45 protein-coding genes (1 of these 45 running past the window's edge) are annotated in these 57,671 nt (G+C 46.7%); 33 read left to right on the forward strand and 12 right to left on the reverse strand.

Annotated features, from left to right (window positions below):
* Positions 1-114 precede the first annotated feature (114 nt).
* The 9 genes from DW096_RS03575 to DW096_RS03615 all read left to right on the forward strand — a co-directional run bounded on the left by DW096_RS03575 (position 115) and on the right by DW096_RS03615 (position 9,439).
* Positions 115-351 carry a hypothetical protein gene (locus DW096_RS03575; protein ID WP_034523359.1) on the forward strand — a complete coding sequence of 79 codons (237 nt, stop codon included), beginning with the start codon at positions 115-117 and terminating at the stop codon, positions 349-351.
* Between the two features lie 366 nt (positions 352-717).
* Positions 718-2,214: a 2-isopropylmalate synthase gene (locus tag DW096_RS03580; RefSeq protein WP_005835565.1), complete on the forward strand. Its 1,497-nt coding sequence runs from the start codon at positions 718-720 to the stop codon at positions 2,212-2,214.
* Positions 2,215-2,256: 42 nt separating this feature from the next.
* Complete coding sequence (leuC, locus tag DW096_RS03585) at positions 2,257-3,651, forward strand: 3-isopropylmalate dehydratase large subunit (protein ID WP_118931052.1); 1,395 nt, start codon at positions 2,257-2,259, stop codon at positions 3,649-3,651.
* Positions 3,652-3,760: 109 nt separating this feature from the next.
* Entirely contained in the window at positions 3,761-4,360 is a 600-nt protein-coding gene (leuD, locus tag DW096_RS03590; RefSeq protein ID WP_005826193.1) for a 3-isopropylmalate dehydratase small subunit, read from the forward strand.
* Complete coding sequence (locus DW096_RS03595; protein ID WP_005826194.1) at positions 4,350-5,891, forward strand: alpha-isopropylmalate synthase regulatory domain-containing protein; 1,542 nt, start codon at positions 4,350-4,352, stop codon at positions 5,889-5,891. The genes leuD and DW096_RS03595 overlap by 11 nt, the downstream gene beginning before the upstream one ends.
* Before the next feature lie 12 nt (positions 5,892-5,903).
* Entirely contained in the window at positions 5,904-6,161 is a 258-nt protein-coding gene (locus tag DW096_RS03600) for a hypothetical protein (RefSeq protein WP_005835569.1), read from the forward strand.
* Positions 6,151-7,212: a 3-isopropylmalate dehydrogenase gene (leuB, locus tag DW096_RS03605; protein WP_005835570.1), complete on the forward strand. Its 1,062-nt coding sequence runs from the start codon at positions 6,151-6,153 to the stop codon at positions 7,210-7,212. The genes DW096_RS03600 and leuB overlap by 11 nt, the downstream gene beginning before the upstream one ends.
* 409 nt (positions 7,213-7,621) lie before the next feature.
* The gene (cysK, locus tag DW096_RS03610) at positions 7,622-8,572 is read left to right on the forward strand and encodes a cysteine synthase A (RefSeq protein ID WP_035449638.1); all 951 of its coding nucleotides are present in this window, start codon (positions 7,622-7,624) and stop codon (positions 8,570-8,572) included.
* A 15-nt stretch (positions 8,573-8,587) separates the two neighbouring features.
* On the forward strand, positions 8,588-9,439 hold the full coding sequence (locus tag DW096_RS03615) for a lipopolysaccharide assembly protein LapB (RefSeq protein WP_118931051.1): 852 nt from the start codon (positions 8,588-8,590) through the stop codon (positions 9,437-9,439).
* Positions 9,440-9,442: 3 nt separating this feature from the next.
* On the opposite strand, the gene recQ is transcribed toward DW096_RS03615, so the two are convergent.
* A complete protein-coding gene (gene recQ / locus DW096_RS03620) occupies positions 9,443-11,254 on the reverse strand; it encodes a DNA helicase RecQ (protein ID WP_008663984.1) in 1,812 nt (603 codons plus the stop codon).
* A 281-nt stretch (positions 11,255-11,535) separates the two neighbouring features.
* On the opposite strand from recQ, the gene DW096_RS03625 reads away from it, so the two are divergent.
* The 7 genes from DW096_RS03625 to DW096_RS03655 all read left to right on the forward strand — a co-directional run bounded on the left by DW096_RS03625 (position 11,536) and on the right by DW096_RS03655 (position 18,959).
* A complete protein-coding gene (locus tag DW096_RS03625) occupies positions 11,536-12,009 on the forward strand; it encodes an AraC family transcriptional regulator (RefSeq protein ID WP_005826207.1) in 474 nt (157 codons plus the stop codon).
* Positions 12,010-12,110: 101 nt separating this feature from the next.
* Positions 12,111-14,159, forward strand: coding sequence for a dihydrofolate reductase (locus DW096_RS03630; protein WP_118931050.1), 2,049 nt, complete (start codon positions 12,111-12,113; stop codon positions 14,157-14,159).
* Between the two features lie 6 nt (positions 14,160-14,165).
* The gene (locus DW096_RS03635) at positions 14,166-14,840 is read left to right on the forward strand and encodes a DNA alkylation repair protein (protein WP_005835579.1); all 675 of its coding nucleotides are present in this window, start codon (positions 14,166-14,168) and stop codon (positions 14,838-14,840) included.
* A 127-nt stretch (positions 14,841-14,967) separates the two neighbouring features.
* The gene (locus tag DW096_RS03640) at positions 14,968-15,456 is read left to right on the forward strand and encodes a Fur family transcriptional regulator (RefSeq protein ID WP_005835580.1); all 489 of its coding nucleotides are present in this window, start codon (positions 14,968-14,970) and stop codon (positions 15,454-15,456) included.
* Entirely contained in the window at positions 15,453-16,724 is a 1,272-nt protein-coding gene (locus DW096_RS03645; RefSeq protein ID WP_005826216.1) for an adenylosuccinate synthase, read from the forward strand. Before DW096_RS03640 ends, DW096_RS03645 begins: the two co-directional genes overlap by 4 nt.
* Before the next feature lie 102 nt (positions 16,725-16,826).
* Positions 16,827-18,131 carry an alpha-L-fucosidase gene (locus tag DW096_RS03650; RefSeq protein ID WP_005826218.1) on the forward strand — a complete coding sequence of 435 codons (1,305 nt, stop codon included), beginning with the start codon at positions 16,827-16,829 and terminating at the stop codon, positions 18,129-18,131.
* Positions 18,132-18,272: 141 nt separating this feature from the next.
* A complete protein-coding gene (locus DW096_RS03655; protein ID WP_057089292.1) occupies positions 18,273-18,959 on the forward strand; it encodes a zinc metallopeptidase in 687 nt (228 codons plus the stop codon).
* Between the two features lie 105 nt (positions 18,960-19,064).
* Here DW096_RS03655 and DW096_RS03660 read toward each other — a convergent pair whose 3' ends face one another.
* Complete coding sequence (locus DW096_RS03660; protein WP_022401585.1) at positions 19,065-20,228, reverse strand: transglutaminase domain-containing protein; 1,164 nt, start codon at positions 20,226-20,228, stop codon at positions 19,065-19,067.
* A 132-nt stretch (positions 20,229-20,360) separates the two neighbouring features.
* Between DW096_RS03660 and hisS the strand changes: the two genes are divergently transcribed.
* From hisS to DW096_RS03675, 3 genes are all read left to right on the forward strand, one after another.
* Positions 20,361-21,722 (forward strand): histidine--tRNA ligase, encoded by a 1,362-nt coding sequence (hisS, locus tag DW096_RS03665; RefSeq protein WP_016273161.1) that lies wholly within the window; start codon positions 20,361-20,363, stop codon positions 21,720-21,722.
* A 146-nt stretch (positions 21,723-21,868) separates the two neighbouring features.
* Positions 21,869-22,027, forward strand: coding sequence for a hypothetical protein (locus DW096_RS19375; protein WP_008663974.1), 159 nt, complete (start codon positions 21,869-21,871; stop codon positions 22,025-22,027).
* A gap of 48 nt (positions 22,028-22,075) precedes the next feature.
* The gene (locus DW096_RS03675) at positions 22,076-22,816 is read left to right on the forward strand and encodes an EFR1 family ferrodoxin (protein ID WP_118931049.1); all 741 of its coding nucleotides are present in this window, start codon (positions 22,076-22,078) and stop codon (positions 22,814-22,816) included.
* A gap of 1 nt (position 22,817) precedes the next feature.
* Here DW096_RS03675 and DW096_RS03680 read toward each other — a convergent pair whose 3' ends face one another.
* The 4 genes from DW096_RS03680 to DW096_RS03695 form a co-directional block, all read right to left on the reverse strand.
* The gene (locus tag DW096_RS03680; protein WP_057098180.1) at positions 22,818-23,522 is read right to left on the reverse strand and encodes a LytTR family DNA-binding domain-containing protein; all 705 of its coding nucleotides are present in this window, start codon (positions 23,520-23,522) and stop codon (positions 22,818-22,820) included.
* Positions 23,491-24,543, reverse strand: coding sequence for a sensor histidine kinase (locus DW096_RS03685; RefSeq protein ID WP_022401582.1), 1,053 nt, complete (start codon positions 24,541-24,543; stop codon positions 23,491-23,493). The genes DW096_RS03680 and DW096_RS03685 overlap by 32 nt, the downstream gene beginning before the upstream one ends.
* A 19-nt stretch (positions 24,544-24,562) precedes the next feature.
* The gene (locus DW096_RS03690) at positions 24,563-27,004 is read right to left on the reverse strand and encodes an outer membrane beta-barrel family protein (protein WP_158589292.1); all 2,442 of its coding nucleotides are present in this window, start codon (positions 27,002-27,004) and stop codon (positions 24,563-24,565) included.
* A gap of 95 nt (positions 27,005-27,099) precedes the next feature.
* Positions 27,100-27,951: a bile acid:sodium symporter family protein gene (locus DW096_RS03695; RefSeq protein ID WP_035449611.1), complete on the reverse strand. Its 852-nt coding sequence runs from the start codon at positions 27,949-27,951 to the stop codon at positions 27,100-27,102.
* Between the two features lie 183 nt (positions 27,952-28,134).
* On the opposite strand from DW096_RS03695, the gene DW096_RS03700 reads away from it, so the two are divergent.
* From DW096_RS03700 to DW096_RS03715, 4 genes are all read left to right on the forward strand, one after another.
* Complete coding sequence (locus tag DW096_RS03700) at positions 28,135-28,407, forward strand: co-chaperone GroES (protein WP_004290132.1); 273 nt, start codon at positions 28,135-28,137, stop codon at positions 28,405-28,407.
* A 37-nt stretch (positions 28,408-28,444) separates the two neighbouring features.
* Positions 28,445-30,082 carry a chaperonin GroEL gene (gene groL / locus DW096_RS03705; RefSeq protein ID WP_005826239.1) on the forward strand — a complete coding sequence of 546 codons (1,638 nt, stop codon included), beginning with the start codon at positions 28,445-28,447 and terminating at the stop codon, positions 30,080-30,082.
* A gap of 254 nt (positions 30,083-30,336) precedes the next feature.
* Positions 30,337-30,555: a winged helix-turn-helix domain-containing protein gene (locus DW096_RS03710; protein ID WP_016273164.1), complete on the forward strand. Its 219-nt coding sequence runs from the start codon at positions 30,337-30,339 to the stop codon at positions 30,553-30,555.
* 156 nt (positions 30,556-30,711) lie between these two features.
* Positions 30,712-31,731, forward strand: a complete 1,020-nt coding sequence (locus tag DW096_RS03715) for a low specificity L-threonine aldolase (protein WP_005835591.1) — start codon at positions 30,712-30,714, stop codon at positions 31,729-31,731.
* Positions 31,732-31,902: 171 nt separating this feature from the next.
* On the opposite strand, the gene DW096_RS03720 is transcribed toward DW096_RS03715, so the two are convergent.
* Entirely contained in the window at positions 31,903-34,413 is a 2,511-nt protein-coding gene (locus DW096_RS03720) for a glycoside hydrolase family 9 protein (protein ID WP_120028788.1), read from the reverse strand.
* A 308-nt stretch (positions 34,414-34,721) separates the two neighbouring features.
* On the opposite strand from DW096_RS03720, the gene DW096_RS03725 reads away from it, so the two are divergent.
* Both DW096_RS03725 and DW096_RS03730 read left to right on the forward strand, forming a co-directional pair.
* Positions 34,722-35,690 carry a DnaJ C-terminal domain-containing protein gene (locus DW096_RS03725; RefSeq protein WP_005826253.1) on the forward strand — a complete coding sequence of 323 codons (969 nt, stop codon included), beginning with the start codon at positions 34,722-34,724 and terminating at the stop codon, positions 35,688-35,690.
* Between the two features lie 17 nt (positions 35,691-35,707).
* Positions 35,708-36,001: a chaperone modulator CbpM gene (locus DW096_RS03730; RefSeq protein ID WP_009036538.1), complete on the forward strand. Its 294-nt coding sequence runs from the start codon at positions 35,708-35,710 to the stop codon at positions 35,999-36,001.
* Positions 36,002-36,138: 137 nt separating this feature from the next.
* On the opposite strand, the gene DW096_RS03735 is transcribed toward DW096_RS03730, so the two are convergent.
* From DW096_RS03735 to DW096_RS03750, 4 genes are read right to left on the reverse strand one after another with little or no spacing between them, the layout of a single operon-like run.
* On the reverse strand, positions 36,139-37,845 hold the full coding sequence (locus DW096_RS03735) for an acyl-CoA dehydrogenase family protein (RefSeq protein WP_005826256.1): 1,707 nt from the start codon (positions 37,843-37,845) through the stop codon (positions 36,139-36,141).
* Positions 37,846-37,855: 10 nt separating this feature from the next.
* A complete protein-coding gene (locus tag DW096_RS03740) occupies positions 37,856-38,677 on the reverse strand; it encodes an energy transducer TonB (RefSeq protein ID WP_044468029.1) in 822 nt (273 codons plus the stop codon).
* A gap of 14 nt (positions 38,678-38,691) precedes the next feature.
* Positions 38,692-39,711, reverse strand: a complete 1,020-nt coding sequence (locus tag DW096_RS03745; protein ID WP_005826260.1) for an electron transfer flavoprotein subunit alpha/FixB family protein — start codon at positions 39,709-39,711, stop codon at positions 38,692-38,694.
* A 4-nt stretch (positions 39,712-39,715) separates the two neighbouring features.
* Positions 39,716-40,609 (reverse strand): electron transfer flavoprotein subunit beta/FixA family protein, encoded by an 894-nt coding sequence (locus DW096_RS03750; RefSeq protein WP_005826262.1) that lies wholly within the window; start codon positions 40,607-40,609, stop codon positions 39,716-39,718.
* A 336-nt stretch (positions 40,610-40,945) separates the two neighbouring features.
* Between DW096_RS03750 and DW096_RS03755 the strand changes: the two genes are divergently transcribed.
* A complete protein-coding gene (locus tag DW096_RS03755) occupies positions 40,946-42,706 on the forward strand; it encodes a 1-deoxy-D-xylulose-5-phosphate synthase (RefSeq protein WP_120028789.1) in 1,761 nt (586 codons plus the stop codon).
* A 44-nt stretch (positions 42,707-42,750) separates the two neighbouring features.
* Here the strand turns inward: DW096_RS03755 and DW096_RS03760 are convergent, their stop codons facing one another.
* On the reverse strand, positions 42,751-43,950 hold the full coding sequence (locus tag DW096_RS03760) for an aminopeptidase C (protein ID WP_034525503.1): 1,200 nt from the start codon (positions 43,948-43,950) through the stop codon (positions 42,751-42,753).
* A gap of 95 nt (positions 43,951-44,045) precedes the next feature.
* On the opposite strand from DW096_RS03760, the gene DW096_RS03765 reads away from it, so the two are divergent.
* The 7 genes from DW096_RS03765 to DW096_RS03795 form a co-directional block, all read left to right on the forward strand.
* The gene (locus DW096_RS03765; protein ID WP_118931048.1) at positions 44,046-44,897 is read left to right on the forward strand and encodes a patatin family protein; all 852 of its coding nucleotides are present in this window, start codon (positions 44,046-44,048) and stop codon (positions 44,895-44,897) included.
* Between the two features lie 258 nt (positions 44,898-45,155).
* Positions 45,156-48,227: a TonB-dependent receptor gene (locus tag DW096_RS03770; RefSeq protein ID WP_008663961.1), complete on the forward strand. Its 3,072-nt coding sequence runs from the start codon at positions 45,156-45,158 to the stop codon at positions 48,225-48,227.
* A 19-nt stretch (positions 48,228-48,246) separates the two neighbouring features.
* The gene (locus DW096_RS03775) at positions 48,247-50,031 is read left to right on the forward strand and encodes a RagB/SusD family nutrient uptake outer membrane protein (RefSeq protein ID WP_005835605.1); all 1,785 of its coding nucleotides are present in this window, start codon (positions 48,247-48,249) and stop codon (positions 50,029-50,031) included.
* A 73-nt stretch (positions 50,032-50,104) separates the two neighbouring features.
* Complete coding sequence (locus tag DW096_RS03780; protein WP_005835606.1) at positions 50,105-52,240, forward strand: glycoside hydrolase family 32 protein; 2,136 nt, start codon at positions 50,105-50,107, stop codon at positions 52,238-52,240.
* On the forward strand, positions 52,240-53,724 hold the full coding sequence (locus tag DW096_RS03785) for a glycoside hydrolase family 32 protein (RefSeq protein WP_005826280.1): 1,485 nt from the start codon (positions 52,240-52,242) through the stop codon (positions 53,722-53,724). Before DW096_RS03780 ends, DW096_RS03785 begins: the two co-directional genes overlap by 1 nt.
* A 35-nt stretch (positions 53,725-53,759) precedes the next feature.
* Complete coding sequence (locus DW096_RS03790; RefSeq protein WP_227212870.1) at positions 53,760-55,793, forward strand: glycoside hydrolase family 172 protein; 2,034 nt, start codon at positions 53,760-53,762, stop codon at positions 55,791-55,793.
* A gap of 4 nt (positions 55,794-55,797) precedes the next feature.
* Positions 55,798-57,671: the 5' portion of a glycoside hydrolase family 32 protein gene (locus tag DW096_RS03795; RefSeq protein ID WP_057281745.1), read on the forward strand. Its footprint extends 307 nt past the window's final position; 1,874 of the gene's 2,181 nt are visible here — the first part of the coding sequence; the start codon lies at positions 55,798-55,800; its stop codon lies off the right edge, out of view.

The raw sequence follows: 57,671 nt of genomic DNA on the forward strand, positions 1-57,671 counted from the left end.
GCCTCCGTGTCTGATAAGGATACGGAGGCTTTGTTCGTTTTTGGCGGTCTCATAAACTTTTCTTATATTTGCGCCGAACTAATTTTATATCAACGTTTAAAGCAAATTGAAAGTATGAAGACTAAAGTTTTATTGGCTGCCGTTGCGGTAGCGTTTTCTTTCGCAGTGACATCTTGTGGCAACAAAAAGGCTGCAGATTCTAATGCAACTGAGGCAGATTCTTGCTGTGCTGCAAAAACAGAACAAGTATGTGACTCTGCAAAGGCATGTTGCCAGGCTGCTGATTCAGCAGCGTGTCCTAAGGCTGCATGTGATGGTGCCAAGTGTGACAAACCTTGTGAGAAGAAGTAATTCAGAACTTGTATTGAACTGAAGAATAAGGAAAGGCGTACCTTGAGGTACGCCTTTTTTTGTGATATATTTCAGCGATAAATGAATACAAACTTATAAAATGATATTTTTTATCGGAAAAAAGTAACGAATTTGTTTGTGTGGTACGAAATAATATCTACCTTTGCAACGTCAAAACAAAAAAGAAGATGATTCAGAACTTTACATATATTCTACTGTGTGGTATTATTATTCTACTGGCAAAGTTTAGTGGAAGTGAGTGCTGTGCGTGAATATATATGTAAGATGCAATGATATATGAAGCCTTTCTCACTTCCAAGTGTGAAAGGCTTTTTTTATGGAACATAAATTAAATACAATAAAGCAATGAGTGACAAATTATTTATTTTCGACACAACGCTCCGCGATGGCGAGCAGGTTCCGGGATGCCAATTGAATACAGTGGAAAAGATTCAGGTAGCCAGACAACTGGAAGCCCTGGGGGTGGACGTGATTGAAGCCGGATTTCCGATTTCAAGTCCGGGAGATTTCAATTCGGTCATTGAGATATCAAAAGCTGTGACATGGCCCACCATCTGTGCCTTGACACGTGCCGTACAGAAAGATATTGATGTGGCGGCAGAGGCTTTGCAGTTTGCCAAGCATAAACGTATCCATACTGGTATCGGTACATCTGACTCGCACATTAAATATAAATTTAATTCCAATCGCGAGGAAATAATAGAGCGTGCAGTGGCTGCCGTAAAGTATGCACGTAAGTATGTGGATGATGTAGAGTTCTATGCCGAAGATGCAGGCCGAACGGATAATGAATATTTGGCACGGGTGGTAGAAGCTGTTATCAAGGCAGGTGCGACTGTGGTGAATATTCCCGATACAACGGGGTATTGCTTGCCTGATGAGTATGGCGCGAAGATAAGATATCTGATGGAACATGTCAACGGTATTCATAATGCCATTATTTCTACTCATTGCCACAATGACTTGGGCATGGCTACTGCCAATACAATGGCTGGCGTACTGAATGGTGCCCGCCAGGTGGAGGTAACCATCAATGGTATTGGTGAACGTGCCGGCAATACTTCTCTTGAGGAAGTGGCGATGATTATCAAATGTCACAAGGACATAGAAATCGAGACCAACATCAATACACAGAAGATTTATCCAACCAGCCGTATGGTGTCTAGCCTGATGAACATGCCGGTGCAGCCCAACAAGGCTATTGTAGGTCGCAATGCTTTTGCCCATTCGTCGGGTATCCACCAGGATGGTGTGTTGAAGAATGTACAGACTTACGAAATCATTGACCCGCATGATGTGGGTATTGATGATAATTCCATCGTATTGACAGCCCGTAGCGGACGTGCAGCCTTGAAGAATCGTTTGTCGATATTGGGAGTACAACTGGATCAGGAGAAGTTGGACAAAGTGTATGAAGAGTTCTTGAAACTTGCCGATAAGAAGAAGGATATCAACGATGATGATATTCTGGTATTGGCAGGGGCAAACCGTACGCAGAACCACCGTATCAAACTGGAATATCTTCAGGTGACCAGTGGGGTGGGGGTTCGTTCGGTTGCCAGCTTGGGATTGAACATCTCTGGCGAGAAGTTTGAAGCCGCCGCCAGTGGAAACGGTCCGGTAGACGCTGCTATCAAGGCTTTGAAGAAGATTATTGACCGCCATATGACATTGAAGGAATTCACTATCCAGGCTATCAGCAAGGGTAGCGACGATATGGGTAAGGTACATATGCAGGTGGAATACGATAATCATATTTATTATGGGTTCGGTGCCAATACGGATATTATCGCGGCATCAGTGGAAGCGTACATCGACTGTATCAATAAGTTCAAGATGTGATTTTAATCGTAAATTGTAAATAGCTAAATTGTACATAAAGAGATGAATACATTATTTGATAAAATCTGGGATGCCCATGTGGTACAGAAAGTGGAAGACGGTCCCACACAGCTTTATATTGACCGGCTTTATTGTCATGAAGTAACCAGCCCGCAAGCCTTTTCAGGATTGCGCGAACGTGGAATCAAGTGTTTCCGTCCGGAAAAGATTTTCTGTATGCCCGACCATAACACGCCGACGCATGACCAGGACAAGCCGATTGAAGACCCGGTTTCAAAGACTCAGGTAGATACACTGGCCAAGAATGCGGAAGAGTTTGGATTGACCCATTTCGGCATGATGGACAAGAAGAACGGAATTATCCATGTAGTAGGTCCGGAACGCGGGCTGACCCTGCCTGGCATGACCATTGTCTGCGGTGACTCGCATACTTCCACCCACGGGGCGATGGGAGCAGTGGCTTTCGGTATCGGTACGAGTGAGGTGGAAATGGTAATGGCCTCGCAATGTATCCTTCAGACCCGTCCTAAGACAATGCGCATCACTGTCGACGGCAAACTTGGCAAGGGAGTGACGGCAAAAGATGTAGCATTGTATATGATGTCGAAGATGACGACCAGCGGCGCTACGGGATATTTCGTGGAATATGCCGGAGAAGCTGTGCGTGGTCTGACTATGGAAGGCCGTCTGACCTTGTGCAATCTGAGTATAGAGATGGGTGCCCGCGGCGGTATGGTTGCTCCGGATGAGACCACTTTCGAGTACATCAAAGGACGCGAATATGCTCCGAAGGGTGAGGCATGGGACAAGGCATTGGCCTATTGGAAAACATTGAAGAGTGATGAGGATGCAGTGTTCGACAAGGAAGTCCGTTTTGCTGCCGAAGATATTGAACCGATGATTACATACGGTACCAACCCGGGCATGGGTATGGGTATCACACAACATATTCCTACTACCGAAGGCATGGGAGAAGCTGCCCGGACCTCTTTCATGAAGTCTATTAGCTATATGGGTTTCCAACCGGGAGAACCTTTGCTGGGTAAGAAGGTTGACTATGTGTTTTTGGGTGCCTGCACCAATGGACGCATTGAGGATTTCCGTGCATTTGCCTCCATTGTGAAAGGCCGTCGGAAAGCCGAGAATGTAGTGGCATGGCTGGTTCCGGGCTCCTGGATGGTAGATGCACAGATTCGCGAAGAGGGACTGGACAAGATTTTGGAAGAGGCCGGTTTTGCCATTCGCCAACCGGGTTGTTCTGCTTGCCTGGCAATGAACGACGATAAGGTGCCTGCCGGAAAGTATGCAGTGTCTACCAGTAACCGTAATTTTGAAGGACGCCAGGGACCGGGTTCCCGAACACTGCTTGCCAGCCCGCTTGTAGCTGCAGCAGCGGCAGTGACTGGAGTAATTACTGACCCGAGAACGCTGATTTGATGTACGATTGGACGATTTACGATTAAAATTACTTCGTAAATCAAACATCGTTCAACAAAGGTAAATCAAGAGTATTTTCAATCGTAAATTGTAAATCGTAAATACAAAGATGAAGACAAAATTTGATATAATAACCAGTACTTGTGTGCCTCTTCCATTAGAGAATGTGGATACAGACCAGATAATCCCTGCACGTTTTCTGAAAGCTACTACCCGTGAGGAAAAGTTCTTCGGAGATAATTTATTCCGCGATTGGCGCTATCATCCGGACGGTTCTCTGAACAAGGACTTTGTTTTGAACAATCCCACTTACGGTGGACAGATTCTGGTGGCGGGAAAGAACTTCGGTTCCGGTTCCAGCCGTGAGCATGCTGCATGGGCCATTGCCGGTTACGGTTTCCGCGTGGTGGTATCGAGTTTCTTTGCCGATATACACAAGAACAATGAACTGAACAACTTTGTGCTTCCGGTGGTGGTAAGTGAGCCGTTCCTGAAAGAGTTGTTCGACTCTATCTCTGCCAATCCGAAGATGGAAGTGGAAGTGAATCTGCCCGAACAGACCATCACCAACAAAGCTACGGGCAAGATCGAACATTTTGAAATCAATGCCTACAAGAAACATTGTCTGATGAATGGCTTGGATGACATCGATTTTCTGGTTGAGAATAAAGATAAGATAGAAGCTTGGGAGAATAAAAATGAAGCATAATCATCCGAAGATAGAAATCATGGACACTACGCTCCGCGACGGTGAACAGACCAGCGGAGTCTCCTTTGTGCCCCATGAGAAGCTGATGATTGCCCGTTTGTTACTGGAGGAATTGAAGGTAGACCGGGTGGAGGTGGCTTCTGCGCGGGTATCCGAAGGAGAGTTTGATGCCGTAAAAATGATTTGTGACTGGGCGGCACGCCGTAATCTGTTGCCAAGAGTAGAAGTGCTTGGCTTTGTAGATGGCCACACGTCGGTGGACTGGATACATGCGACCGGTTGCCGTGTCATCAATCTGCTGTGCAAAGGCTCGCTGAAGCATTGCACCTACCAGTTGAAGAAGACTCCCGAAGAGCATATCGAGGATATTCTGTCCGTAGTGGATTACGCCAACGAGCAGGATATGGTAGTGAATGTCTATCTGGAAGACTGGAGCAACGGCATGAAAGATTCTCCGGAATATGTGTTCCGTCTGATGGACGCCTTGGAGCAGACCAATATCCGCCGCTATATGTTGCCTGACACGTTGGGCGTATTGAACCCGCTGCAGGTCATCGAGTTCATGCGCAAGATGGTGAAACGCTATCCGCATGCCCATTTTGACTTCCATGCCCACAATGACTATGACCTTGCCGTGAGCAATGTGCTTGCCGCCGTACTTAGCGGTTGCAAGGGACTGCATACTACCATTAACGGCCTGGGCGAACGCGCCGGCAATGCTCCGCTTGCCAGTGTGCAGGCTATCCTGAAAGACCACTTCAATGCCATTACCAACATTGACGAAAGCCGCCTGAACGACGTAAGCCGTGTGGTGGAGTCCTACTCGGGCATCGTCATTCCCGCCAATAAACCGATTGTTGGCGAGAATGTATTTACCCAAGTGGCAGGCGTCCATGCCGACGGTGACAATAAAAGTAACCTCTACTGCAACGACCTCCTGCCCGAACGCTTTGGTCGCAAGCGAGAGTATGCCCTGGGCAAGAACAGCGGTAAAGCCAATATCCGGAAGAATCTGGAGGACTTGGGGTTACAACTGGATGAAGATGCCATGCGCAAAGTGACCGAACGCATCATTGAGTTGGGCGACAAGAAAGAGCTGGTGACGCAAGAAGACCTGCCCTATATCGTTTCGGACGTACTGAAGCACGGAATGGCAGAAGAACGCGTCAGCCTTAAGAGCTATATTGTGAATCTGGCGTATGGATTGAAGCCGATGGCTACGTTGAAGATAGAAATTAACGGAAAGGAATATGAGGAAAGTTCCAGTGGAGATGGCCAGTATGATGCTTTTGTGCGCGCCTTGCGCAAGATATATAAAGTGACACTGGGTCGTAAGTTCCCGATGCTGACGAACTATGCCGTGACCATTCCTCCCGGTGGGCGTACCGATGCCTTTGTGCAGACGGTTATTACCTGGAGTTTTGAAGATACGATATTCCGTACACGCGGATTGGACGCAGACCAGACGGAAGCGGCCATCAAGGCGACGGTGAAGATGCTGAATATCATAGAAGACGAATACGAATCATAAAAAATGGATCTCATGGAGAAAAAGAAATCGTTTTTTGAGAGGCGTCCTTATGTATGCTATGCGTTGTATGCAGGCTTGCTTTTTGCTTTCAACCTCTTTCTGCGTTGGTGGAGCGGCGAGTTGGATGCGGACGAGTATCTTATGTCAGCCATCAATACCCTTATATTGACAGCAGGTTTTGTGTGGGGTGATCGGTATCGCCGCAAGAATCTTGCAAACAAAAAGAAGATAGATGAACTTTTAAATAATAAAGAAAACAATGGATTTTAAAATTGCAGTGTTGGCCGGTGACGGTATCGGCCCCGAAATCTCTACCGTAGGCGTGGATGTGATGACTGCCGTGTGTGAGAAGTTCGGACATAAAGTGAACTATGAATATGCCATCTGCGGTGCAGACGCGATAGACAAGGTGGGTGACCCGTTTCCCGAAGCCACTTATGAGGCTTGTAAAAATGCGGATGCTGTATTGTTCTCTGCCGTAGGTGACCCGAAATTCGACAATGACCCTACTGCCAAAGTGCGTCCCGAGCAGGGCTTGCTGGCTATGCGCAAGAAACTGGGACTGTTTGCCAACATCCGTCCCGTGCAGACCTTCAAATGTCTGCTCCATAAGTCTCCCCTTCGTGCGGAACTGGTGGATGGTGCCGATTTCCTTTGCATCCGCGAATTGACCGGTGGCATGTACTTCGGTGAGAAATACCAGGACAATGACAAGGCGTATGATACGAACATGTATACCCGTCCTGAGATTGAGCGTATCCTGAAAGTCGGATTTGAATATGCCATGAAACGCAGTAAACATCTTACGGTGGTGGATAAAGCCAATGTGCTTGCCTCTTCCCGTCTTTGGAGACAGATTGCCCAGGAGATGGCACCGCAGTACCCCGAGGTGACAACCGACTATATGTTTGTGGACAACGCCGCCATGAAGATGATTCAAGAGCCGAAATTCTTTGACGTAATGGTTACGGAAAATACGTTTGGTGATATTTTGACGGACGAGGGTTCCTGCATCAGTGGCTCTATGGGATTGCTGCCTTCTGCTTCTACGGGAGAGAGTACGCCGGTATTCGAACCTATCCATGGTTCCTGGCCGCAGGCGAAAGGCTTGAATATAGCCAATCCGCTGGCGCAAATTTTGTCTGTAGCCATGCTTTTCGAATACTTCGACCTGAAAGAGGAGGGGGCGTTGATTCGTAAGGCAGTTGATGCTTCACTCGATGCGAATGTACGTACACCGGAGATTCAAGTAGAAGGTGGCGACAAATACGGTACCAAGGAAGTGGGCGCGTGGATTGTAGACTATCTTAAGAAGTCTTGATAACAGTGTCTCATTACCGTTCTGTTCATCAGTAACTTCTCACTGCAAAGTTCTGCAAACCTTTTGCAGTGTCACTGCAAAGCTGTTACAGTTGCGCTGCAAAGCAGTTGCAGTACCACTGCAAACCTATTTGCAGTAACGCTGCAGCTCGTTTGCAGTACTACTGCAAAAAGCATGCACCATCTTTGCAGTGGGAAGTCGCTGATTGTCAGATATGGTTCTTCCTCCTCATCCTGCCTTCTTCAATCGTTTCATATCCTTTCATCCTCTTTATTCGTGTTAAGCTTTGATAGATGGCAGTATAATCTTTCCTTTCCCGCACGGTTTATTTCTTGGAATTTCCATATCTTTGTCAGCATATCCATGTTACATAAGTGTGTACGGGAAGAATGTATTAGACAGTGAGATTATGGCGAAAATTGCAAAGAACCTGACGGAGTTGATTGGGCATACTCCTTTGATGGAATTGGCTGAATACAGTCGTAAATACGGATTGAAAAGAAATATTGTGGCTAAGCTGGAATCTTTTAATCCGGCGGGAAGCGTGAAGGACCGTGTGGCATTTGCCATGATTGAGGATGCCGAGGCACGTGGGGCTTTGAAACCCGGAGCCACGATTATTGAACCTACCAGTGGCAATACCGGCGTGGGACTGGCGATGGTAGCAACCATCAAGGGATATCATTTGATATTGACCATGCCGGAGACCATGAGTGTGGAACGCCGTAATCTGTTGAAAGCCTTGGGTGCGGAGATTGTACTGACCGACGGACTGGCAGGTATGGCCGGCTCCATTGCCAAAGCGAAAGAATTGCGGGATGCGATACCTGGTGCGGTTATTCTGCAGCAGTTTGAGAATCCCTCCAATGCCAAGGCTCATGAACATACTACGGGGGAAGAAATCTGGACGGACACGGATGGTAAAGTGACTGTTTTTGTTGCCGGTGTGGGTACGGGCGGTACGGTCTGTGGAGTGGCGCGTGCCTTGAAGAAACATAATCCGGATGTCTATGTTGTGGCTGTAGAACCGGCCTCCTCTCCGGTTCTGGAAGGAGGGGAAGACGCACCGCACCGCATCCAGGGGATTGGGGCCAATTTTATTCCTTCCATTTATGATGCTTCTGTAGTAGACGAGATTATTCCGGTGCCCGATGACGAGGCCATTCGTGGAGGACGAGAGCTGGCTTCTACGGAAGGCTTGCTGGCGGGCATCTCATCCGGTGCGGCGGTATATGCGGCACGGTTGCTGGCCGAACGCCCTGAATTTGCGGATAAAATGATTGTTGCCCTACTGCCCGATACGGGGGAACGCTATTTGTCAACAGAACTGTTCGCTTTCGATACCTATCCTTTGGAATAAATACTGAACTACTATATGAAGAAACTTATTTTTTCTTTCTTCTTGTGTGGAGCCACGATGTTCCCTGCCTTTTCACAAACCTATCAGGAACTGAGCGAACGTGCGGTTGCAGCCACGGAGCAAGACAGCTTGTCATTGGCCGAAAAATACATTGAACAAGCTTTGAAAATGGAGCCCGCCAATCCTCATAACGCTTTGCTGTTCTCCAACTTGGGTACGATACAACGTCGGCAGCACCGGTATGAGCAGGCCCTTGACTCGTATACTCTGGCATTGAACATTGCTCCGCGTGCCATACCTGCCCTGATGAATCGTGCCGCTCTTTACCTTGAGTTGGGGAAGGATGATTTGGCCCGGATAGACTATTCTTTGGTGCTGGATATAGAAAGCGATAATCAGGAAGCCTTGCTGATGCGTGCCTATATCTATATGCGGCAGCGCAACTATAATTTTGCAAAGTCTGATTATGAACGTCTGCTGAAACTTGCCCCCCAGAGTTACAATGGCCGTCTGGGGTTGGCTACACTGGAGCAGAAGGAGGGCAAATATGAAGCGGCGCTTTCGATATTGAATGCCATGATTGCAGAAAAAGGAGGAGAAGCTACCCGGCTGACTACCCAGCAATATGCCGTACTTTACGTAGCACGTGCGGGTGTAGAGCAGGATATGAAACATGTGGACCTGGCCATGATGGACTTGGAAGAAGCCATCAAGCTGGATACTTCGCAGACAGAAGCCTACTTGATACGGGGGCAAATTTACCTTTCTCAAAAGAAAAAGGAGTTGGCAAAACGTGACTTCGAAAAGGCCATTTCACTTGGCGTGCCGCAAGGTGACCTCAGGGATTTACTGTTACAGTGTAAATAATATTCAACTGTATTTCCGTATCAGTTCCACAAACTCTTTTCCGTATTTCTTCTTTTTATATTCACCGATACCGCTGATATTACCAAATTCTTCTATGGTAGTGGGGCGGGAGGCGCTGAGTAGGTGGAGCACTTTGTCGGACAGTACGATATAGGCAGGAAGTGCTTCCTGGTCGGCAAGGCGTTTGCGGAGAGTGCGGAGAGCCTCGAAAAGTTCCCCACTTTCTGTATTGGGCAATCCCAATGGCAATTCTTTGGTTGGAACTGTAGCCTTGCGTTTACGGCCTCTTGTAGCTTGTACAGCTTCCTCGCGGCGGATGGTGACAAGCAGGGCGCGTGCTCTGCCAAACAAGACATCTGTTCCGCTTTGAGTGATTTTCAGGTGGTTGTTTTCATTGTAGGCTATTTCGAAATAACCGAGCTGTAACATTTGCAGCAGGTAGTCATGCCAATCTCTGGGGGGGACTTCGCGCCCGGCTCCAAAGGTCTTGAGTCGATGGTATCCTCTTTCTGTAACTTCAGAACTCATGTTTCCTCGGAGGATGTCCACTAAAATACCGGTTCCTATCTGTTGCTCGGAACGCGCGATTGCACTAAGTGCCTTTTGTACGATTATTGTACCATCGAAACGTTCGGGGGGATTTTTGCATACATCACAGTTTCCACAGTCGCAGGTCGTATTTTCACCGAAATAACTTAACAGAATGCGACGGCGGCAGATATCTGCTTCCGCATATTGCTGCATACGTTGCAGCTTTTCCAGGTTGATGCTTTGTTGCCCGCTGTCTGTTGCGAATTTAGTGAGCAGAATGAGGTCGGCCAGTGAATAGAACAAAAGGGTGTCACTGGGCATTCCGTCTCGTCCGGCACGTCCTATTTCCTGATAGAAACTTTCAATGCTTTTGGGCAAATTGTAATGAATTACCCAGCGCACATTGCTTTTGTCAATTCCCATTCCAAAGGCAATGGTGGCGCATACCACTTGCACGCGGTCATTGATGAAGTCGTCTTGTGCTTCATCTCTTCGTGCCGGCGACAGTCCTGCATGATAGACCGCCGACTTTATCCCTTGTTTTTGAAGCATTTGTGCCACTGTTTCAGCCTTGCTGCGGCTCATGCAATAAATGATGCCGCTCTCTCCCGGATGGCGGGCGATGAAGTCGAGGATGGCTTTGCTTTTTTCCTTCTGCTGGTAACCTCTTTTTACGGTGAGACTCAGGTTGGGACGGTCGAAAGATGAAATGAAAATTCTCGGTTGGTTGAGGTGTAGCTGTTTAATAATATCTTCACGGGTTATTTTATCGGCTGTGGCAGTAAGTGCAATGATGGGAACCTGGGGAAACAGTTGGTGAAGGATGCCCATCTGTGTATATTCCGGACGGAAATCGTGTCCCCATTGTGAGATGCAGTGAGCTTCATCAATGGCGAAAAGGGAAATATGCATATCCCTTAACAGATAGTTGGCTTCCGCCAATAATTTTTCAGGAGAAATATATAGCAGTTTCAGCTTGCCTTCCATGCATGCACGTCGTAGGGAAGCATTCTCTGTTTCATCATTATTGCTGTTCAGTGCACCGGCCGCGATACCGTTTGCACAGAGCGTTTCCACTTGGTCCTTCATCAAGGAAATGAGCGGAGAAACCACTACCGCCGTGCCTTCACTCAATAGGGCGGGAAGTTGGTAGCAGATGGACTTTCCACCTCCCGTAGGCATCAGTACCAATGCGTCTTTACGGTCCATCAGATGGCGTATGATGTCTTCTTGTAAGGGGCGGAAACTGTCGTAACCGAAATATGTCTTGAGCGTTTGTAGCATAATCTGGCAGTATGGATTTCTTCCGGCAAAGGTACACTAATTATTGCATATACTACAAATGGAAAGTCATCAAGATTTTGTATCATATGAGTTTCTGCAAAAGGTTAAAGTTTCTTATTAATGGCTGAATTGACCTACTTTTCAACCTTTTTCGTTGTTTATTTATCAAAAATATATACGGGAAAAGTTGTGTATTAAAAAAAAATGTCTGACTTTTGTAAAGTCTAAGGGGCTAACCCTTTGGCTTTTCCGATTTTAAACAACCCTAACCAGTTAATTCAATGAGTGATTTAGAAAACAATGCCCAGGAAAAAGGAACGAAGAAACGTCCTTACAACCTGCGCGAAAAGAAAGAAAAGGATGCTGCCTACCGTTCTTTGATAAGGCCGGAATTGGCAGATGAGTTGTATGACAAGATATTGAATATCGTTGTTGTACAAAAGAAGTACAGAGATGCTGATTATTCCGCTAAGGATTTGGCGAAAGAATTGCAGACCAATACTCGCTATTTGTCTGCAGTGGTGAATTCACGCTTCGGCATGAACTATTCTTGCCTGCTGAATGAATATAGAGTAAAAGAAGCGCAGCATTTGTTGACAGACAAAAGATATGCTGACAAGAATGTAGAGGAGATCAGTACGATGGTCGGCTTTGCAAACCGTCAGTCTTTTTATGCTGCTTTCTATAAAAATGTAGGTGAGACTCCTAATGGATATCGTAAAAGACACGCAGAAAAAGAAGCTAAGAAGAAATAATTCTGTATGACTGAATGAATAAAAAGGAAATATTCCGGAACAGTTGTTTCGGGATACTTCCTTTTCTTCTTTTTTAATACCAATCTATATACTCCCGACACATGAAGAAACAACTAATTTCTATGGTGACTGCCCTTTCTCTATTGACGGCTTGTGGCGGAAATCCGAAAACAACTGCTGAGGCAGAAAAAATTGACTATACAGTGGAACAATTTGCAGATTTACAGATTTTACGTTACCGCGTACCAGGTTTTGAGGATTTGTCCCTCAAACAAAAAGAATTGGTTTATTATTTGACGGAAGCGGCTTTGCAGGGCAGAGACATTCTTTTCGACCAGAATGGCAAGTATAACCTGACGATTCGCCGGATGCTGGAAGCTGTCTATACCGGCTATAAGGGAGATAAGAATACTCCTGATTTCAAGGCTATGGAAGTGTACCTCAAGCGGGTATGGTTCTCTAACGGCATTCATCATCACTATGGCAGCGAAAAGTTCGTTCCGGGATTTACTCCCGAATTCTTCAGGCAGGCTGTACAGAGTGTGGATGCAGCTACGTTGCCGCTTGCCGAAGGACAGACTGTGGAACAACTGTGCGAGGAAGTGTTCCCCGTTATTTTCGACCCCACGGTGATGCCCAAACGGGTGAACCAAGCTGCCGGTGAAGATTTGGTTTTGACTTCCGCATGCAATTATTACGATGGCGTGACGCAGCAGGAGGCCGAAGATTTCTATAATGCCTTGAAGAATCCGCAGGATGAAACTCCCGTTTCCTATGGTTTGAATAGCCGTTTGGTGAAAGAGGATGGCAAGATTCAGGAGAAAGTATGGAAAGTGGGGGGCTTGTATGGACAGGCACTTGAAAAGATTGTCTACTGGCTGAAGAAGGCAGAAGGAGTTGCCGAGACTCCCGAGCAGAAGGCGGTGATAGCCAAACTGATGGAATTCTATGAAACCGGCGATTTGAAGACATTCGATGAATATGCCATTTTGTGGGTGAAGGATTTGAACTCACGCATTGACTTTGTGAACGGTTTTACCGAAAGTTATGGTGACCCGCTCGGCATGAAGGCAAGCTGGGAATCTCTGGTGAATTTTAAAGATTTGGAAGCTACCCAGCGTACAGAGTTGATAAGCGGCAATGCACAGTGGTTTGAGGACCATTCGCCGGTAGACGGACAATTCAAGAAGGAGAAAGTGAAAGGGGTGTCTGCCAAGGTAATCACGGCGGCTATTCTGGCCGGTGACTTGTATCCTGCAACTGCTATCGGCATCAACCTGCCCAATGCCAACTGGATACGTAGCCATCATGGTTCGAAATCCGTTACAATCGGTAACATTACAGATGCTTATAATAAGGCAGCTCATGGCAACGGGTTCAATGAGGAGTTTGTGTACAGTGATGCAGAGCTTCAACTGATTGATAAGTACGCAGATGTGACAGATGAACTGCATACTGACCTGCATGAATGTTTGGGACATGGTTCCGGTAAATTGCTCCCGGGTGTGGCCCCGGATGCGTTGAAGGCATATGGTTCTACTATCGAAGAAGCGCGCGCCGACTTGTTCGGACTCTACTACGTGGCCGACCCGAAGCTGGTGGAACTGGGGCTTACTCCAAGTGCGGATGCTTATAAGGCTCAATACTACGCCTATCTGATGAATGGTTTGATGACACAGCTTGTACGTATCGAGCCGGGTAACAATGTAGAAGAAGCCCATATGCGCAACCGTCAGCTCATAGCCCGCTGGGTGTACGAGAAAGGTGCGGCGGAGAAGGTTGTGGAATTGGTAAAGAAGGATGGGAAGACGTACGTCGTGATAAACGATTATGAGAAAGTGCGTGACTTGTTTGGCCGGTTGCTTGCCGAGATACAGCGTATCAAGTCCACCGGTGACTATGCCGGTGCCCATGATTTGGTGGAAGCCTATGCCGTGAAAGTCGATCCCGCTTTGCATGCCGAAGTGCTGGAACGCTACAAGAAGCTGAATCTTGCGCCGTATAAGGGGTTCGTCAATCCCAAGTATGAAGTGGTGACGGATGCCGACGGTACTATAACAGATGTGACAGTGACTTATGATGAAGGTTATGCGGAACAGATGTTGCGTTATAGCAAAGACTATTCTACATTGCCTTCTGTCAATAAATGATGAACTATGATAGATACTAAAGAGCAGCTGCATCAGCGGCTGAAAGATATAAAGACACAGCTCCGTCTCTCAATGAACGGGGCTGTGTCCCAAAGTATGCGTGAGAAAGGGCTGGTATATAAGCTGAACTTTGGCGTGGAGTTGCCCCGTATCAAGGGTATTGCTGCCGGTTACGAGAAGGACCACTCTCTGGCTCAAGCTTTGTGGAAAGAAGATATCAGAGAGTGCAAAATATTGGCGGGACTTTTACAGCCGGTAGAGAGTTTCCTGCCCGAGATAGCCGATATCTGGGTGGAAGATATCCGTAATATCGAGATTGCAGAACTTACCTGCATGAATTTATTCCAACATCTTCCTTATGCGCCTGCCAAGTCCTTCCATTGGATTGCAAGCGAGGACGAATACACGCAGGTTTGCGGCTTCCTCACCATAGCCCGTCTATTGATGAAGAAAGGGGATATGAACGAACGGGTTGAAAATGAGTTCCTCGACCAGGCAATAACGGCTTTTTTGTCGGGCTCCTATCATGTACGCAATGCAGCCATGACTGCTATCCGCCGCTTTATGCAGCAAAATGAGGAAAATTCTTTTCAAGTTTGCCGCAGAGTGGAGGGTATGGACAATTCTTCTTCTGATGTAGAACAATTACTATACAATCTTGTAAAAGAGGAGGTTTGTTAGATTAGTTCTATGGTTATAGAGACTGATGCGGTAAGGGAATATTTCCCTTATCGCAATTTTTATCTCTTTCTCGTTTGCTTTCCACAAAAAAGGATTAACTTTGTTGGCTGTAAAACTGCGCCGTCAAATGGAAAGTCAGAATGTGAAAGATACAGTTAGGCAGATATTCACTGAATATCTGAATGCGAACGGGCATCGGAAGACTCCCGAACGTTATGCTATACTTGACACCATTTACTCCATAGACGGTCATTTTGATATCGACACGCTCTATTCACTGATGGCCGACCAGGAGAACTTCCGCGTCAGCCGTGCAACGCTTTACAATACCATCATTTTGCTTATAAATGCTCGTCTGGTCATCAAGCATCAGTTCGGCAACTCTTCCCAATACGAAAAATCTTATAATCGCGATACGCACCATCACCAGATATGCACCCAGTGCGGAAAGGTGACCGAGTTTCAGAACGAGGAGTTGCAACATGCCATTGAGAATACCAAACTGAGCCGTTTTAATCTTACGCACTATTCCTTATATATGTATGGGTTGTGCAGCAAGTGTGACCGGGCCAATAAACGGAAGAAAAAGAATAATAACCATAAAAAAGAAAAATGAAAGTAGACGTATTATTAGGATTACAATGGGGCGACGAAGGCAAAGGCAAAGTCGTTGATGTGTTAACTCCGAGATACGATGTCGTAGCTCGTTTCCAGGGCGGACCGAATGCCGGACATACACTCGAGTTTGAAGGGCAGAAGTATGTGCTCCGTTCCATTCCGTCTGGAATATTCCAGGGAGACAAGGTGAATATCATCGGTAACGGAGTGGTGCTTGACCCGGCTCTCTTCAAAGCGGAAGCCGAATCATTGGAAGCGTCCGGCCATAACTTGAAGGAACGCTTGCACATTTCCAAGAAAGCACACCTCATTCTGCCGACTCACCGCATACTGGATGCTGCATACGAAGCAGCCAAAGGCGATGCAAAGGTAGGAACGACCGGAAAAGGCATCGGACCGACTTACACGGATAAAATCAGCCGTAACGGTGTGCGTGTAGGCGACATTCTGCATGACTTTGACAAGAAGTATGCAGCGGCCAAGGCCCGTCATGAGCAAATCTTGAAAGGCTTGAACTATGAGTATGACATTACCGAAATGGAGAAGGCATGGTTCGAAGGTATCGAATACTTGAAACAATTCCAGTTGGTGGATAGCGAACACGAGATGAACAATCTGCTGGCTGCCGGCAAGTCTGTATTGTGCGAAGGTGCGCAGGGGACAATGTTGGACATTGATTTCGGTTCTTATCCGTTTGTAACGTCTTCCAATACGGTTTGTGCAGGTGCTTGTACCGGTCTGGGTATTGCTCCCAACAAGATTGGTGAGGTATATGGGATTTTCAAAGCCTATTGTACGCGCGTAGGTGCCGGTCCGTTCCCGACGGAATTATTCGACAAGACCGGTGACCAGATTTGCACGCTGGGTCATGAGTTCGGTTCTGTGACAGGACGTAAGCGCCGTTGTGGCTGGATTGACCTGGTGGCATTGAAATATGCCATTATGGTAGACGGGGTTACCAAACTGATTATGATGAAGAGCGATGTGCTCGATTCTTTTGAAACCATTAAGGCTTGTGTAGCTTACAAGATGGATGAGGAAGAGATTGATTACTTCCCGTTCGATATCAATGAGACTGTTGAACCGGTTTATGTAGAGCTACCCGGTTGGCAGACGGATATGACCAAGATGCAGAGTGAAGATGAGTTCCCGGAAGAATTCAATGCATATTTGTCATTCCTGGAAGAACAGCTTGGTGTGCCCATCAAGATTGTTTCTCTGGGACCGGACCGTGAGCAGACCATCGAACGGTATACAGAGGAATAATAAAACAAACAGATAACCTTAGACACGGATTACACGGATTTCGCGGCTTCATCTGAAGAACCGTGGGTGTCCGGATAATCCGTGCCTTTTTTATTTATTGCCATGAAAACACGTCTTTTGTCTTTTTTACTGTTGTTTCTTCTTGTGTGCTCCGCACAGTCGCAGACTTACCAGCCGACGGAGGAGAACCTGAAATCCCGTCAGGAGTTTCGGGACAATCGCTTCGGTATCTTCCTGCATTGGGGGATATACAGTATGCTGGCTACCGGAGAATGGACCATGACGAACAAGAACCTTAATTATAAGGAGTATGCCAAACTGGCGGGAGGTTTCTATCCTGCCAAATTCGATGCTGCCAGATGGGTGTCAGCCATTAAGGCGTCCGGGGCAAAGTATATCTGCTTTACATCCCGGCATCACGATGGCTTTTCTATGTTCCACACACGCTTTTCCGATTACAATATTGTGGATGCTACCCCTTTTAAGCGGGATATTCTGAAAGAATTGGCGGACGAGTGCCACAAGCAAGGTATTCGTCTGCATCTCTACTATTCGCACATCGACTGGTATCGCGAAGATGCTCCGTGGGGACGCACCGGACGTGGAACGGGACGACCGAATCCGAAGGGCGACTGGAACAGCTACTATAAATTCATGAACAACCAGCTGACCGAGCTGCTCACCAATTATGGAAAAATAGGTGCCATTTGGTTTGATGGCTGGTGGGACCAGGACCAGAATCCGGATTTTGACTGGCAACTGCCCGGGCAATATGCCATGATACACCGCCTGCAACCGGCTTGCTTGGTTGGGAACAACCATCATCAAGCACCGTTTGCCGGCGAGGACATCCAGATATTCGAGCGCGACCTGCCGGGAGAGAACCGTGCCGGTCTTTCCGGGCAGGATATCAGCGCCTTGCCCCTTGAAACCTGCGAGACGATGAATGGAATGTGGGGATATAAGATTACGGACCAGGATTATAAATCCACCAAAACGCTGATACATTACCTGGTGAAGGCTGCGGGTAAAGATGCCAATCTGCTGATGAATATCGGTCCTCAGCCGGACGGTGAGCTGCCTGCTGTTGCATTGGAGCGTCTGGCAGAAGTAGGGGAATGGATGAAGGTATACGGTGAAACCATCTACGGAACCCGTGGCGGCTGCATTGCTCCGCATCCTTGGGGAGTCACTACACAAAGAGAAAATAAATTATACGTGCATATTCTCGAATTGCAGGATAAGGCTCTCTTCCTGCCGTTGGAAGGCAAGAAAGTGAGGAAGGCAGTGGGGTATGCCGACCGTCTTCCAGTGAAGTTCCGTAAGTGTGAAGGAGGGGTGATGCTCTACTTGCCGGAGGTTCCGACGGATATTGATAAAGTGATAGAGGTGGAGATTGAAAAATAAATTATAAATCAGAAATCTTTAATTCTTCCTAAAAGATAAAGGAAACGCTGGCATTGCTCACCGTTTCCTTTTATTTTTGGCAGACTATTTGTTATACAATAAGAAACGACTGATTTATTCACAATTTAAAGAAAGAAAATTATGGGAACAGGAATGATATGGATTATTTTTATCGGTATTGCCGCCGTTAGCTGGCTGGTACAGATGAATCTTCAGAACAAATTCAAGAAGTACTCTAAAATCCCTACTGGCAACGGAATGACGGGAGCGGACGTGGCTTTGAAGATGCTGCACGACAATGGCATCTACGATGTGACTGTGACGCATACTCCCGGACATCTGACCGACCATTATAATCCTGCCAATAAGACAGTAAACTTGAGTGAGAGTGTTTATAGCAGTAACAGCATCATGGCTGCTGCCGTTGCAGCCCACGAATGTGGTCACGCCGTGCAGCATGCACGCGCATACGCTCCGTTGACAATGCGCAGCAAACTGGTGCCGGTAGTCTCTTTTGCCTCACAGTGGATGACGTGGTTGCTGCTGGCAGGTATCTTGATGCTGAACTCCTTTCCGCAACTGTTGCTGGCGGGCATTATACTGTTTGCATTGACAACTTTATTCAGCTTCATCACCTTGCCGGTGGAAATCAATGCAAGTAAGCGTGCGCTGGTATGGCTTAGCAATTCCGGCATTACGAATTCATATAATCATGCGCAAGCGGAAGATGCACTCCGCTCGGCTGCCTATACGTATGTAGTGGCTGCTCTCGGTTCGCTTGCTACCCTGATTTATTATATCATGATATTCCTGGGACGCAGAGATTAAACACATGATGCAGACATAAAAAACAGACCATCTGTTCACCCGAAACAGATGGTCTGTTTACATTAAATAGATGATGTGTCTCTGCCGGATGCATCATCTGTTTTTTTATTCCTGATAGGGCGACTGCCAGAACCAGGCATCGTCATTGACCACGTACTTGGCTTGGAAGAAGTTTTCTGCATTAGGGTCTGAGGGGCAAAGCAGTACATCGTCTGCTTTTATGCTATAGAGATTCTTGGCCATATAGCTGTCTAAATAATATTCTTTGGTAATCTTCTGCTGGTTGTTCCAGTTGGCTTCTTCATTTAGGATTACCGGACGACCGTCTCGCAGGCGTTCGCGCACTTCTTGCACACTTAGCATGATGCCGTTTTCATCCATCACCCAGGCATTGTTGGTGGGGTCTACCCATATCCATTTATCCAAGGTATTGGAATAAACTACGTCAATGGAATGGCATTCGCCAATGTATTTTTGGGGTAATCCGCTGATGTGGCGTGCCTTAAATCCCATGGACAGATAACAATCCTTCAGTACATGGGCAAGACCTCCGCAATGCAGACCTCGCGCACCGCCTTTGCAAGCTTCTGCCCATTTTATGATGTTGCTGCCTGCCGGACTTTCATGGTTTCCGTCATGTTTTATGGTATTGTGTATATAAGTCAGTATGTTCTTTATTTTTGATAATTCGTCGCCTGCGCCTGCCACACTGTCCAACTTGAAGTATTGGCGTACCTCTACTAAATACTTGTTGTTGGGATTGATGTATTCGAAGCGCGGGAGTGTATCAGGGCGCTCATTGTGGGTGTATCCCGGTGCTTTTTGAAGAATGTCGAGGTAGTCACCCACTTTCTTCACTTTGGCAAGCACTGCCTTGAAGCGTTTATCGCTGCGCAGGTTGTCTAAGTCGGTATCATTCATCATGTGGTTGTAATCTTGAAATCCATTGTCGTAGGCCAGTTCTAAATTTTTGATGGCTTCACCTTTTTTCTTTAACAAGGATTGGAAGCAGGCTAAATTGTAGTAATAGGACTGTATGAGCCAGCTGTACTTTTTCTGAGTGTTCTCGTCTTGTTCTTTGAACAGAGTTATCAAAGCCTTACCGTTCTTTTCGGCTTCTTTATAGTTTTTCTCATTGACGGCTTGTTGCAGCTTTTGTGCGATGGCTTCTTCTTTTTGGTCGAAGTCTTTAGCGTTGTCGGATTGTGCCCGGCTAACACCGATGCCGCATAGCAACAACATGCAGAATAAAATCAGTCTCTCTTTCATAGATGTGTAAGTTTGAAGTTTGTTTTGGTCGTTTTTATGCGACGGTAATGATACAAAGGTAAACATTCTCTTTTCTTAATCAATAAAATACTGTAACTTTGTCGTCCGATTTTTAAAATAATTGAACTGATTATGGCAGCAAAACCAAGTATTCCGAAAGGAACCCGTGACTTCTCGCCCGTAGAAATGGCGAAGCGTAACTATATATTCAATACGATTCGTGAGGTGTATCACCTCTATGGCTTCCAGCAGATAGAAACGCCCTCGATGGAAATGCTTTCTACCTTGATGGGGAAGTATGGTGAGGAAGGCGACAAGCTTTTGTTCAAGATACAGAATTCCGGTGATTACTTTTCCGGACTTACGGATGAAGAACTGTTGAGCCGTAATGCTCCGAGACTTGCCTGCAAGTTTTGCGAGAAAGGTTTGCGCTATGACCTTACAGTACCTTTTGCCCGCTACGTGGTGATGCACCGCGATGAAATAACTTTTCCTTTCAAACGTTATCAGATACAGCCCGTGTGGCGCGCCGACCGTCCGCAAAAAGGACGCTATCGTGAGTTCTATCAGTGCGATGCCGATGTGGTAGGCAGTGATTCCTTGCTGAATGAGGTGGAGCTGATGCAGATTGTCGATACGGTATTTACCCGCTTCGGCATCCGTGTTTGTATCAAGATTAACAACCGTAAGATATTGAGTGGCATTGCCGAAATCATCGGTGAGTCTGACAAGATTGTTGATATTACTGTGGCCATTGATAAGTTGGATAAGATAGGTCTGGACAATGTCAATGCCGAGTTGAAAGAGAAAGGCATCAGTGACGAGGCTATCGCCAAACTGCAACCTATCATTTTGTTGAGCGGAAGTAATGAAGAGAAACTTGCAACTCTGAAGGAAGTTCTTGCTGTCAGCGAGACCGGACTGAAGGGCGTGGAGGAAAGTGAATTTATCCTTTCCACCTTAAAGAACCTTGGCTTGAAGAACGAAATCGAGCTGGATTTGACATTGGCCCGTGGCTTGAATTACTATACCGGTGCCATCTTCGAAGTAAAGGCGCTGGATGTGCAAATCGGCAGTATTACTGGTGGAGGACGCTATGACAACTTGACGGGTGTATTCGGTATGTCCGGTGTCAGTGGTGTCGGTATCTCGTTCGGTGCAGACCGTATCTTTGATGTGCTGAACCAGCTTGACCTTTATCCGAAAGAAGCGGTGAACGGTACTCAGTTACTGTTTATCAACTTTGGTGAGAAAGAGGCCGCATTCTCAATGAATGTATTGACTGAAGTGCGTGCGGCAGGCATCCGTGCCGAGATTTTCCCCGATGCAAGCAAGATGAAGAAACAGATGGGGTATGCGAACTCCAAAGCCATCCCGTTTGTGGCCCTGGTGGGTGAGAATGAAATGAATGAAGGTAAGGTGACATTAAAAAACATGGAGACCGGAGAGCAGAAAATGGTCACTCCCCAAGAGCTGGTTAGCGAACTGAAATAATAAAAACTGAAATACATTTAAAAAGGAGCACAAAATTGCTCCTTTTTTTGTATATTTATGGCACAAATATAGGTATTTGTAATAGTGGCGTAGGAGAAATGAAACATCCTGCATTTATCTTTGTACTGACAAAAAAGGAGGTTCTTATGGTTTCTGTTGAGCTTAAGCAAGAAAAACACAATGCCCTCGTCAGTTTCCTGATGATTGTCATAGCGGCATTGTTCCTGCTCTATATGGGCAGTTCATTGGTACATTCTACAAAAGCGTTCTGGGAAAATTATTCCATAGAAGAGCTGCTGGAATAGAAGGAATTCAAGTCAAATCACTACCTTTGTCGGCAAAACATATTGCCGATGATACTTTATTTTACCGCAACCGGAAACTCACGCTGGATTGCAGAATTGCTTGCAGAGGCTATGCATGATACTGCCGTCAGCATTGTTGATTGCCTTAAGCAAGGCTCGATACCCGCAGGACTGTCGACAGCTGACAGACTGGGTATTGTTTTTCCGGTACACTCATGGTATGCACCCCGTGTCTTGATTGATTTTTTGTCGCAGCTCCGGTTGCCGGACTGCTGTTACCGTTATGCCGTGTGTACATGCGGGGACGATATGGGAAAGGGAATGAACCGCCTGGCGGAACATTTTCCGTTGGATGCAGCCTGGTCTGTTGCAATGCCCAATACCTATGTACCGATGTTCAATTTGGACGATGGGGCGCTTTGCCGTAAGAAGATAGAGAATGCACGGCATGCCATTGCTTCGATTGCGGCGGATGTCATTGCACGGAAAAAGGTTTGGAGCGTGCATGAAGGCGGTGCTGCCTGGTTGAAAACGTATGTAGTGAATCCTTTGTTTGTACGTTTTACCATTGGTACCAAGGGATTTCATGTAGATGAAGGCTGTGTCTCTTGCGGAATATGCAGAAAGTCTTGTCCGGTAGGCAATATCAGGATGGTAGATGGACGTCCGGTGTGGGGAAAGCAGTGCATTCACTGCATGGCGTGCCTGCATGCTTGTCCCCAGGAGGTGATACAGTATGGAAAAACGACACGGAAGAAGGGGCGGTACCGGTTGACCGACTACTTATAGGCTATCGGGATATCAACTTGTCCTTCAATAGGGCATTCAGTACCTCATCGCGTAGGTTGCGGGCTATCGGTATCTTGTGTGTCCCTATGATGAGCATATTCCCTTCTATGGCTTGTACTTTGCTTGTCTGCACAATGTAGGAGCGGTGTACTTGTATAAACAGGTTGTCGGGCAGAAATTCCAATAAACTCTTTAGGGGAGAATAGGTGATTTCCTTTGAGGAGGAAGTATGTATCAATACGTAGTTGCCCATACTTTCTATGAACAGAATATCCTGGATGGTCACCTTCTTGAGCAGTTTGTCTGTCTTTACGAAGAGGTAAGGCTCGGGAGTGGATTCTTGCTCTTTCTGTAGCAGTTCATGCACTCTGTTCACCGCTTTCAAAAAGCGGTCGAAGGGAATGGGCTTGAGCAGATAATCGGTTACATTCAGCTCATATCCTTTCAATGCATACTGCTCGTAGGCTGACGTGATGATGACTTTGGGAGGATTATGGATACCGCTTAGAAAATCAATGCCGTTGATGTAGGGCATTTCTATGTCCATAAACAGCAACTCTGGCTGTTCTTTTTTCAACAGCTCGTTCAGTTGCAGGGCGTTCTCGCATTCTCCTGTCAAAGTCAGGAAATCTGTTTTTTCAATGTAACCGCGCAATCCTTTGCGTGCAATCGGTTCATCGTCGGTTATCACACATTTTATTTTCATAGGGTGTCAGTTCAATGGTGAGTTCTGCAAAGAAAGTGTTTTCTTCGGGACATATCTTTAATAGGTGTCTGCCGGGATATAGAATCTGCAGGCGCTTCTTCATATTTTCAATTCCCAGGCCACTGCTCTTTTTACGGTGGGCGATTGCCGGTTGGTCTACAGAGTTCCATGCTGTAAAAACAAGCTTATTTTCAATAGCTTTCAAGGAAAAGTGAATCCAATAGGCTCCGCTGACATATTTGAAGGTATTTTCTACTAGAGGCTGGAATAGGAGAGGATGAATCTCCTGTGTGTGGAGGTGTTCGTCGTATTCCTCTGTAAGTACAAGTCGTTCACTCATCCGTAATCGCTGAAATTGGATGTATGCTTCCAGATAGTCGAGTTCTTGCTTTACGGTTACTTTCTGCTTGATGTCATACAGTTGATAGCGCAACAGTTCGGAAAGTAGCTCAATGGAGTGCTTGGCCTGCATGTTGGAGTCTTCTATCTGGAAATAGATGGTGTTCAGCGCATTGAAAAGGAAATGCGGATGATATTGGGATTTCAGTAGTTTGAGTTCTGTATCCAATTGCTCGTTTCGGAGCTTTTCCAACAGCAAGCTCTGGTGCTGGTAGTAATTGGATATTTCCTTGTTGCGGATGATTGTATAGTATAGTACGTTGAGGGGAACATAGATAATATTGACTAAGATATAGTCACTTATAGGTTGTCCTAATTCTATGAGTCCTAACACGTAGGTGATTGATAGGGTAACGTTGGTCGTTATGAACAGTCCGAGTGTTATGTACGAATACTCTTTGCCTATGGATATTTCTTTTCTGAATATGTATTTATGAAAGATGTTCCGGAGGCAGTAATCCACTATATAGCAAAGTAATATGGTCAAGAGCAGGGCACGTAGCTGGTTGTTGAAGTCAGGCCACCACTCGGTTCCCCGCGAAGGGTCCGTTGCCAGCCTCAGGAAATAGAACTCAATTACTCCTAGGATTAGGGGAGATACCCAACGTAGGAAATGCTTCATTCGGAATTGTTTTAACTGGTTACAAATTTATTCGTTTACTTTCACTTATACTACTTTTAGGGGTAAATTCTTTCGGTGTCTCTCCTTTGTGGAAGCGGAAAGAAAAGCCTACGCCCAGTTTCATTCGCATTTTCTCTTGATACCATCCTTGCTGGGTGGTGCTGAATACATCTATGTGTATGTGGCGTGAGGAGAATAGGTTCTCGGCAAAGAGGCGTAATGTCCCCCGGCCACCGAACATACTTTTGCTGATTCCCCCGGATACGGACCACGTGGGGGAGATGATTGCTTGTCCCTGGGGTGTCTTTCCGTTCCAATAGCCGTTCAGCTCGGCTGTCCATCCTTGGGGCAGATGCAGTTGGTGGCCTATGTAGAGCATGGGGGTAAACTTTTTGTTCCGGTATTCGTCCCCATCCATTTGCCAGGCATACTTCCGGTAGATGAGGAGCAGGTTTGTATTAATCTGCCACCACGGGAACGGTTTCAGGTTGGCGGCACTCAGCCGTATACCTGCTGAATAGTCGGAAGAAAGATTCATGGGCAGTACCAATATGCGTTTGTTTTCTTCGGCCATGTAACTTTTAGTTATGGGATGCCGGGTATAGGAAGCCAAGAGACTCATCCGATAGCGGCTCTTCAGGATATAGGAGAATTCGGTGTTATGGGCAAGTTCCGGTTCCAGGCGGGTATTGCCTTGTTCATACAGATAATTGTCGTTAATGGTGACAAACGGGTTCAGGTCCCGGTATTGCGGACGTACAATCCGTTTGCTGTACAGAAAGGAGAGCTGGTGCATATCCTTCCACTGGTATTGCATTTGCAGAAAGGGGAAGATATGGGTGTAGTGATTGGTGAAGGAAGAGTCTGCACGCAGGGTGTTTCCTGCCAGTTCTCCTTTTATATTGGTATTTTCTACACGTATCCCTGTTTCTATCTTCCAGGATTTTCCGAAAGATGTATTCAACGCTATATATCCGGCGTTGATATTCTCATTGTAGATGAAGTGATTGTTCAGTGACAGTATTTCTTGCCAGTTGTCATATTCTTTATTACAATAGGTGGCGGAGTTGTCGATAGATACAAAGGTAGTCTTGCCACCGATACCCAATGTCGTTTTCTCAGAGAGTGGTACAACAAGGTTCGTTTGTCCGCAATAGATTTGAATATCCCCTTCCATGTCTCCCTTGAGTAGGTTGTTCCTATATATTCCCGAGGATTCTATGAGCGAGAAACTACTTTGCTGGTCCTGCTTGTTGGCGTTGCCGAACAATTGGAAATCAAAGGAAGCATCCCATTTCAGTTTGTTGGGAGATTGATAGCCGGTACTGATTCCGCCAATCAGGTTGTGCTGGCTTGCTCTCAGGCGGTTCCGGGTGATGGAGGAGGAATCTGGAACTGCTGTGAGTGAATAGAAATCCGAGCCCAGCTTTTCTTTTCCCCGCCGGCAGATCCAGCTCCCGTTGAGATAGCCGTTCAGGTTGGTATGCGGAGTCAGCTCATAGTCGGCTGCAATCCTGAAGTTATGTGATTTATACGCGTAGGTACGATAGGCTTGCTGCCCCATATGAAAATCAAGGATTTGTTGGGTAGTCAAGTCTATGTACTCACGGGACATGGTGGTTTCGTTAAGGTCGATTCCCTCATAATAGGCATAATCGGTATATAGGTTGAACTTGTTCTTGCGCAGGTTTAGATAAATGTTGCCATAACCGGAACCGTAGATGTACGCCTGATTGTAACCGGCATTCCCGCCGGTAATCAGTCCTTTTATATTTATCCTTTTTATTTCAATGTTTATCACTCCCGTTTTTCCGGCTGCATCGAGATGGGAGGACGGATTGTTTATCAGTTCTATTTTCTCCACTGTCGACGCCGGGATACTTCGCAAGTAGTTTATCAGCGTTTCTCCGCTCAGATAGGTTGTCTTTCCATTCATCAGTACGTTGATGCCTCCTTGTCCGTCCAACAGAATATTGCCGTTGCTTTGAATTTGCACGCCTGGCATCTGTCTCAATGCGTCGTACAGATTGCCTTGTGTACCCGAGATGGTAGCCGAGAGGTTGTAGACCGTTTTCCCGGCCTTCATCTCTACCGGTACTTTTTGTGCAGTAACGGTGATGCCGGACAATGCATAGGAATCTTCCTCCATAAGAATCCTACTCAGTTTGGCGGTTTCTGTGTCGGTGATACTGAAAGGGATATAGCGAGTTTTGTACCCTACGGCTGATGTCTTTAACAGATAACTGCCGTTATGCCGCAGGGGTAGGGTGAAGTGACCTTGTTCTCTGGTGACAGTGCCTTGTACAAAGGAAGAATCCTTTGCATCCAGTCCCACTACGGTAGCTCCTTCTATGGGTAGTTGCTTACTGTCGGTTATTTCACCTTGTACCGCTTGTGCTTGAAGTATGGAGAAGGGCAACAGTAATCCCCACAAAAGAATCGGAATTTGTTTCATCATCATATCCATTTGTTTTCTGCACGAAAGTAGATATGAAGAGGGCGTTAATCAAATAAAAAGGATGAATGGCAGGAAATCCGTGATGAACGGTTGGTTTCTTATCTTCGTTTTACTATTCCCACGTAAACCAGCAGAATGACGTTCATCATCAGTGCGTAGATAATAGCAGGTATTGCAATGATGTCATTGTTGAATACAAACGGACTACTGGCAACAGCAATTGCTTGTGCGGCATTCTGCATACCGATTTCTATAATGAGTGTACGTTGTTCTTTCCGGTTGAGGCGCATGGACTTCGATAGCACTACGCCGCCTCCCATAGCCAGCAGGATAAGAATGGAGATGCAGAGGCCCAGTTTGCCGAATTGGCCGGTGATGGTAGCATGATGCTGTATGAAGAAGATGGTTGCCAGCAGGATAAGTGCGGGAAAGGCTGTCTTGGACAATATCTTATGAATCCTTTCTGCCATTTGCGGACGGTAGCGCTTCGTGAATATGCCGGCTACAATGGGAAGAAGCATCAGAACCAGGTTCTGCATGATAAGGCTTCCTACGGGGAGATGGATATCTATGTCCAGATTGCTGTCTACAAAGTGTGTGGCGAATTCCATAATCACGGGGATAGTGAACAGCGTAATAATGCTGCTGCATGCCGTCAGTGACACGGACAATGCTACGTCTCCTTTGGCTATCATGGAGAAGATGTTGGATGAGCTGCCGCCTGGCGAGCAGGCTATGAGTATGATGCCGATAAAGAACAGAGGTTCGAGCTGGAAGACATGTCCTAAAGCAAATGCCAGCATCGGCAGTAGGATGATTTGGCCTGCCAGCCCGGCAATAATGGGGCGGGGGCGTTTGCGGAACAGTTTAAAGTCTTCGGTTTGTAATGTCAGTCCCAGTTCAAACATCAATAAGGTAAGAATGGGGAGGACTATCCATATTGCGTTCATAAGTCAAATCATTTTTGAGGCTGCAAAGATAGCAAATATTGTTGTATACTTTGCCATTTTGTCAGCCTTTGTCTGCCAAACAATCAGCTTGTTCGTTTGGCACGGTTTTCGTAAGTTGTTTATCGCTTGTTTAAAGCAAAATTACCATTATAACAAATGTATAACATATAAAACAAAAAGATTATGAACATTAAACCATTAGCAGACAGAGTGCTGATACTCCCTGCACCTGCAGAAGAAAAGACAATTGGCGGTATCATTATTCCTGATACAGCGAAAGAGAAACCTTTGAAAGGTGAAGTTATTGCAGTAGGCAACGGAACAAAAGACGAAGAAATGGTGTTGAAGGTTGGTGACACAGTGCTGTATGGCAAGTATGCCGGTACTGAACTGGAAGTTGAAGGAACCAAGTACCTCATCATGCGTCAAAGCGATGTGCTCGCTGTTTTAGGTTAATTTGTAAATTGTAAATCGTTAAAATGTAAATATAGTTATGGCAAAAGAAATATTATTCAATATCGATGCCCGCGACCAATTGAAGAAAGGTATCGACACACTGGCAAATGCAGTAAAAGTAACCCTCGGCCCTAAAGGTCGTAACGTTATCATCGAAAAGAAATTCGGTGCTCCCCACATCACGAAAGATGGTGTAACGGTAGCTAAAGAAGTAGAGTTGGCAGACGCATATCAGAATACTGGCGCACAGCTGGTAAAGGAAGTTGCTTCCAAGACCGGCGACGATGCAGGTGACGGTACTACAACTGCTACTGTTTTGGCTCAGGCTATCGTAGCCGAAGGTCTGAAGAACGTGACTGCCGGTGCTAGCCCGATGGATATCAAACGCGGTATCGACAAGGCTGTTGCCAAAGTGGTTGATTCTATCAAAGGCCAGGCGGAAACAGTGGGTGACAACTATGACAAGATTGAGCAAGTTGCTTCCGTTTCTGCCAACAACGACCCCGTTATCGGCAAGCTGATTGCAGACGCTATGCGCAAAGTTTCCAAAGACGGTGTTATCACTATCGAAGAGGCAAAGGGTACTGATACTACTATCGGTGTGGTTGAAGGTATGCAGTTCGACCGTGGTTACCTCTCTGCTTACTTCGTTACCAACACGGAGAAGATGGAGTGCGAAATGGAGAAACCGTACATCCTGATTTATGATAAGAAGATTTCCAACTTGAAAGATTTCCTGCCCATTCTTGAACCGGCAGTACAGACTGGTCGTCCTTTGCTGGTTATTGCAGAAGATGTGGATAGCGAAGCGCTGACAACTTTGGTTGTAAACCGTCTGCGTTCTCAGTTGAAGATTTGTGCAGTGAAGGCTCCGGGCTTCGGTGACCGTCGCAAGGAAATGTTGGAAGATATTGCAGTGCTGACCGGTGGTGTTGTCATCAGCGAGGAAAAAGGTCTGAAGTTGGAACAAGCTACTATCGAAATGCTGGGTACTGCCGACAAGGTAACTGTCTCCAAGGATAATACAACCATTGTAAACGGTGCCGGTGACAAAGAAAACATCAAGGAACGTTGCGAGCAAATCAAGGCTCAGATTGTATCTACGAAATCTGATTATGACAAGGAAAAACTGCAGGAACGTCTGGCCAAGTTGTCTGGCGGTGTAGCTGTTCTTTATGTAGGTGCTGCTTCTGAGGTTGAAATGAAGGAAAAGAAAGACCGTGTAGACGATGCGCTTCGTGCTACCCGTGCCGCTATCGAAGAAGGTATTGTTCCAGGTGGTGGTGTAGCCTATATCCGTGCATTGGATGCTCTGGAAGGCTTTAAGGGTGACAATGTAGATGAAACAACCGGTATTGACATCATCAAACGTGCTATTGAAGAACCGTTGCGCCAGATTGTTGCCAACGCTGGTAAAGAAGGTGCTGTTGTTGTACAGAAAGTGCGTGAAGGCAAGGCAGACTTTGGTTACAATGCCCGTACAGATGTTTATGAAAACCTGCATGCAGCTGGTGTGGTAGATCCTGCCAAGGTTACTCGTGTGGCTCTTGAGAATGCCGCTTCTATTGCAGGCATGTTCTTGACTACAGAATGTGTAATCGTAGAGAAGAAAGAGGATAAGCCCGAAATGCCGATGGGTGCTCCCGGAATGGGCGGCATGGGTGGAATGATGTAAGACTTTTCCCCTGATTGCTTAATCAAATAGAAGAACCGCAGTGTCTTTTTGATAGATACTGCGGTTTTTTTGTTTCATTTTCCTTCTTGATTATCAATAAAAAGAGTGTAATATTACAAAAGTGTTGCAAAAACGGTTCATTTTTATATCTTTTGTTCGTTTTTGTTGTTAGTTAAATAAAAAATCATATCTTTACCCTTTGTAAAGATAACCTAATCAACAAGAGCTATTAACCTTTTTAATTAAAGAGAAAAATGAACAAAAGCGAAATTGGACTAAATGCTGGGAAAGTTTGGCAGTTGCTTAGCGATTATACCAGATGGAGCTACGATTCTTTAAAGAGGAAGTCCGGACTGAAGGACAAGGAATTGGGAGCCGCATTGGGGTGGCTTGCCCGTGAGGACAAGATTGAAATTCATCAGGAAGAAGATGAACTTTATGTTTCACTAGGGGTAAATGTTTATATCGGATAAAGGGAACCGAGTGAATGGATTGATTGAGGGGCACAGATTTCATAGTGCGGAAGCATTTTCTGCCGGGGGGATGAAATCTGTGCTCCTTTGTTTTTTCATGTTGCAGAATATTCTTTCCTTTGCACATTCTTTTCAATGAACAAAAACAGAAAGATTATGAGAAGTTTTGCTTCAGACAATAATTCAGGCGTACATCCGTTGGTAATGGAGGCACTGAACCGGGCCAACAGTGACCATGCTGTCGGTTATGGGGATGACCCTTGGACAGAGGAGGCTGTCTGTAAAATAAGAGAAGCGTTTACGCCGGATTGTGAACCGTTGTTCGTATTCAACGGTACGGGCAGTAATGCGGTGGCTTTGCAGCTGTGTACCCGCCCTTATAATTCCATTATTTGTGCAGAGACTGCACATATCTATGTCGATGAGTGCGGTGCGCCTGCCCGTATGACAGGTTGTCAGATTCGTCCTATAGCTACCCCTGACGGCAAGCTGACGCCCGATTTAGTCCGTCCTTATTTGTGCCATTTCGGCGAACAGCATCATTCGCAGCCCGGAGCCATCTATATTTCGCAATGTTCGGAGCTGGGCACTGTCTATAAGCCGGACGAGTTGCGGGCTTTGACGGATTTGGCCCATCGGCATGGCATGTATGTCCATATGGACGGAGCCCGTCTGGCAAATGCTTGTGCAGCCTTGAATCTTGGCTTTAGGGAACTGACAGTGGATTGCGGGATAGATATCCTCAGCTTCGGTGGTACGAAAAATGGACTGATGTTGGGAGAAAGCGTGGTTGTCTTTAACCCAGCTTTGAAGAAGGAAGCTTATTTTGTGCGCAAGCAGTCGGCACAGCTCGCATCCAAGCTCCGCTATCTGTCCTGCCAGTTTACTGCCTATCTGACGGACAGCCTTTGGTTGAAAAATGCCGCGCATGCCAATCGTATGGCAAAGATTCTTTACGACGGATTGAAGGAATTGCCAGGTGCGCATTTTACGCAGAAGGTGGAAAGTAACCAGCTTTTCCTTACGATGCCCCGTCCGGTGATTGACGAGCTGTTGAAGGACTATTTCTTCTACTTCTGGGATGAGGCCATCCACGAAATCCGTTTTGTAACCTCTTTTGATACTACGGAAGAAGATATCGAGCAATTGCTGCAATCGGTAAAAAGGCTTCTCTGAAATATATAAAAGCTCCTAACCTTCACAGGCTGGGAGCTTACTTCGAAACTTTCCCCTCTTGGGGGTAGGGGAAGGTTTACTGAAAACAAACCGATTGAATATTTACCTTAAATACCTTTGCACGATAACCTTTTTAACTAACCTTTTCAATAAATCCTTGTTAGAGTATGCTTATATACCGACAGCCTCGCGGACCGGTACAAAAGTGTAGCCTTTTCGTTTCAGCGTCTTAATCATCTTGTCCAGATAGCCATTATAGAACTTGTCTGTGCGGCGGTCGTCCGTTCCGAAGTGTATCAGCATTAGGTGTCCGTTCAGACCTTCTTTCTTTTCCACCTCCATAATCTTGTCGTAGATGAGTTTGCTACTCCGGTACTTCTGTCCCATGTCCGGAGTGGTGTAGTCGGCATTGCTCATGGTACCAGGGGTATAGTTGATAACTTGAATACCCATATTCTTTGCCCAGGCAGATATTTTCTTGTTATAGTATTCGTAAGGAGGAATATAGACGGGAGCGTCCTTGTATTCGATACCTGCCTTGCGGAGGGTCTCGTAGCTTTTCATCATATCGTTCTCAAACTCTTCGCGGGTGACCAGCAGAGAATCACGGTCTTCCCAAGGCATGTACAACAGATGTCCGTAACTGTGGCTGCCTACAAAATGCCCTTCGTCGAGCAGGCGTTTCACTACATCGGGATAGAGTTCATAGAACTCTCCGGTAAAGAAGAAGCCACCTTTGATGCCATGCTTCTTCAAGGTGCTGATGATGGCATCGGCACCGTCTGCTTTGTCGGCGGCAGTGAATACGAGGGTGATTTGCTTTTTTGAGGGATCGGTGCGGATAATGCCTCCGTCCACATATACATTCTTGTCATTTGGGATACCGGCTTGCTTCATTCCATCCTTCTGCATGGCAGAGAGGTAGTACGTGAGGCAGGCGGTTCCGTCCATGGTAGGCTCATTGGTGGAATAGTCGTGGATGGCGTCGTGATATACCATCAAGTCTGGCTGGAAGCGTTCGTAGTCTTGTCCGGGAGTTCCGGGAATTCCCGTCATATTGACACCGCGCAGGCTTTCGAAGATGGTACGATAGACAGGACCGTCCACCAGTCCGCCGGTAGTATTGCCCACGCCTGCATTCAGCAGTGAGGAGTGGGGTTGCGAGGGATAGTCTCCGTAAAGGGGAAGTTCCACAATCATGCTGGTTCCCCAAGGGTTACAGCCGAACAGCCAGTCGCGCAGGGAGGCTTCCATTTCGGCGTATGTGTCATCGCCGGTGGTTTCACGGTACAGCCGGCATTGGGTTAGCATGGCGGTAGTCAGATTGTTGGAACACCAGATGTAGGGTATACCGTGCAGAAAGGGGCTTTCTACCGCTTTCTCGTACGTGCGTTCAATGCCCGTACGCATGTTGCGGATGAATTCCTTGCTGATGCGGCTGTTGTCCACTTTGGCAAGATGGTAGTGCCCCATGTTCATGAACGGATACCATTGGTAGTGGCGTGCACTGTCGGCGCCCATCCAAGGAGTCACCGGTTCGCGACGTCCGTATTCAAGGGCTTGGGCCAGGTATTTGTTGTCGCCGGTGGCTTTGTACAGTTCCATGGCTCCCAGTTCCATATCGTCCACCCAGTTGTCCTCTTCGTAAATGTAGGGAGACAAGACAGAGGCAGTCTGGCATGCTCCCGGTTTCTTTACGCCTTCCTGATAGGCGGCATCGGCCTTGGCTTCGATTTCTGCTGCAAATTCAGGATAGTAGTCTTTCAGTATCTTGGCGCCTAAAGCGAAGCAGGAGGCAAACTTGCCGGCAGTGCTTGCCACTCCGGTCGTTGCATTCTTGAACTCTCCACGTACTTGCGGTTCGCCACTGCAAAAGTAAACGGGGCGTCCTTTACCCGGTCCGTAGCCGTAATCCACCAGGTCTTTGTTAGGTAGGCGCATTCCGGCATGGTCACGGTCGTCGGCTATCTGGTTGTACAGCTCGCCCGGAGCAGGATTCATCCGGTTCAGCCAGTCCAGTCCCCACTTGATTTCGTCCACGATGTCGGGAATGCCGTTGGCTCCCGGATGTCCGGCTGCATCATAGGCGTCACCGAATGATTCCGGATTTTCCTGATAGGCAAACATCATCTGGTAGATGGCATTGGCGGAGGTGGTGGTGTATTGCAGATAGTCCGTAGCATCGTGCCAGCCTCCGCGGACGTCTATATGTTGTCCGGTTTTGGTGGGATGATAGACGATGTAGCCGTCGTGCACGTGGCAGCTGTCTTTCAGGAACGGATTATAGCCGCAGCGTTGCTGCCGCATGTAGTGCAGCAGGTAGTCTGCGGTACCGTTGTAGACTTGTGCATTGATGGGGAAACGGGGGGAGACCGCTTTGCCTGCTTTCAGATAATACGTGCCCGGTTCTGTGAAATCACTGAAGTTCAACCGGTAGGTACTCTTCATGCCTCCCATCTTGCCGGTGGCCTTGGTTGTGTTGAAGGTACGCACCACCTTTCCGGTGAAAGCGTCAATCAATGAATAATTTTCTACGTTTGTTCCTTCCTCGCTCATGAATACAGCGACTTTGACGGATTGCGGCAAATAGCCGAGTTGGTTGATTCTGATCCATTCGCCTGCTTTGCCCGGTAGGGCTACGAGAGCGAATACTACCGTTAGGAGCCAATAATTACTTTTCATAATGGGGGTTTTTAATCTAAGGTTGGGGATTATATATAAAACAAATTTTCCTTATTACAAATAAAGCATTTTCTGTCAATTTTAGGAAGATTTAGGATGAATAATTAGACGATATTAGGTGTCGTTTACACTATTTTGGTATTTTATAGACGTGAAATAAGTGTCTGGTTGAAACTAAATGTTTGTTTATCACGTAATTATTATGCTTGATGATGCTTTTTAATTTTCGTTTACCTATTTTAGTAATGCGTAAAACAAATTGGCGTGTTATTTGTTTTATGGTATTTAGACAATAAAACTAATAGACTATGGCTTATATTGATTACTATCAGGTCCTTGGAGTGGACAAAAAGGCATCTCAGGATGACATCAAGAGAGCGTTCCGCAAGCTGGCGCGCAAGTACCATCCTGACTTGAATCCGAACGATGCTACGGCCAAGGATAAGTTTCAGGCTATCAACGAGGCGAATGAGGTGCTGAGTGATCCTGAAAAAAGAAAGAAATATGATGAATATGGTGAACACTGGAAACATGCCGACGAGTTTGAAGCGCAGAAGCGGGCACAGCAGCAAGCCGGGGGCTTCGGGGGATTTGGCGGTGCCGGTTTTGGAGGTTCCGGTGCGGGATTTGGTACGGACGGAGGCGGTACGTATTGGTATTCTTCCGACGGCCAGGAATTTTCGGGCAGTAATGCCGGTGGTTTCTCAGACTTCTTCGAACAGATGTTCGGTCATCGTACGCGCGGCGGAGGCGGTGCCAATGCCGGTTTCCGCGGGCAGGATTATCATGCGGATTTGAACCTCTCGCTTCGTGAGGCTGCGAAGACCCATAAACAGATATTGACGGTGAATGGCAAGCAAGTGCGTATTACCATTCCGGCCGGTGTGGCCAACGGACAGGTCATCAAACTGAAAGGCTATGGTGGCGAGGGCATCAACGGAGGTCCTGCAGGTGACTTATACATCACGTTTGTGATTCCGGACGACTCGGTATTCAAGCGTTTGGGAGATGATTTGTATGTGGATGTGACCGTCGACCTTTATACAGCCCTGCTGGGTGGCGACCAGTTGGTGGATACTTTGGATGGTCAGGTGAAGCTGAAGGTGAAACCCGAAACTCAGAACGGGACTAAGGTACGTCTGAAGGGTAAGGGCTTCCCCGTATATAAGAAGGAGGGACAGTTTGGCGATCTCATCGTGACTTATTCCGTGAAGTTGCCGACAAACCTGACGGAACAGCAGAAAGAGATGTTCCGTAAAATTCAGAGTATGAACTAATGAAAGGAGAACGGATTATGCAGAACGAATGGATTGTCATCAGCGAATATTGTGACAAGTGTCATATAGAGCCCACTTTTATTGATATGCTGTGCGAAAGTGGACTGATAGATGTGGAGCAGGAAGGTGGAGAGCGTTATCTGCCTTTCTCCGAGTTGCCGGATGTGGAACGGTACAGCCGTATGTACTACGACCTTTCCATCAATATGGAAGGGATTGATGCCATCCACCATCTGCTGGCAAGGATGGAAGAGATGCAGCGGGAGATACACTCGCTGCGCGGCAGGCTGAGGCTGCACGGAGAGTATTAATTTTCCTTTCGTCTCTTTGAGAACTTTTGTCCTTTTAAGAAGGGGCAAGCAGGAGGAAGTATTTCAGAAAAAACAAGCGGGCACCGGAGTAGCTAAACTCCGGTGCCCGCTATATTTGCCTTGTCCAAGCAATGCGTTTATTTGCGGTAGCTTTCCAGCTCTTCTGCCTTGAACTTACGGATGAAGTTAAAGTGTTTTTCCACTTCAGCTTCTGCGTAGTTCACATACACCAGAGCCGACTTGCCGAACAGTTCGGGAGCCTTTGTCGCGTCCTGAATGATGAGGTGCGACATGATACATACCGCAGCCATCTCATAGAGGCGACGTGCCACGAAGTCCAGCAATTCCTGATTCTGTGCCTCTTTCACCGCATTGGTGCAGGCTTCGAACTTGTTGGTCATCTCTTTGATGCGGTCCATCAACGGTTGCATTTCTTCGCTGCACGGCACTTGCTCGTAGTCGCGCAAGGTGGCAGAGTATGAGCCGTTTGTTACATAGCGGATAGCAGCTACGGTCTGCAACTGAGTAGTACCTTCGTAGATAGAAGTGATACGTGCATCACGATAGATACGTTGGCAAGCATACTCCAGCATGAAGCCCGAACCGCCGTGAATCTGGATGCTGTCGTAAGCATTCTGATTGGCATATTCAGAGTTCATACCTTTTGCCAGCGGAGTGAAGGCGTCGGCAAGTTTGGCATACTTCTTTTGTTCCTGGCGTTCTTCCGGAGTCAGTTTGCGTTCGCGAGCAATGTCGTCCAGCGCTTTGTAGATGTCAACGTAGCGGGAAGTCTGGTACAGCAAGGAGCGTCCTGCATCCAACTTGGCTTTCATAATAGCCAGCATGTCATATACAGCCGGGAATTCGATGATAGCCTTGCCGAACTGCTTGCGGTCTTTGGCATAAGCCAGACCTTCGTTGTAGGCAGCTTGTGAAAGGCCTACCGACTGTGCGGCAATACCCAGACGGGCACCGTTCATCAAAGCCATAACGTATTTAATCAAACCAAGCTTGCGGTCGCCGCAAAGTTCTGCCTTTGCATTCTTGTAAACCAGCTCGCAGGTGGGAGAGCCGTGGATACCCAGCTTGTTCTCGATGCGGCGCACGTCTACACCGCCTTCATTCTTATCGTAGATGAACATGGACAAGCCACGTCCGTCTTTGGTACCCTCTTCTGAACGTGCCAGTACGAGGTGGAGATTGGCGTCACCGTTAGTAATAAAACGCTTCACGCCGTTCAGGCGCCAGCAGTTGTTGGCCTCGTCATAGGTCGCTTTCAGCATTACGCTCTGCAAGTCGGAACCGGCATCCGGTTCTGTCAGGTCCATAGACATGGTCTCTCCGGCGCAGACACGCGGTATAAAACGGCTGTGCTGGTCTTCGTTACCGAATTCGTAGAGCGTTTCGATACAGTCTTGCAGTGACCAGATGTTACCGAAACCGGCATCGGCGGCGGCAACGATTTCCGCACACATGGTGTACGGAGTAATCGGGAAGTTCAAGCCACCGAAACGGCGCGGCATGGTCATACCGTTCAATCCGGCTTTTACCATGGCGTCGAGGTTCTGCTTGGTGCCGCTGGCATATTCCACACGGCCGTTGGCACAGTGGGGACCTTCTTCGTCCACGCCCTCGGCATTGGGAGCGATAATCTCACCGGTAATCTCTCCGGTGATTTCAAGTACCTTGTCAAAAGAGTCCATAGCATCCGCATAGTCCTGCGGGGCATAGTCATACTTGTCTTTGTCTTGGTAACCGCGTTCTTTCAGTTCGCAGATACGTTCCATCATCGAGTTGTTCAGATGATACTTCAATTCGGGAACTTCGGTATAAAAATTTGCCATAATTTCTTGGTTATTTAGGTATTCTGAAGTATAGGGGTATGGTGAATTTCACTCGCTTGGCCTCTCCGTCCTGATAGCCGGGCGACCAGCGGTAGACGTCGGCAATGGCCTCGAAAGCGCGTATGGCTTCTTTGTCGATGTCATAGCGCACGGACTGGAGAATTTTGGGATGGGTCATCTTGCCTTCTTCGTCTACAACGAATCGCAGGATTACCCTTCCTTCCGCCTTTTGTTTCCAGGCGTCTTCCGGATATTTGGTAACATTGGCCACCAGTTTCATGAGGTTCTCTATTCCACCGGGGAAGGATGGAAACACGAAATACGGCTGATGTTCCATTTCAGTTCCGTGCTCGTCGAACATCTTTCCACCGGTACACTGATTCTCTGAATAGTGTTCCTCTCTACGGAGTTTCCCGTCGGGATAGTACTGCAGGAGTGTTCCGTCAAGTTTACCATCGCTGTAGCTCCGGGCCAGATGTATGGCACCGTCGGGATAATACACCATGGTCTGCCCCTCCAGGCGGTTGTCTCTATATACTTCTGTCAGGCTGTCCTTGCCATTTGCATAGAATGATGTATGCAGGCCTTCCCTTATCCTTTTGCGGGGATTGCTTTTGTATTCGGAGAAATGCCAGACATCCTTCTTTTGTCCTTCCAAAGCATACTCTTCCACCTTGATGCACTTCTTGTTTATCTTGGAAACAAGAGCATACTTGACTGCCTGAATGGAGTCGTCCGTCCATTGGTAATTCTTGTCCAACCAGAGCTTTTCTTGAGCGATAGCGGAAGATATACCTGAAAGAAGAACAAATATAAGAATCAGCCCTTTCATGATTACCTTTATTGTTATTTACTGTGTGATTTATAATATTTTATCATCTTCGGGATAACCTCTTCCACCGTACCGTTGATGACATAGTCGGCAATCGTATTGATGGGAGCGTTCTCGTCATTGTTGATGGAGATGATAATACCACTTTCCTGCATACCGGCAATGTGCTGGATTTGTCCGCTGATGCCGCAAGCAATATACAGTTTGGGGCGGACAGTGACACCGGTCTGGCCAATCTGGCGGTCATGGTCGGCATAACCGGCATCGACGGCAGCACGGCTGGCGCCTACCTCTGCATGGAGTTCTTTGGCAAGCTCGAACAACATGTCAAAACCTTCCTTGCTTCCCATGCCGTAGCCGCCAGCAATCACGATGGGAGCGCCTTTCAGGTTGTGTTTTGCCTTTTCTACGTGGCGGTCGATGACTTTTACCACATAATCCGTCTCGGGCACGTACTTGGCAACGTCGTGGTTGATGACTTCGCCCTTATAGTCAGCGTCCAGTATCTCTTTCTTCATCACACCTTCGCGAACGGTTGCCATCTGCGGACGGTGCTCGGGATTCACAATCGTGGCAACGATGTTACCGCCGAATGCGGGACGGATTTGATACAGCAGGTTCTCGTAAACCTTGCCTTCCTTCTTGTCTTCGTGGTTGCCGATTTCCAGTGAGGTACAGTCGGCAGTCAGTCCGCTGGTCAAAGCGGAAGAAACGCGCGGGCCGAGGTCGCGACCGATAACGGTGGCGCCCATCAGGCAGATTTGCGGCTTTTCTTCTTTGAACAAATTGATGAGGACAGAGGAGTGGGGAAGGGAAGTATAGGGGAACAAGCCCGGAGCGTCGAATACGTGGAGTTTGTCTACTCCGAAGGGCAATACTTGTTTTTCAATGCCTGCCAGATTGTTGCCGGCAGCAACTGCCTCCAGTTGACAGCCCAACTGATTGGCTAATTTACGACCTTTGGTCAAGAGTTCGAGACTGACGTCGGCAACTGTTGTGCCTTCTATCTCTAAATATACAAATACATTATTCATAATCTTATCCTATCGTATGGTTGGCTAACAGTTCAACAATCAAATCTTCCACATCCTTGTCGCTGCCCGTCAGCGTTTTGCTTTCTTTGGCCTGGAATGAGATGTTCTGAATGGTCTTCACCTTGGTAGGCGAACCGCTCAGACCGCATTGTGCAAGGTCGCCGTTCACGTCGGCAACACTCCATTCCGTGATGTTCAGATAGGGATATTTCTCGTAGAGGCCGGCGTAGGCAAGCTCAGCGCCTTCCTTGGTGATGGCAGCTTTTTCCTGGGCACCGAGGGCGCGTTTGTACTTCTGCACCAGTTTGGCATTGCGCGGGCGGCAGGGAGCGGCACTTCCGTTTACGGTGATGACTATGGGCAGGGGAGCCTCAACGGTTTCCACACCACCGTCAATATGACGTTTCACGGTAATCTTCTTGGCGGCTTTATCCACGTTCAGAATCTCTTCTGCGTAGGTCACTTGCGTCAGCCCCAGCTTTTCGGCAACCTGCGGGCCTACTTGGGCGGTATCACCGTCGATGGCCTGGCGTCCGCCAATGATGACGTCATAGTCGCCTATCTTCTTGATGGCTGTGGCAAGGGCATACGAAGTGGCAAGCGTATCGGCACCTGCAAAGGCGCGGTCGGTCAGCAGATAGCCGTTGTCGGCACCACGGTAAAGTCCTTCACGAATAACTTCGGCTGCACGTCCCGGTCCCATGGTCAGGATGGTAACGGTGGAGCCCGGATGTTCATCTTTCAGTCGGAGAGCCTGTTCAAGAGCGTTCAGGTCCTCGGGGTTGAAGATGGCAGGGAGTGCCGCGCGGTTGATAGTTCCGTCGGCTTTCATGGCATCTTTCCCAACGTTGCGTGTGTCGGGAACTTGTTTTGCCAATACAACAATTTTCAAACTCATGCTATTAATTATTAGTATTAGTATTTCTTTGTATGTCAGTACCGGGAATAGGAGTAGTAGAATCCTGCTACTGAAATTGGCCGGTTAACTCATTATCAGCCTGCAAATTTACGGAAAGAGTTGGGTTTGACAAGAAAATGGGGTGAAAAATGCACAAGTTGAGGGATTTTGCGCAAATATCAGTTGGCTCTATATCTGTAAAAAAGGTAATAAAACCGGTAATTTATCTACCTTTCCGTTCCCGTTTCCTCTGTACTTTTGCAGCGTCTGGATGAGGTCTGCATAACGGGCAGCATCGGATAAACAAGCATTGCTACTTAAATGTTATTATAGAATATGTATATTGAAAAAGTAAATTCCCCTGCTGACGTGAAAAAGTTATCAGTCAGCGAAATGAACGGATTGGGTGGAGAAATCCGCCAGGTGTTGTTAAACAAGTTAAGCTCCCACGGAGGACACGTAGGTCCCAACCTGGGAATGGTAGAAGCCACCATAGCCCTGCATTACGTGTTCGATTCACCAACGGACAAGATAGTCTATGACGTGTCTCACCAAAGTTATACCCATAAGATATTGACAGGCCGCCGGGCAGCGTTTATGAATGCGGACGAGTATGACGAAGTCTCCGGATATTCCGAACCGTCGGAAAGCGAGCACGACTTCTTCGTCATTGGGCATACCTCTACCTCCGTCAGTCTGGCAAGCGGACTTGCCAAGGCGCGTGACCTGAAGGGGGAGGCGGGTAATGTGATTGCCGTCATCGGCGATGGCTCGTTGAGTGGAGGTGAAGCCTTCGAAGGATTGAATGTAGGTGCCGAACTGGGCACGAACTTCATCGTCATTGTCAACGATAACCAGATGTCCATTGCCGAGAATCATGGCGGGCTATACCGCAATCTGCAACAGTTGCGCGAAACGGAGGGTCAGGCTCCCTGCAACTATTTTAAGGCAATGGGATATGATTATCTCTATGTGAAGGATGGCAATAACGTGGAGCAATTGATAGAGGCTTTCCGTGAAGTGAAGGACAAGAAGCATCCGGTTGTGGTACATATCAATACCTTGAAAGGTAAAGGATACAAATTGGCGGAAGAGCAAAAAGAACGTTTCCATTACAGTGTTCCGTTCGACCTTGAGACCGGCAATCTGACCGGTGAGCCTGGAGAGGATGAAGACTATGCCGACCTTACCGCTGGTTATCTGTTGCAGGAGATGAAGAAAGACCCGACTGTGGTGGGCATCACCGCAGGCACACCCACGGTATTCGGCTTTACACCGGAGCGACGCAAGGAGGCTGGTCGCCAGTTCATCGATATGGGCATTGCCGAAGAACAGGCTGTTGCCATGGCTTCTGCCATTGCTGCCGGAGGTGGAAAGCCGGTATTCGGCGTCTACAGCACCTTTATCCAGCGCGCCTACGACCAGCTGTCGCAAGACCTCTGCATCAACAATAATCCTGCACTGATTCTTGTTTTCTGGGGAAGCTTGTCGAGTATGAACGACGTTACCCATCTTTGTCTTTTCGATATTCCGGTCATTGGCAATATTCCGAATATGGTTTATCTGGCACCTACTTGTCGTGAGGAGTATATGGCAATGCTGGAGTGGGGGATCCGTCAGACGGAACATCCGGTTGCCATCCGCGTGCCGGCCAATGGGGTTGTCCGCAGGAATGTAGAACCGGAGAAGGATTACGGCAAGACGCTGAACCGTTATGAGGTGTCCCATCGTGGAGAGAAGGTTGCCATATTGGGACTGGGCTCTTTCTATCAGTTGGGCGAAGCCGTGGCTGCCCGGTTGAAGGAAGAGAAAGGAGTGGATGCCACGCTTGTCAATCCTCGCTACATCACGGGTGTGGACGAGGCTTTGCTCGATGACCTGAAGCGCGACCATACACTGGTCATTACTCTTGAGGACGGAGTGCTGGACGGTGGCTTTGGCGAGAAGATTGCCCGTTACTACGGTCCGTCGGATATGAAGGTACTGAACTATGGTGTGAAGAAAGAGTTTATCGACCGTTACGATGTGGAGGAGCAGTTGAAGAAGAACCGGTTGACGGTTCCGCAGATTGTGGAAGATATCTGTAGGATTTGGTAAGAATTGAAAAAGGAGATGCATCAAACTGCATCTCCTTCTTTTATTTATTTAATACCCAGTTTCTTGGCAATATCCTTAGGCAGTGCATCCTTGTGCACAATGATGTTCATTGTTTTATAGCGCACGAAAGCTTTGGAAGCATACCACAGTCCTTTGTACTTTCCGGCTTCACCCCAAGAGTTCTTTACCATATAGTATTCGTTGCCTTCCTGGTCTTTGGCTATACCGTAAATCAGCATACCGTGGTCGTCAGTAGTTTCCCAGTTGTCGTATGCCAGCTGGCGCTCTTCTTGTGTGCACCACTTCTGCGGTTGAGGCTTGCTGTTCAGTTTCTTTTCTTCGGGTTTCATTTTCAGCCAGTGTGCCATGTCCGAACCGCTCAGTTCTTGCACCTTTTCTGCATCGGGCATTACGGCTATACCGTCGCGTGTGAAGCCTTGTTCGCTTACGTCACTACCCCATGCAATGGTGTAACCCTTATTGATAGCGTTGTCAAACACTTCCATCAACTCGTCGATAGGCAAGTTGTAGGAAGAAGCCCAACGCCAGTTGTCTTGTATTTCCAGGACGAACGGCTGGTAGAAGGGATGGTGGGTATAGGAAGTCAGTGAGATATAGTCATCTGCATTCAGTCCGGTAGATTCATAGAAAGACTTCGGAGTATATTCCTTGCCTTTGTAGGTGAACTTCTCGGGACGTTCGCCCAGATAGATGTCGTGGATGGCAGTGATGGCCTTCTTCCAAAGCGGGTTATTTTCCTTGTCTGCTTGCAGGCTACGGTGTCTTCCCTTGGCAATGGCTGCCACTACGGCATCAGATACGGCTGTCAATTCGGTGTGGTTGCTCAGCGTGTCGCCATACATAACGCCCGGACGCATTTCCTCTTCGGGCACCAGACCGAAAGTTTTCATACCATAAATTACATCGTAGAACGAACCGCCTTGTGAGAACGAAACGTCACCATGTGTACGCACTGCCTTGTCGGCACGGTCCAGATAGGTGTTGTGTACGATAAACATTTCAGAAAAGTCGTATTCGCCTTTGCCCATGCGGAGCAGTTCGGATTCGATGAATGCCAGTCCGGAATAGCACCAGCATGTACCGGCACGGTTTTGGTTCTTAACAGAAGTGATAGGATTTTCTTTTACGGTTGTAAAAATGAAACCTTCCTCTTTCGGAGTGTCTTGTGCTATTGTGTTTAAACTTAATAAACCCAATGCAGCCATCAGTATTGATTTCTTCATCATAATTAAAATGTTATAGATTTATAGTTGCAACTGCAAATATAGATAGAATATCGTAAACAAAAGCTATCTTTGGAGCGTTAATTCTGACACTTATGGAGAAAATAATACGTATCGACGACCATAGCGGTCTTGTTTTGGAGGGCGGCGGTATGCGCGGCGTCTTCACTTGCGGTGTGCTCGACAGCTTTATGGATCGTGGCATTCGCTTTCCCTATACCATCGGCGTCAGTGCCGGAGCCTGCAACGGACTTTCTTATATGTCCGGTCAGCGCGGGCGTGCCAAGTACAGCAATATCGACTTGCTGGAAAAATACAATTACATCGGATTGAAGTATCTGTTGAAGAAGCGGAATATCATGGATTTCGACTTGTTGTTCCAGGAGTTTCCGGAACACATACTTCCCTACGACTACGAGGCATACTTTCATTGTCCCGAACGCTATGTGATGGTAACTACCAACTGCGAGACGGGCGAAGCGAACTATTTTGAGGAGAAGCGGAGTAAAGAGCGCGTCATTGATATTGTGCGTGCTTCGAGCAGTCTGCCGTTTGTCTGTCCCATTACCTACGTGAACAACATCCCGATGCTGGATGGAGGTATTGTGGACAGTATCCCTTTGATGCGTGCCCGTCAGGATGGATTTACCAATAATGTGGTGGTGTTGACGCGCAATCATGGGTACCGTAAGGAAATTCAGGGAACGAAGGTTCCACCTTTTATATATAAGAAATATCCGCTATTGCGTGAAGCCATCAACCGCCGCAGCATTGTCTATAATCAACAGTTGGAGCAGGTGGAACGGATGGAAGCCGCCGGGGAAATCGTTGTGATCCGTCCACAAAAGCCGGTAGTGGTAGACCGCATCGAGCGTGACATCAAGAAGCTGACGGAGCTTTATGAAGAAGGATACCGGTGTGCGGAACAGTTTGCTTTTCGTTTTTGATTCTGAGAGAGTATACTATGAGAGCTGGTGCAATTAGCATCTGCTCCCATATTGTTTTCATTCTTTTCTATTAATTTGCTGCTAAAGCTAAAGTTTATTTAGCAAAAAACACGCGTAGAATACCTTTAGAAAGGGGATGTATCAAAAATACCACCTTTCGTAACATTTGTTATAGGTGCAAATCCTGGTTTCGCTTAATTTTGCTGACACAAAACTCAATTGCAGAATTGGTTTATTATTAACTTTAAATTAATAGATATGTTGAAAAGCATTAGTCTCAGGCTTTGCACACTAATTGTGCTTCTTTTTGTGGGCATTCTTTCCTTTGCCCAGCAAGTTCAGGTAAAAGGTACTGTCGTTGAAAAATCGAGTGGTGAATCCATTATCGGTGCTTCTGTCATGGAAGTAGGTTCCAACAGCAATGGAACAATTACGGATATTGATGGAAATTTCACGCTGTCTGTAACTTCCGGTGCCACATTGTCCGTATCCTATATAGGATATAAAACCGTTACAGTAAAGGCACAGCCCACTTTACGCATTGAGTTGACGGAAGATTCCCAGTTGATTGATGAAGTAGTGGTGACCGGCTATATGTCCGAGAAGAAGGCCAGTTTGACCGGTTCGGTGGCTGTGGTCAAGATGAAGGATGTAGCAGATATTCCTACGGGAAATGTGTTGTCGAGCTTGCAGGGACGTGTTGCCGGTATGAACATTACGACTGACGGCACACCGGGCGGTGGAAATACTTCTACATTGGTCCGTGGTAAGTCATCTTTCCGAAATGATGCCAATTCCCCGCTTTATGTCATTGACGGTGTGATGACCCGTGAGAACATCTCGTCTATCCTTTCTTCCAATGATGTAGAATCCATTCAGGTATTGAAGGATGCCGCTTCCGCTTCTATTTATGGTGCACAGGCTGCCAATGGTGTGATTATCATTACTACCAAACGTGCCAAGAAAGGGGAGACCCGTGTGGATTTTGATATGTCGTTGACTTTGCAGACCTATCAATGTGGCTTTGATATGTTGAATGCAGATGAGTGGGGCCAGGTTTATTGGTCGGCTTATAAGTATGCCAATAATGGAGCTACGCCAAGCAGCGAAATATATGGTAATGGTGCAACTCCCCAACTTCAAGACTATATCGGCCTGAATGGAGCTAAAGTACATGCCGTTGATACGGATTGGCGCGATGTGGTTTATCGCACTGCCTTGATGCAGAATTACAGTGCGACACTTTCAAAGGGCTCTGACAATGGTGCCTTCTCGTTAGCGTTGAACTATCTCGACCATGACGGTCTGGTAGAGAATACGAATTTCCAGCGTATCAATACCCGCATCAGTTCTAACTATCATTATCTTGACAATCGCTTGCGCATCGGCGAGAACGTTGCTATCAATCGTTGGACACAGACCCTCAGTCCGGCCGGTGTAGATGAGAATGCCATCAAACAGCATCCTGCCAAGACGGTTTATGATGAGAATGGCAATTATAACGATGCCATCAATGATGTTTTGGGTGATGCCCCCAATATGGCACGTTTGTTGGAGAATGAAAAACAGAACAAACATGATTACTGGCGTATCTTTGGTAATGCATTCCTTGAAATTGAACCGATTAAGAACCTGGTGCTGAAAACCAATTTCGGTATGAATTATTATGATGAAACCAACAAAACTTTTGAGCCGGCATGGGCACGCGATGAGGTCAATAAGCTGACTCAATCATCCAACAAAAGACTGGATTGGGTATGGACCAATACCGTGACTTATAGCAAAGCTTTTGGAAAGAACAATCTGACTGCACTTCTTGGTACAGAAGCCAAGAAGAACCATTCGGAATCCATGTTCGGTTATGGTACGGGACTGGCTGTAGAAGATGAAGATTATATTTATCTCGACGGTGTGACTGCCGGTAAGAATGTAGGTGCCGGTGCTTCCAATTATGGCATGGTGTCTTACTTTGGTAAAGTGAATTATGATTATGAAGGACGGTATCTGGCTTCTGTTACGGTACGCCGTGATGCTTCTTCCCGCTTGGCAAAGGGTAATAATGTGGATTACTTCCCTTCAGTGTCGGCAGGCTGGCGCATTTCAAGTGAGAAGTTTATGGAAGCGACCAAGAATTGGTTGGCAGATTTGAAACTACGTGCTTCATGGGGTATCAATGGTAACGATATTATTGATAATGAGGCCCCCTATACTAAATACTTGATTAGTCTGAAGGATGCAAGCTACAACATGAACGGTGATGGAACGACTTTGGCTCCCGGTGGTTACAAAGTGAGGTCTACCAATCCCGATTTGAAGTGGGAGAGTACAAGACAACTCAATATTGGTGTGGACGCCGCTTTCCTGAATGGACGTCTGAGTGCTTCTCTCGATTATTTTGATAAGAAGACAAGTGATATGCTTGTAGAGAAACCGTATATTGCTGTCATTGGCGAGGGTGGTTACTGCTGGTATAATGGTGGTACGATGAACAATAAAGGTTTCGAGATGGCATTGACCTGGAATGATAAGGTGAAGGATTTCCAGTATAATGTAGCATTTAACCTTTCATATTACAAGAATGAAGTGACAGAGCTGTCGGAAGAAATTTACTATACTTATGGTGGCGGTAATGGTGTTGACAAGACCTTGGTTGGTCAACCGTTCGGTTCATGGATGGGCTTCAAGACAGATGGAGTGTTCCGTACCCAGCAGGAGGTGGATGAGTATAAATCCAAATATAATGTACAGTTTGGCGCTCCCGGAGTAGGACGTATTAAATACGTGGATGCTGATGGTAACGGTACGATTGATACGAACGACCGTGTATGGTTGGGGTCTGACAATCCGAAAGTGATTGCAGGTCTGAATCTTGGGGCATCTTGGAAAGGCTTTGACCTCAGCATGTTCTTCAACGGTATGATTCGTGATGCCTATAACAACTCCAAATATTATACGGATTTGTTCCAATGCTGGACCGGTAATCATTCTACCCGCCTGCTCGATGCCATGCATGCCTACGAGAACTTTGAAAAGACGGGTGTTTACAATAGCAGTGTACCTGCTTTAACCACCCTTAACAGCAACAATGAGCACGAAGTTTCTGAGTTCTATATTGAAAATGGTTCGTATATCAAGCTGAAAAGCCTGACATTGGGTTATACGCTTCCTAAAGCAGCTCTCGACAAGATGAAGATGCGTCATGCGCGCATTTATTTCCAGGCTCAGAATTTGTTTACGATTACCGGTTATACGGGTGCCGACCCTGAAGGTCTGGGCTATCCTTATCCGTTGCCCCGTACGTTCTCTTTGGGATTATCATTTGGTTTCTAAACTTTAAAACTATACTATTATGAAATTGAAACATTTATATATGCTTGGCGCAGTAGCGCTGATGACTGCAAGCTGTAATGAAGACCGTTTCCTGGATTTGAAGCCCCAGGGTAGCTTGAACGAAGATATTATGACTTCTACAGAAGGTGCCGACCTTTTAGTGAATGCCGCGTATGCAGCTTTGGGTGGTCCCGAGGGACAGAGTTGGAGTGTATGGTGTCATCCTACTTCCAATTGGACTTATGGTGAGGTGCGTTCGGATAATGCCTATAAAGGCGGTGGTGGTGTCGGTGACCTTAATGAAGTGCACCGTATGGAGACATTTGATATGGATGCAACCAATGGATTCTTGGACAGCAAGTGGTATCATCTATATTGCAGTGTACAGCGTTGTAACTCTGCATTGCGCGTACTGAATGCTGCAACAGATGAGCAGGTAAACGGACGTGTATCCCGCATTGCGGAGATGAAAGTGCTTCGTGCCCATTATTATTTTGAATTAAGCCGCCTTTTCAACAAGATACCTTATTTTGATGAGAACGTTGAGATTTCCCAATATCCGGATATTCCGAACAATGAGTTTACCCGTGACGAGATTCTGAGTATGCTGGCCAAGGAGATGCTTGATGCCGCCGAACAGCTTCCTGCATCACAGCCGGAGGTAGGGCGTATTCATAAATACATAGCACTGGCCTATGCGGCTAAAATCAAGCTGTACCAGGCGTATCAGCAAGATGAGATTACGCATGCCGTAACTTCCATCAATAAAGAGCTGCTGAGGGAAGTCGTTTCGCTTTGCGACCAAGTGACTGCCAGCAACCGTTACGGTTTGCTTGACGATTTCCAGGGATTGGATTTAGTAACTAATGAAAACGGTAAAGAATCTGTTTTTGCCATTCAATATTCCATGAATGACGGTACCGAAAGTGCCGGCCGCATCAACTGGAGCAATCTGTTGAATTCTCCGGGTGGAGGCAGCCCTTACGGAGGTGACGGTTTCTTCCTGCCCAGTCAAGATCTGATAAATGCTTACCAGACAGATGCAAACGGTCTGCCCGATTTTAATTATCAGTCAAAGTCTGATTATAGTTGGGCGGTATTGAACAATGGGGTTTATACTTTACAAAACACGACTCCCAATGTAGACCCGCGTCTCGATTTTGTTGTGGGCCGTCCTACTATAACTTGGAAAACTTATCCGGACAAGCCGTGTGAGGGATGGGTGCGTGATAAGGATACTTATGGCTATAATTGCGCGAAGCGCTTCTGGGTTTCTCCGGAAAGTAGTGATATGTTTAATGGCTGGCCTTGGGGGGCTTCACAGTTGAACTGGCAGATTATACGTTACGCGGATATTCTTCTTTGGAAAGCTGAGGCTCTTATTGAACTCAATGAAGGCAATGGACTCGAAACTGCCCGTGATTTGATTAATCAGATACGCAATCGTGCCCGGAACAGCGCCTATGTAAAGGATTTCAACGACCATTCCAAATATGCGGCCAACTACCTTGTCAATCCTTATCCTGCTGATGTCTGGAATCAGGATTATGCCCGTCAGGCCCTCCGTTGGGAAACACGTCTGGAGAAGGCTTTGGAAGGTGAACGTTTCTTCGACCTAGTCCGTTGGGGCATAGTGGAAACAACCATGAACAACTACATTACCGCGGAGTCGGACAATCGCATTTATTATGCCAATGCGCACTTTACGGGTGGAAAGGATGAGTATTATCCGGTTCCGAACAATCAATACGGATTTTCTGGAGGCAAGTATGTACAGAATCCCGGTTATGCTCCGTTCAACTAATTATATTTTGAAATAAAAACGTAAGGGAGGGGAAACGTTTGTTTCCCTCTTTTCCTTTAAACAATCTTTTATTATGAAAAACTTTGCCTATTCTATATTAGGCTGTCTATTGCTTTCTTTGAATGCAGCTTTTGCTCAAAAAACATGGTCGTTTGACGGGCAGGACCCCTTACTTTCCTGTGACGGTAAGTCATTGTTGAATTTGTACACTATAAAGGAAATACCAGAATTTGTTACCGGAGTCGAAGGTAAAGCCCTTCGTACAGACGGGTATTCCACTTGGATGGATACAACCACGGAAGGAGATGTTTCGTCGTTGTCCGGATGGTTTGCTCTGGAATCTTATCCGACGGATACTGCTGCCTTTATGGGAATCAGAGACATGGCAGGAACATCTGTAGCGGTATGTGTAGACCGTTATGGTGAGCTGCTGTTGGGAATGGGGCAGAATGGCTCATACTCTTACTGTTCATTAAAGACAAAAGTCGACCGTTTCAAGTGGCTGCATGTGGTCCTTGATTTGAGTAATGAATCGGTTTGCCTGAATGGACAGAGGATGAGTGCAGAGGTATGGCCCCGGAACTTGCAGGATGGTGAAATGATGTTTCGGGTAGGTAAGGATTTCAGGGAAAAGAAGGTTTGGATGTACGATGTTACGGCTATAAACGGGTTGATTGACGGGATAAGCCTCACTCCCTTTTCCGATGATTCGTCTGCATGGAGAGACGAGATTGCCTTAGGATTGAAGAAGACTCCGGTTTTGGCTATTCCGGAAACCCGTTTTGCGAAGGACTTCAACCGTCCTCGCTATCATCTGTTGCCGGCTGCCAACTGGACGAATGAGACGCATGGTTTACTTCTTTATAAAGGTAAATATCATATATTCAATCAGAAGAATGCTTCTGCAATCTTCCTGGGACAGATAAATTGGGGACATTTCAGCAGTCCCGATATGCTTCATTGGACGGAGGAAAAGCCGGCTTTGACTCCTGATGCTGCTTATGACAAGAATGGAATATGGTCCGGGCATGCTGTTATCAATGATGACGGTATCCCCCAGCTGATATACACAGCCGGTGGAGACAAGATGGGAGTGGGTATTGCTTTTCCAAAAGATACTGCGTTGATAGAATGGGAGAAATATGCGGGTAATCCGGTTATTGCCGAGAAGCCTGCCGGATATACCCGTACGGACATGCGTGACCAGTATGTTTGGAAAGAGGGTGATATCTGGTATATGATTATCGGTTTCGGCATTGAGCAGACCGATACACCCCACGGGGCTTTGCTGCTTTATAAATCGGCGGACTTGAAGAGATGGGATTTTGTACATTTGCTGTTTGAGGGCAATCCGGAAGTGGATGACTCCGGTATTTTCTGGGAAATGCCGGTCTTTAAGAAGATGGGCGGCAAATATGTTCTTTTGGTGAATAGGGTTCCTCATAAAGGCATACCTGCGCGTTGCCAGTATTGGATAGGAGATTTCAAGAATGAAAAGTTTATACCGGACAACCCAGTCCCTCAAAATCTGGAGGTCATCAATCGCTTGCTGTCCCCCTCTGTTGTTGAGACTCCGGAAGGGGATGTTGCTGCCATTGCCATTATACCCGATGAAATAGGAGGGGAGGCCACTTATGAACAAGGATGGGCACATCTCTACAGTATGCCCAGAAGATGGCAGCTGAAAGATGGGAAACTATGCCAAACACCCCATCCCGTGATGAAACAATTGCGTGAACAACCGACGGTTTATTCCAGACAGGCATTGACTGCTGCGAAACCGTGCATTGTGAGCAGAAGGGAACATCAGCTTGAAGTCAAGGCGACTTTTTATCCCGGTGACGCAAAACGGTTTGGATTTACATTGTGTAAGAATCCGGATAATAGCGAATATAGCCTGATTTATTATGATGTGGAGAAGGAGGAACTTATTGTGGACCAGACGCATTCTTCCTTGCGTGCACACATTCCTTTGAAGATTCGTAAGGATCATTATCGGTTGGATACTGCTAAACCGGTGGAGATTCGTTTGTTTATTGACGGTTCTGTAGTGGAAGGATTTATTAATAACGAAGATGCGTTCACTACAAGAATCTTCCCTTTGAAAGAAAATAGTACGCTATTGGAGCTATTCTCTGATGGAAAAACAACGGAAGTTGCTGCCGAAGTTTGGAAACTGAAAGATGTAAAGGTAAAGATGAACTTTTAATGAAAATACAGAAAATGAAGATACCAGCTATATTGGGTGCACTTTTATTGGCAGGAACATTGTCTGCCGGTGCACAAATGAATTCAGACAGTTTATACAAAGAGCCGTATCGTCCTCAGTATCATTTCAGTCCGGAGAAGGGATGGATTGGTGATCCCTCGGGATTCATGTACTATCAGGGTAAATATCATATGTACTGGTGGGGCAAAGTCGAATCTACAGATTTGGTACATTACCAACAGATAACCCCTTATGCCATGACCGGAACGGATGACAATATCAGTTACTTCACCGGTTCTGCGGTCATAGACAAGAACAACACGGCCGGCTTCGGCAAGGGGGCTTATGTGGCGGCTTACACCGTTTTTGAGAAGGACTCCAAGAAACAGGCGCAGGGCATCTCTTTCAGTCATGACGGAAAGACATTTCATTATTATGAAGGTAACCCGGTTCTGGACCTTTGGAGTACGGAATTCAGGGACCCTACCGTCTTCTGGCACGAGCCGACCCAAAAATGGGTGATGGTTGTAGCCAAGGCCCTGGAGAAGAAAATAAAGTTTTATACCTCTCCTGATTTGAAGAGCTGGACTTGGACCAGTGATTTTGGCCCTGCCGGTGACAGTGAAAAGTCTTGGGAGTGCCCGGATTTATTCCAGTTGCCGGTTGACGGGGATTCTGACAAGAAAAGGTGGGTGATGGTCGTATCTGTAAACTGGGCGCAAGAACAATATTTTATAGGAGACTTCGACGGCACTTCTTTTAAGCTGATGGAGAACCATCCTGCAGAGCCTCTATATGTGGACAAAGGGCTGGACTTTTATGCATCCCGCACATTTCAGGATTTTGACGGAACGTTGGATTCCAAAATTTCGATGGGCTGGGTTGCAACCTGGGACTATGCACCGGTAGCTCCATCGAAGTATGGGAAGGGCTTCTGGTCCATTCCCCGTAATCTGGAACTGAAGACATACAAGGAAGGCGTGAGGCTGGTGCAGAAACCGGTGGAACAGTTGCAAACACTTCGCCATAAGCCTGCATCGGTGAAACGTGCTTTATCGGTGGGAACACAGAGGTTACCCGGCTTTGTTCCCGATGAGAATGTCTACGAACTCGATGCTTCGTTTTCTACTGACGTATCCAACACCTTTGGCTTGAATTTGTGTGTGGGTGAAGGGCGCAAAGTGGTGGTCAGCTATGATACGGATTCACATAATCTGGTGATTGACCGCACCCATTGCTCCGATGTGCAGATTCCTAAATTCAGCCGTATGGCATATGCCAGGGTGGAACCGGTAGATAATAAGATACGTTTGCATATATTTGTAGACAAATCGAGTATTGAAATCTTTGCCAATGACGGGAAGGATGTATTCACATTATTAACCTATCCGGGCGAGGCTCAAACCGGTATCGAACTTTTTGCGCAGAAGAAGGGGACGAAGATGGAGTTGGATGCCTGGATGCTTAAATCAATATGGAGATGAGGAATTTATTGTTTGCATTGCTGCTTTTGCCTTTGATGGCCTCTTGTGTGAAGGATACGGCACAAGTGACTTTGGACTCTTTGCTGGATGAAATGATATCTGTAGAAGAATCCGCACGTTATCCGCTGGTGCCATATCGTTGTCTGCAAGTCAGCAGTTATGACCGCTCCTCCGTGTCTCCCGATTCGCCGGGATGGTTTGCCAACAATGATGGCTATGGCATTGTCTGTACGGATACGGTTGATGGGAGAGTGGAACGTGTGATGTTCGATGAAAAGGGCCCTGGAGCTATTACCCGTATCTGGATAACCACAGTTGACAAGCGTGGGACTTGGAGATTTTATTTTGATGGCGAAAGTACTCCCGGATGGATAGTTCCTGCCTATGATTTGATGCGTTTCGGAATACCCAGGTTGGGTAGGGGACTGCTTCAACCCCACACCAGCTATACTCCGGACGGGAAAGGCGGCAATACTCTTTTCCTGCCCATCCCTTTTGCCCGGAGTTGTAAAATTACATTTGAAGACGAACCGGGCATTGCGCCTACTCCCAAATACTATCACATCAATTATCGCAAGTATCCCGAAGGAACTTCTGTGGAAACCTTCTCTGCGGCATCCGTAGCCCGCGTCGGTAAAAAGATTTCAGAGGTAGATGATGCCTTGCTGCATCCTGCATCCCGTTCCGGTTTGCAGGTGGACAAGAAGCGGCAGGTGCTCCAGCCGGGCGATTCTTTGTGGATTGACCTGCCGCAAGGGGAAAATGCGGTTTATGAAATCAGTTTCCAGCTCGCGAATGCAGATTCTACGGCTTATGCCCAACTGATGCGCAATCTTATATTTAAGGCTGATTTTGACGGCCGGTCTACGGTTTGGGTTCCTCTTTCGGATTATTCGGGAGGGGGTATGGGTGCTCCGGCTGTTGATAGCTGGTTCTTGTCTGCAGACGGACAAGGCAAGGTGGTGAGCCGCTGGCTGATGCCCTACAAGACAGAAGGCAGACTATTGTTACAAAATATCTCCGCACACACTGCAGACGTGAGTATGGAAGTGGGAACGGCACCTTTGCCATGGGGAGGGCGTTCCCTCTATTTCCATGCTTCCTGGCGCCAGCAGACCGGACTTCCGGTTTATGAGCGTCCGGATGATGATGCAAATTGCCGGGAGTGGAACTTTGCCACATTGACCGGACGAGGCATATACAAAGGGGATGTCCTGACTCTGTATAACCATTCGCGTGCCTGGTACGGAGAAGGGGATGAAAAGATATGGGTAGATGATGATGTTTTTCCATCGCATTTCGGTACCGGAACAGAAGATTACTACAATAGTTCGTGGGCTCCGGTCGTAATATTCCAAACGCCTTTTGGTGGCGCACCCCGTGCCGACCAGGCGAGTTCTCACGGTTATAATACATTCTTCCGTACAAGGAATTTGGACGGTATACCGTTTTCTTCATTATTGCGTTTCGACATTGAATTGTTGAGTTGGGTAAGGGGAACTGTAGATTATGCAACTACCGTTTACTGGTATGGAGATATGGGAGCGAAAGCTGTTGATACTTCAGGACTTGAGGAAGCAGCCCAAGACTTGCTACCCGTTCCCGGCGATTTATCTAAATATCGAAGAGAAAATAGCATAGAATTTGAGGAAACAACTCCAATAGCCTCTTCTCCATCCATTCATTTTGACAAGCAGAGTATGCTTGGTTTCGTTGACGGGCAATGGAGTGGAGGAACCCAACTCTTGTGTATTGGTGGAAAACCGGGTGATTCTGTAGAGTTTGAGTTCAATCAATTGGAAGACTGTCCTTATCAACTGGTGGTGTATGCCACGAAAGCTCCTGATTATGGCATAGTTTCTTTTTCCGTAAATGGACAAGATACACATATAAAGTGGGATGGATATGATACAAAAGTTACTCTTTCTGACCCTATTTCTTTAGGATGCTATAGTCCGGTGCGTGGAGCATTGACTTTGAAAATATCTTTGTCAGGAGCTAACCCAAAAGCTGTTGAGGAGAAGAATTTGTTTGGATTAGATGCTATACAACTTATGAAAAAACAATGATATTATGAAAGAGAGGATACTGATACTTTTACTACTGGCTACTGTTTGTAGTATGCAGGCACAAAATATTCACATGGCACTACGTCCGGATGATTTACTGATAGATAATTTTGAAGGAGATACTTTTGGAAACTGGATATTGGAAGGAAATGCTTTTGGCAATTCACCAGTTTCTATGGAACGTTTGTCAATATGGGGGGATAATAGGTTTGAAGGAAATCGGATGGCTTCTAGCTTTGTCAATGGAGATGCCGGTACCGGTGTATTGAAGTCACCTCTTTTCAGGATAGAACGCAGATATGTTAATTTTCTGATAGGTGGGGGTGTTGATTATCAGCGGGAGTATGTAGCCCTTTGGATTGATGGAAAGGAGGTGAAAAGAAGTACGGGGTATAATAGACGTGTCATGGAATATGAGTCTTGGGATGTTGCTGAATATATGGGAAAAAGTGCCCGGATTGTTTTAGTGGACCAATCAAAAGAGGGCTGGGGATTTATCAATGCCGACTGTTTCTACCAGTCTGATACCAAATTGGAAAAAGAAATTTTTGCGAAAAGAATGTTGGTAACTCACCGTTATTTGAATATTCCGGTAAAGATGGGAGCGGTTATAGAACAGATGGATATATGGATTGGTGATAAAATGGTACGTAATATGGAAGTGGAGCTTGGCGGCGATGAACCTGATTATTGGGTTACATTGGAGGTCAAGGATTGGATTGGGCAAGAATTACGGATAGAGGCGAGTAAGAGTCCTAATGTAGAGCAAGCTTTGAATCAATGCTTTTGTTCTGAAACTCCTAAGGAAGAGAACTTGTTTTATAAAGAACCGTTACGTCCTAAAGTACATTTTACTTCTCGCCGGGGATGGCTGAATGATCCGAATGGTCTGGTTTGGCATGAAGGGGAGTGGCATCTGTTTTATCAGCATAATCCCTATGGCTGTATTTGGGGTAATATGACATGGGGGCATGCTGTGAGCCGGGATTTGGCACATTGGACTGAGTTGGGGGATGTATTACATCCGGACTCGTTGGGACCTATTTTTTCCGGTTCGGTAGTTGTTGATAAAAAGAATACGCTGGGGTGTCAACAAAATGGAGATACAGTATTGGTTGCTGTTTATACTTCGGCAGGTGGATTCGGGTATCACACCCGGCATTTGCAACATTCACAAAGTATAGGATATAGTTTGGATAAGGGGCGTAATTGGGTTACTTTTTCCGGTAATCCGGTACTTCCCACGTTGGTCAGGTACAATCGTGATCCTAAGGTGACGTGGCATACGCCGACTGGCAGATGGATTATGGTATTGTACTTGGATAAGCAGGAGTATGCTATCTTTTCATCTCCCAATTTGATGGATTGGACTGAAACGGACCGTTTTAAATTAGAGGGGGCGGATGAGTGTCCCGACTTTTTTGAAATGTCCGTAACCAATGAACCTACTGTCCGGAAATGGGTCTTTACCGGGGCGAACAGTACCTATTTGGTTGGGAGTTTTGATGGATATCGTTTTCGGCCTGAGACGAAACCTGTAAAAATGGATAGTGGTACAAACTATTATGCGGTTCAAACATATAGTAATGCACCAGATGACCGAAGAATACAAATAGCATGGATGAACGGAAGTAATTTCCCGGATATGCCTTTCAATCAACAAATGTCCTTTCCGCGTGAATTAACATTACATCGGGTTGATAAAGGATATGTCTTAAAAAGTATGCCGGTAAATGAACTCGCTTTATTATATGGGAGAAAGTACATCTGGAAGAGTCTGGTAGTTGAAGAAAAGAATTGTTTCACGACAAAGTTGAATACTCCTGCCTTCTATCTGAAAACGGGTTTTGCTGTAGATAGTGTTGATGCGCAGATATT

It is taken from the genome of Bacteroides sp. AM07-18, assembly GCF_003602695.1.
GTDB classification, from domain to species: Bacteria; Bacteroidota; Bacteroidia; order Bacteroidales; family Bacteroidaceae; genus Bacteroides; species Bacteroides uniformis.

What these genes read in the sequence shown, in the direction of transcription:
- DW096_RS03575 (WP_034523359.1), top strand. Translation starts at nt 115, where the DNA reads ATGAAGACTAAAGTTTTATTGGCTGCCGTTGCGGTAGCGTTTTCTTTC.
- DW096_RS03580 (WP_005835565.1), top strand. Translation starts at nt 718, where the DNA reads ATGAGTGACAAATTATTTATTTTCGACACAACGCTCCGCGATGGCGAG.
- leuC (WP_118931052.1), top strand. Translation starts at nt 2,257, where the DNA reads ATGAATACATTATTTGATAAAATCTGGGATGCCCATGTGGTACAGAAA.
- leuD (WP_005826193.1), top strand. Translation starts at nt 3,761, where the DNA reads ATGAAGACAAAATTTGATATAATAACCAGTACTTGTGTGCCTCTTCCA.
- DW096_RS03595 (WP_005826194.1), top strand. Translation starts at nt 4,350, where the DNA reads ATGAAGCATAATCATCCGAAGATAGAAATCATGGACACTACGCTCCGC.
- DW096_RS03600 (WP_005835569.1), top strand. Translation starts at nt 5,904, where the DNA reads ATGGAGAAAAAGAAATCGTTTTTTGAGAGGCGTCCTTATGTATGCTAT.
- leuB (WP_005835570.1), top strand. Translation starts at nt 6,151, where the DNA reads ATGGATTTTAAAATTGCAGTGTTGGCCGGTGACGGTATCGGCCCCGAA.
- cysK (WP_035449638.1), top strand. Translation starts at nt 7,622, where the DNA reads ATGGCGAAAATTGCAAAGAACCTGACGGAGTTGATTGGGCATACTCCT.
- DW096_RS03615 (WP_118931051.1), top strand. Translation starts at nt 8,588, where the DNA reads ATGAAGAAACTTATTTTTTCTTTCTTCTTGTGTGGAGCCACGATGTTC.
- recQ (WP_008663984.1), bottom strand. Translation starts at nt 11,254, where the DNA reads ATGCTACAAACGCTCAAGACATATTTCGGTTACGACAGTTTCCGCCCC.
- DW096_RS03625 (WP_005826207.1), top strand. Translation starts at nt 11,536, where the DNA reads ATGAGTGATTTAGAAAACAATGCCCAGGAAAAAGGAACGAAGAAACGT.
- DW096_RS03630 (WP_118931050.1), top strand. Translation starts at nt 12,111, where the DNA reads ATGAAGAAACAACTAATTTCTATGGTGACTGCCCTTTCTCTATTGACG.
- DW096_RS03635 (WP_005835579.1), top strand. Translation starts at nt 14,166, where the DNA reads ATGATAGATACTAAAGAGCAGCTGCATCAGCGGCTGAAAGATATAAAG.
- DW096_RS03640 (WP_005835580.1), top strand. Translation starts at nt 14,968, where the DNA reads ATGGAAAGTCAGAATGTGAAAGATACAGTTAGGCAGATATTCACTGAA.
- DW096_RS03645 (WP_005826216.1), top strand. Translation starts at nt 15,453, where the DNA reads ATGAAAGTAGACGTATTATTAGGATTACAATGGGGCGACGAAGGCAAA.
- DW096_RS03650 (WP_005826218.1), top strand. Translation starts at nt 16,827, where the DNA reads ATGAAAACACGTCTTTTGTCTTTTTTACTGTTGTTTCTTCTTGTGTGC.
- DW096_RS03655 (WP_057089292.1), top strand. Translation starts at nt 18,273, where the DNA reads ATGGGAACAGGAATGATATGGATTATTTTTATCGGTATTGCCGCCGTT.
- DW096_RS03660 (WP_022401585.1), bottom strand. Translation starts at nt 20,228, where the DNA reads ATGAAAGAGAGACTGATTTTATTCTGCATGTTGTTGCTATGCGGCATC.
- hisS (WP_016273161.1), top strand. Translation starts at nt 20,361, where the DNA reads ATGGCAGCAAAACCAAGTATTCCGAAAGGAACCCGTGACTTCTCGCCC.
- DW096_RS19375 (WP_008663974.1), top strand. Translation starts at nt 21,869, where the DNA reads ATGGTTTCTGTTGAGCTTAAGCAAGAAAAACACAATGCCCTCGTCAGT.
- DW096_RS03675 (WP_118931049.1), top strand. Translation starts at nt 22,076, where the DNA reads ATGATACTTTATTTTACCGCAACCGGAAACTCACGCTGGATTGCAGAA.
- DW096_RS03680 (WP_057098180.1), bottom strand. Translation starts at nt 23,522, where the DNA reads ATGAAAATAAAATGTGTGATAACCGACGATGAACCGATTGCACGCAAA.
- DW096_RS03685 (WP_022401582.1), bottom strand. Translation starts at nt 24,543, where the DNA reads ATGAAGCATTTCCTACGTTGGGTATCTCCCCTAATCCTAGGAGTAATT.
- DW096_RS03690 (WP_158589292.1), bottom strand. Translation starts at nt 27,004, where the DNA reads ATGATGATGAAACAAATTCCGATTCTTTTGTGGGGATTACTGTTGCCC.
- DW096_RS03695 (WP_035449611.1), bottom strand. Translation starts at nt 27,951, where the DNA reads ATGAACGCAATATGGATAGTCCTCCCCATTCTTACCTTATTGATGTTT.
- DW096_RS03700 (WP_004290132.1), top strand. Translation starts at nt 28,135, where the DNA reads ATGAACATTAAACCATTAGCAGACAGAGTGCTGATACTCCCTGCACCT.
- groL (WP_005826239.1), top strand. Translation starts at nt 28,445, where the DNA reads ATGGCAAAAGAAATATTATTCAATATCGATGCCCGCGACCAATTGAAG.
- DW096_RS03710 (WP_016273164.1), top strand. Translation starts at nt 30,337, where the DNA reads ATGAACAAAAGCGAAATTGGACTAAATGCTGGGAAAGTTTGGCAGTTG.
- DW096_RS03715 (WP_005835591.1), top strand. Translation starts at nt 30,712, where the DNA reads ATGAGAAGTTTTGCTTCAGACAATAATTCAGGCGTACATCCGTTGGTA.
- DW096_RS03720 (WP_120028788.1), bottom strand. Translation starts at nt 34,413, where the DNA reads ATGAAAAGTAATTATTGGCTCCTAACGGTAGTATTCGCTCTCGTAGCC.
- DW096_RS03725 (WP_005826253.1), top strand. Translation starts at nt 34,722, where the DNA reads ATGGCTTATATTGATTACTATCAGGTCCTTGGAGTGGACAAAAAGGCA.
- DW096_RS03730 (WP_009036538.1), top strand. Translation starts at nt 35,708, where the DNA reads ATGCAGAACGAATGGATTGTCATCAGCGAATATTGTGACAAGTGTCAT.
- DW096_RS03735 (WP_005826256.1), bottom strand. Translation starts at nt 37,845, where the DNA reads ATGGCAAATTTTTATACCGAAGTTCCCGAATTGAAGTATCATCTGAAC.
- DW096_RS03740 (WP_044468029.1), bottom strand. Translation starts at nt 38,677, where the DNA reads ATGAAAGGGCTGATTCTTATATTTGTTCTTCTTTCAGGTATATCTTCC.
- DW096_RS03745 (WP_005826260.1), bottom strand. Translation starts at nt 39,711, where the DNA reads ATGAATAATGTATTTGTATATTTAGAGATAGAAGGCACAACAGTTGCC.
- DW096_RS03750 (WP_005826262.1), bottom strand. Translation starts at nt 40,609, where the DNA reads ATGAGTTTGAAAATTGTTGTATTGGCAAAACAAGTTCCCGACACACGC.
- DW096_RS03755 (WP_120028789.1), top strand. Translation starts at nt 40,946, where the DNA reads ATGTATATTGAAAAAGTAAATTCCCCTGCTGACGTGAAAAAGTTATCA.
- DW096_RS03760 (WP_034525503.1), bottom strand. Translation starts at nt 43,950, where the DNA reads ATGAAGAAATCAATACTGATGGCTGCATTGGGTTTATTAAGTTTAAAC.
- DW096_RS03765 (WP_118931048.1), top strand. Translation starts at nt 44,046, where the DNA reads ATGGAGAAAATAATACGTATCGACGACCATAGCGGTCTTGTTTTGGAG.
- DW096_RS03770 (WP_008663961.1), top strand. Translation starts at nt 45,156, where the DNA reads ATGTTGAAAAGCATTAGTCTCAGGCTTTGCACACTAATTGTGCTTCTT.
- DW096_RS03775 (WP_005835605.1), top strand. Translation starts at nt 48,247, where the DNA reads ATGAAATTGAAACATTTATATATGCTTGGCGCAGTAGCGCTGATGACT.
- DW096_RS03780 (WP_005835606.1), top strand. Translation starts at nt 50,105, where the DNA reads ATGAAAAACTTTGCCTATTCTATATTAGGCTGTCTATTGCTTTCTTTG.
- DW096_RS03785 (WP_005826280.1), top strand. Translation starts at nt 52,240, where the DNA reads ATGAAAATACAGAAAATGAAGATACCAGCTATATTGGGTGCACTTTTA.
- DW096_RS03790 (WP_227212870.1), top strand. Translation starts at nt 53,760, where the DNA reads ATGGCCTCTTGTGTGAAGGATACGGCACAAGTGACTTTGGACTCTTTG.